The 56299-nt window shown below is 66.0% G+C and carries 48 protein-coding genes; 21 read left to right on the top strand and 27 right to left on the bottom strand.

Features of this window, described 5'->3' with window-relative positions; all coding sequences use genetic code 11:
• Positions 1-100: 100 nt before the first annotated feature.
• Positions 101-1045, top strand: coding sequence for a LysR family transcriptional regulator (locus tag CSW62_RS25025; protein WP_099582488.1), 945 nt, complete (start codon positions 101-103; stop codon positions 1043-1045).
• Positions 1046-1233: 188 nt separating this feature from the next.
• Here CSW62_RS25025 and CSW62_RS25020 read toward each other — a convergent pair whose 3' ends face one another.
• Entirely contained in the window at positions 1234-2739 is a 1506-nt protein-coding gene (locus CSW62_RS25020) for a tryptophan halogenase family protein (protein ID WP_099582487.1), read from the bottom strand.
• A gap of 64 nt (positions 2740-2803) precedes the next feature.
• Positions 2804-5839: a TonB-dependent receptor gene (locus tag CSW62_RS25015; RefSeq protein WP_199170747.1), complete on the bottom strand. Its 3036-nt coding sequence runs from the start codon at positions 5837-5839 to the stop codon at positions 2804-2806.
• Between the two features lie 310 nt (positions 5840-6149).
• Between CSW62_RS25015 and CSW62_RS25010 the strand changes: the two genes are divergently transcribed.
• From CSW62_RS25010 to CSW62_RS25005, 3 genes are all read left to right on the top strand, one after another.
• The gene (locus tag CSW62_RS25010) at positions 6150-7307 is read left to right on the top strand and encodes a sugar porter family MFS transporter (protein WP_233206812.1); all 1158 of its coding nucleotides are present in this window, start codon (positions 6150-6152) and stop codon (positions 7305-7307) included.
• The gene (locus CSW62_RS27180) at positions 7292-7483 is read left to right on the top strand and encodes a hypothetical protein (protein ID WP_233206811.1); all 192 of its coding nucleotides are present in this window, start codon (positions 7292-7294) and stop codon (positions 7481-7483) included. Before CSW62_RS25010 ends, CSW62_RS27180 begins: the two co-directional genes overlap by 16 nt.
• Positions 7484-7552: 69 nt before the next feature.
• Positions 7553-8761, top strand: coding sequence for an ROK family transcriptional regulator (locus tag CSW62_RS25005; RefSeq protein ID WP_099582603.1), 1209 nt, complete (start codon positions 7553-7555; stop codon positions 8759-8761).
• Here CSW62_RS25005 and CSW62_RS25000 read toward each other — a convergent pair.
• The 6 genes from CSW62_RS25000 to CSW62_RS24975 form a co-directional block, all read right to left on the bottom strand.
• On the bottom strand, positions 8758-9537 hold the full coding sequence (locus tag CSW62_RS25000) for an SGNH/GDSL hydrolase family protein (protein ID WP_099582485.1): 780 nt from the start codon (positions 9535-9537) through the stop codon (positions 8758-8760). The genes CSW62_RS25005 and CSW62_RS25000 overlap by 4 nt on opposite strands.
• Positions 9534-12968, bottom strand: a complete 3435-nt coding sequence (locus CSW62_RS24995; protein WP_099582484.1) for a LamG-like jellyroll fold domain-containing protein — start codon at positions 12966-12968, stop codon at positions 9534-9536. The genes CSW62_RS25000 and CSW62_RS24995 overlap by 4 nt, the downstream gene beginning before the upstream one ends.
• 52 nt (positions 12969-13020) lie before the next feature.
• On the bottom strand, positions 13021-14511 hold the full coding sequence (locus CSW62_RS24990; protein WP_099582602.1) for a carboxylesterase/lipase family protein: 1491 nt from the start codon (positions 14509-14511) through the stop codon (positions 13021-13023).
• Entirely contained in the window at positions 14508-15677 is a 1170-nt protein-coding gene (locus CSW62_RS24985) for an AGE family epimerase/isomerase (RefSeq protein WP_099582483.1), read from the bottom strand. The genes CSW62_RS24990 and CSW62_RS24985 overlap by 4 nt, the downstream gene beginning before the upstream one ends.
• Positions 15661-16584: an ROK family protein gene (locus tag CSW62_RS24980; RefSeq protein WP_099582482.1), complete on the bottom strand. Its 924-nt coding sequence runs from the start codon at positions 16582-16584 to the stop codon at positions 15661-15663. Before CSW62_RS24980 ends, CSW62_RS24985 begins: the two co-directional genes overlap by 17 nt.
• A 126-nt stretch (positions 16585-16710) precedes the next feature.
• A complete protein-coding gene (locus CSW62_RS24975; RefSeq protein WP_099582481.1) occupies positions 16711-17925 on the bottom strand; it encodes a glycoside hydrolase family 27 protein in 1215 nt (404 codons plus the stop codon).
• A gap of 674 nt (positions 17926-18599) precedes the next feature.
• Here CSW62_RS24975 and CSW62_RS24970 point away from each other — a divergent pair.
• Entirely contained in the window at positions 18600-18803 is a 204-nt protein-coding gene (locus CSW62_RS24970) for a hypothetical protein (protein ID WP_099582480.1), read from the top strand.
• A gap of 36 nt (positions 18804-18839) precedes the next feature.
• On the opposite strand, the gene CSW62_RS24965 is transcribed toward CSW62_RS24970, so the two are convergent.
• Complete coding sequence (locus CSW62_RS24965) at positions 18840-19100, bottom strand: S1/P1 nuclease (RefSeq protein ID WP_231737527.1); 261 nt, start codon at positions 19098-19100, stop codon at positions 18840-18842.
• A 46-nt stretch (positions 19101-19146) separates the two neighbouring features.
• Between CSW62_RS24965 and CSW62_RS24960 the strand changes: the two genes are divergently transcribed.
• The 3 genes from CSW62_RS24960 (at position 19147) to CSW62_RS24950 (ending at position 23575) form a co-directional block, all read left to right on the top strand.
• A complete protein-coding gene (locus CSW62_RS24960) occupies positions 19147-19551 on the top strand; it encodes an AlpA family transcriptional regulator (protein ID WP_099582479.1) in 405 nt (134 codons plus the stop codon).
• A gap of 29 nt (positions 19552-19580) precedes the next feature.
• Positions 19581-21905, top strand: a complete 2325-nt coding sequence (locus CSW62_RS24955) for a TonB-dependent receptor (RefSeq protein WP_143324474.1) — start codon at positions 19581-19583, stop codon at positions 21903-21905.
• A gap of 398 nt (positions 21906-22303) precedes the next feature.
• Entirely contained in the window at positions 22304-23575 is a 1272-nt protein-coding gene (locus CSW62_RS24950; RefSeq protein ID WP_143324473.1) for a GntR family transcriptional regulator, read from the top strand.
• 141 nt (positions 23576-23716) lie between these two features.
• On the opposite strand, the gene CSW62_RS24945 is transcribed toward CSW62_RS24950, so the two are convergent.
• Entirely contained in the window at positions 23717-25396 is a 1680-nt protein-coding gene (locus CSW62_RS24945) for a tannase/feruloyl esterase family alpha/beta hydrolase (protein WP_143324472.1), read from the bottom strand.
• 230 nt (positions 25397-25626) lie between these two features.
• Complete coding sequence (locus CSW62_RS24940) at positions 25627-27717, bottom strand: PKD domain-containing protein (RefSeq protein WP_099582475.1); 2091 nt, start codon at positions 27715-27717, stop codon at positions 25627-25629.
• 365 nt (positions 27718-28082) lie between these two features.
• Between CSW62_RS24940 and CSW62_RS24935 the strand changes: the two genes are divergently transcribed.
• The gene (locus CSW62_RS24935; RefSeq protein WP_099582474.1) at positions 28083-28979 is read left to right on the top strand and encodes a bestrophin family protein; all 897 of its coding nucleotides are present in this window, start codon (positions 28083-28085) and stop codon (positions 28977-28979) included.
• On the opposite strand, the gene CSW62_RS24930 is transcribed toward CSW62_RS24935, so the two are convergent.
• From CSW62_RS24930 to CSW62_RS24920, 3 genes are all read right to left on the bottom strand, one after another.
• The gene (locus CSW62_RS24930) at positions 28976-29461 is read right to left on the bottom strand and encodes a universal stress protein (RefSeq protein ID WP_099582473.1); all 486 of its coding nucleotides are present in this window, start codon (positions 29459-29461) and stop codon (positions 28976-28978) included. The genes CSW62_RS24935 and CSW62_RS24930 overlap by 4 nt on opposite strands.
• A 172-nt stretch (positions 29462-29633) precedes the next feature.
• Positions 29634-30407, bottom strand: coding sequence for an SDR family NAD(P)-dependent oxidoreductase (locus CSW62_RS24925; protein WP_099582601.1), 774 nt, complete (start codon positions 30405-30407; stop codon positions 29634-29636).
• Between the two features lie 28 nt (positions 30408-30435).
• Positions 30436-31647, bottom strand: a complete 1212-nt coding sequence (locus tag CSW62_RS24920) for an MFS transporter (protein ID WP_233206810.1) — start codon at positions 31645-31647, stop codon at positions 30436-30438.
• 102 nt (positions 31648-31749) lie between these two features.
• Here CSW62_RS24920 and CSW62_RS24915 point away from each other — a divergent pair, with 102 nt between their 5' ends.
• Complete coding sequence (locus CSW62_RS24915; protein ID WP_099582472.1) at positions 31750-32778, top strand: amidohydrolase family protein; 1029 nt, start codon at positions 31750-31752, stop codon at positions 32776-32778.
• Between the two features lie 118 nt (positions 32779-32896).
• On the opposite strand, the gene CSW62_RS24910 is transcribed toward CSW62_RS24915, so the two are convergent.
• Positions 32897-33589, bottom strand: a complete 693-nt coding sequence (locus CSW62_RS24910; RefSeq protein ID WP_158235502.1) for a helix-turn-helix domain-containing protein — start codon at positions 33587-33589, stop codon at positions 32897-32899.
• Between the two features lie 325 nt (positions 33590-33914).
• On the opposite strand from CSW62_RS24910, the gene CSW62_RS24905 reads away from it, so the two are divergent.
• A complete protein-coding gene (locus tag CSW62_RS24905) occupies positions 33915-34754 on the top strand; it encodes an SDR family NAD(P)-dependent oxidoreductase (RefSeq protein ID WP_099582470.1) in 840 nt (279 codons plus the stop codon).
• A gap of 16 nt (positions 34755-34770) precedes the next feature.
• Here CSW62_RS24905 and CSW62_RS24900 read toward each other — a convergent pair whose 3' ends face one another.
• Positions 34771-36138: an MFS transporter gene (locus tag CSW62_RS24900; protein ID WP_099582469.1), complete on the bottom strand. Its 1368-nt coding sequence runs from the start codon at positions 36136-36138 to the stop codon at positions 34771-34773.
• Between the two features lie 286 nt (positions 36139-36424).
• On the opposite strand from CSW62_RS24900, the gene CSW62_RS24895 reads away from it, so the two are divergent.
• From CSW62_RS24895 to CSW62_RS24885, 3 genes are all read left to right on the top strand, one after another.
• A complete protein-coding gene (locus tag CSW62_RS24895) occupies positions 36425-37501 on the top strand; it encodes an amidohydrolase family protein (RefSeq protein WP_099582468.1) in 1077 nt (358 codons plus the stop codon).
• An 86-nt stretch (positions 37502-37587) separates the two neighbouring features.
• Entirely contained in the window at positions 37588-38034 is a 447-nt protein-coding gene (locus CSW62_RS24890) for a hypothetical protein (protein ID WP_143324471.1), read from the top strand.
• 19 nt (positions 38035-38053) lie between these two features.
• Entirely contained in the window at positions 38054-38899 is an 846-nt protein-coding gene (locus CSW62_RS24885; RefSeq protein ID WP_099582466.1) for a fumarylacetoacetate hydrolase family protein, read from the top strand.
• Between the two features lie 7 nt (positions 38900-38906).
• Here CSW62_RS24885 and CSW62_RS24880 read toward each other — a convergent pair whose 3' ends face one another.
• Entirely contained in the window at positions 38907-39581 is a 675-nt protein-coding gene (locus CSW62_RS24880) for a TetR/AcrR family transcriptional regulator (protein ID WP_099582465.1), read from the bottom strand.
• Between the two features lie 164 nt (positions 39582-39745).
• On the opposite strand from CSW62_RS24880, the gene CSW62_RS24875 reads away from it, so the two are divergent.
• Positions 39746-40609: an SDR family oxidoreductase gene (locus CSW62_RS24875; protein ID WP_099582464.1), complete on the top strand. Its 864-nt coding sequence runs from the start codon at positions 39746-39748 to the stop codon at positions 40607-40609.
• Between the two features lie 73 nt (positions 40610-40682).
• Here CSW62_RS24875 and CSW62_RS24870 read toward each other — a convergent pair whose 3' ends face one another.
• From CSW62_RS24870 to CSW62_RS24840, 7 genes are read right to left on the bottom strand one after another with little or no spacing between them, the layout of a single operon-like run.
• On the bottom strand, positions 40683-41396 hold the full coding sequence (locus CSW62_RS24870) for an SDR family oxidoreductase (protein ID WP_099582463.1): 714 nt from the start codon (positions 41394-41396) through the stop codon (positions 40683-40685).
• On the bottom strand, positions 41387-42214 hold the full coding sequence (locus tag CSW62_RS24865; RefSeq protein ID WP_062097830.1) for an SDR family NAD(P)-dependent oxidoreductase: 828 nt from the start codon (positions 42212-42214) through the stop codon (positions 41387-41389). The genes CSW62_RS24870 and CSW62_RS24865 overlap by 10 nt, the downstream gene beginning before the upstream one ends.
• 22 nt (positions 42215-42236) lie before the next feature.
• Positions 42237-43049, bottom strand: a complete 813-nt coding sequence (locus CSW62_RS24860; RefSeq protein WP_062097832.1) for an SDR family NAD(P)-dependent oxidoreductase — start codon at positions 43047-43049, stop codon at positions 42237-42239.
• The gene (locus CSW62_RS24855; protein WP_099582462.1) at positions 43049-43963 is read right to left on the bottom strand and encodes a VOC family protein; all 915 of its coding nucleotides are present in this window, start codon (positions 43961-43963) and stop codon (positions 43049-43051) included. Before CSW62_RS24855 ends, CSW62_RS24860 begins: the two co-directional genes overlap by 1 nt.
• A 27-nt stretch (positions 43964-43990) precedes the next feature.
• Positions 43991-44749, bottom strand: a complete 759-nt coding sequence (locus CSW62_RS24850) for an SDR family NAD(P)-dependent oxidoreductase (protein ID WP_099582461.1) — start codon at positions 44747-44749, stop codon at positions 43991-43993.
• On the bottom strand, positions 44746-46143 hold the full coding sequence (locus CSW62_RS24845) for an MFS transporter (RefSeq protein ID WP_099582460.1): 1398 nt from the start codon (positions 46141-46143) through the stop codon (positions 44746-44748). The genes CSW62_RS24850 and CSW62_RS24845 overlap by 4 nt, the downstream gene beginning before the upstream one ends.
• Complete coding sequence (locus tag CSW62_RS24840) at positions 46140-46358, bottom strand: ferredoxin (RefSeq protein ID WP_062097838.1); 219 nt, start codon at positions 46356-46358, stop codon at positions 46140-46142. The genes CSW62_RS24845 and CSW62_RS24840 overlap by 4 nt, the downstream gene beginning before the upstream one ends.
• Positions 46359-46507: 149 nt before the next feature.
• On the opposite strand from CSW62_RS24840, the gene CSW62_RS24835 reads away from it, so the two are divergent.
• The 3 genes from CSW62_RS24835 (at position 46508) to CSW62_RS24825 (ending at position 49504) form a co-directional block, all read left to right on the top strand.
• Positions 46508-47884: an aromatic ring-hydroxylating dioxygenase subunit alpha gene (locus tag CSW62_RS24835; protein ID WP_062097840.1), complete on the top strand. Its 1377-nt coding sequence runs from the start codon at positions 46508-46510 to the stop codon at positions 47882-47884.
• Positions 47885-47915: 31 nt separating this feature from the next.
• Entirely contained in the window at positions 47916-48494 is a 579-nt protein-coding gene (locus CSW62_RS24830) for a 3-phenylpropionate/cinnamic acid dioxygenase subunit beta (protein WP_099582459.1), read from the top strand.
• Positions 48495-48577: 83 nt separating this feature from the next.
• Positions 48578-49504, top strand: a complete 927-nt coding sequence (locus tag CSW62_RS24825) for a zinc-binding dehydrogenase (RefSeq protein ID WP_062097844.1) — start codon at positions 48578-48580, stop codon at positions 49502-49504.
• A 47-nt stretch (positions 49505-49551) separates the two neighbouring features.
• On the opposite strand, the gene CSW62_RS24820 is transcribed toward CSW62_RS24825, so the two are convergent.
• Positions 49552-50100 (bottom strand): glutathione peroxidase, encoded by a 549-nt coding sequence (locus CSW62_RS24820; protein ID WP_099582458.1) that lies wholly within the window; start codon positions 50098-50100, stop codon positions 49552-49554.
• A 119-nt stretch (positions 50101-50219) separates the two neighbouring features.
• Here CSW62_RS24820 and CSW62_RS24815 point away from each other — a divergent pair, with 119 nt between their 5' ends.
• Together CSW62_RS24815 and CSW62_RS24810 are read left to right on the top strand one after the other, a co-directional pair.
• Entirely contained in the window at positions 50220-50618 is a 399-nt protein-coding gene (locus CSW62_RS24815; RefSeq protein WP_099504304.1) for a limonene-1,2-epoxide hydrolase family protein, read from the top strand.
• A 105-nt stretch (positions 50619-50723) separates the two neighbouring features.
• Entirely contained in the window at positions 50724-52004 is a 1281-nt protein-coding gene (locus CSW62_RS24810; protein WP_099582457.1) for a cytochrome P450, read from the top strand.
• A gap of 172 nt (positions 52005-52176) precedes the next feature.
• Here the strand turns inward: CSW62_RS24810 and CSW62_RS24805 are convergent, their stop codons facing one another.
• Complete coding sequence (locus CSW62_RS24805) at positions 52177-54612, bottom strand: TonB-dependent receptor (protein ID WP_199170744.1); 2436 nt, start codon at positions 54610-54612, stop codon at positions 52177-52179.
• A 258-nt stretch (positions 54613-54870) separates the two neighbouring features.
• Between CSW62_RS24805 and CSW62_RS24800 the strand changes: the two genes are divergently transcribed.
• On the top strand, positions 54871-55644 hold the full coding sequence (locus CSW62_RS24800; RefSeq protein WP_099582599.1) for an SDR family NAD(P)-dependent oxidoreductase: 774 nt from the start codon (positions 54871-54873) through the stop codon (positions 55642-55644).
• Here CSW62_RS24800 and CSW62_RS24795 read toward each other — a convergent pair.
• Positions 55641-56252, bottom strand: a complete 612-nt coding sequence (locus CSW62_RS24795; RefSeq protein WP_099582455.1) for a fumarylacetoacetate hydrolase family protein — start codon at positions 56250-56252, stop codon at positions 55641-55643. The genes CSW62_RS24800 and CSW62_RS24795 overlap by 4 nt on opposite strands.
• Positions 56253-56299: the final 47 nt, after the last annotated feature.

The raw sequence follows: 56299 nt of genomic DNA, 5'->3' as shown, positions 1-56299 counted from the left end.
ACTTTGCGACGCCCGAGGGCCCATCGCCGGTTCCCCCCGCGCTCGCCCTGGTTCACCCAGGAAGAGTCGATCTTCTATCCCCTCGGCCGATAGCGGCGCCATGAACGCCGTGAATTTCAGAACCGCTGACCTCAATCTCTTCCGGGTGTTCGTCACCTTACTGGAAGAAAAGAACGCCACGCGCGCCGGCGAGCGCCTGGGTCTTTCGCAATCAGCGATCAGTCACGCGCTGCGGCGCCTGCGCGCTATGGTGGGCGATGATCTCTTCATCCGCGGCCAAACGGGCCTTCGACCGACCCCGCGCGCCTTGGAGATCGCCGAAACCGCCCGCACGGCGCTGGAGCTGCTGGAAACCGCCGTCAACACACAGCGGTTCGACCCCGCCGTCGATCATCACGTCTTCACCATCGCGGCGGGAACCTACATCTCGTATGTGCTGGGCCCGATGATCGCCGAACGCGTGATCACCACCGCGCCCCATGTGGAGATTCATTTCCGCAACCTCTATGCGGGCATGACCGAGGACCTCGACACGGGCAGTCTGGACATGGTGATCGGCTGTTTCGAGGCCATTCCCGGACGATTCAGCTACGCCCAGTTGTTCGAGGAAAGCGGTGCCTGGGTCATGCGCGAGGGTCACCCGGCCGCCGCCGCCGGTCTCGATTACGAAACCCTGGCCCATCTCCCGCGCGTTGGGGTGACCGGCGGCAATGACGATCCGGATCGGACCTCATCGGGGCACCTGGGCCTGCGGCGGCTTACGTCCTGGGGCGAACAGTACGCTTTGGGAGAAAAGCCCTATCAGCCGTTCTCGACCCAGGACGCGTTCAGCGCCTTGAACATCGTCAGCCACTCGGACATGGTCTGCATCCTGCCTCGCCGCCTGGCCCAGACGAGCGTCAAACGCGGCAGGCTGGTGATGATCGAGCCTCCCAACGCGCCGCCGCCAACCCCGTTTGGAGCGGTCATGCGCGCCAGCGACGGACCGGCCTCTCCCAACGGCTGGCTTCTGGAGATTTGTCGCGCGGCGGCGACGCGCCTCTAGCCGCCTGGCCAGGAGAGGTCTCGCGCTGTCGGTCTCTCTGCAGGACAGACGGGCGCCTATCCGGCGTCGCCATTCCGCCTTCAAGGCCCGTTTTGCCCAAACGCGGCACGAGGTCCGCCCCCGGTCTAACGCACCGTCCGGGGCTTCGTCGCCACAATCATCAGGTCGCCGCGGCAGGCAGGCCGCGGCTAGGCCTTTAGACTCGATAGGAAGGCCTCGTGAGACATGGCCAAGGCTCGGGCCCGCGTGATCGCCGCGCGCATTCGGCTAAAAGCGCTATCCAGTTCGGGCTTGGTGAAGTAGTCCGCCATCGGATCATAGGCTCGCGGCGTGATCTCGAAGCCAGCGTACATCGACAGCCAGCTGGGATCGTGGAACGACTCCCACTCATAGCGAACCATGGTCCCACGGCTGGCGAACATCCGCATCTTGTGGACCAGGGGCTCGGGCAGGGTCACCTGACGCACCTGGTCCCACATCGCCTCGCCCTCGCGGCGGTTGGCGAAATAGTGCAACAGCAGAAAGTCCCGGATCCGTTCGTACTCGAGAGTGGTGATGCGATTGTATTCGTCGGCCAGAGCAGGGTCGAAGTCCAGGGTCGGGAACAGCGCGCCCAGCCGCTCCACGCCGCTCTGGACGAGCACGATGCTGGTCGATTCCAGCGGCTCCATGAACCCGGCGGCCAGGCCCAAAGCGATGCAGTTCTTCTCCCAGAAACGATGGCGGTGTCCGGTCTGGAAGCGCAGCAGGTTGGGCTCGGCCAAGGCCCGTCCTTCCAGCCGCGAGATCAGGGTCGCCGTCGCCTCGTCGTCCGAGATATGCCGGCTGGAGTAGACATAGCCGTTGCCGACCCGGTGCTGCAGAGGGATCCGCCACTGCCACCCGGCCGCCAGGGCCGTGCTGCGAGTATAGGGCGTCAGCGGACCGTCGCGCTCGCAGGGCATGGCCACGGCGCGGTCGCACGGCAGCAGATGAGTCCAATCCTCGTAGCCGACGCCAAGCTGTTGGCCCAGCAGCAGGCTGCGAAAGCCCGAACAGTCGATGAACAGGTCCGCCTCCAGAACCCGGCCCTCCTTCAGCGTCACGCCGGTCAGGAAGCCCGTCTCGGGGTGTTTGGACACCTCGACCACCGTGCCATCGACATGGGTGACGCCCAGCTCGGACGTCGCCTTGCGTCGCAGGAACTGTGCATAGAGGCCCGCGTCGAAATGGACCGCCCAGTTGAAGACGCCCAGATCGTTGGGCGGCGAGACCGGCGGGTCCATCATCTGGTTGGCCATCGCCAGCTGGGTGCACAGGCTGTAGGCGGCCAGCGGAGTCGCGTCGCCCTCGGCGCGGCGCTTGAGCCAGAACTGGTGGAACGCCACCCCGCGTGAGGGCATGCCGTAGAGGCCGAAGGGGTGGAAGAAGCTGTCGCCTTCCCGCTTCCAGTCGCGAAACTCGATCCCCAGCTTCACGGTGCCCTGGGTGGCGGCCATGACCTCGGCTTCGGTCACGCCGATATCGCGGAAATAGTCGCGGATCGCCGGCACGGTGGCTTCGCCGACTCCGACGGTGCGGATGTCGGGCGACTCCACGACGGTGATCTGGATGTTCTGCCGCGCCAGCCGGCCGGCGAGCCAGGTCGCGGCCATCCAGCCGGCCGTGCCGCCGCCGACGATCAGGAGCGAACGGACAGGGTTGGTTTGCGCCATCTGGTCCCACAAAAAAGATGCGGCCTGCCCGCAGGATGGGGCAGGCCGCAGGGGGAGGGCTAGATCAATATTTGAAGCGGACGCCAGCCACGTAGCGGGCTTCGAATACGTTGTTGTAGGCGTGCTCGTCCTTCCAGGTGAGGTAGTACTTCTCGTACTCGCTGGTCAGGTTGGTGCCCTGGACGTAGACGGTCAGGTTCGGCCTAACGTCGTAGCTGACCGAAGCGTCGAGATATTCAGTCGGTGCCTGGTACATCTCCAATCCCGAGATGCCGCCAAAGTCCTGGGAGACCGCGCGCTTGGAGCGGTAGTTCCAGGCGATCCGGGCCTGCAGCTTGGAGTCCTGGTAGTACGCGGCGATATTGGCCTGGTACTTGGAGTTATCCTGGAACGGGATCGAGGCTCCGGCCAGGTCGGTCTTGCCCGACTTCGACGGCGAGTAGGTGAAGTTGGTGTCGACGCCGAAGTTCGACAGCATCGACGGCATGAACTCCAGATCGCTGAAGGCCAGCTTGGCGCCGCCTTCCAGACCCTTGAGCGTGCCGCCTTCGCCCTGAACCTGCGTGCTGATCGAGACGCTGCGGTTACGCACTACCCCGTCGTTGTCGGGCAGGTCGGTGCGGGTGATCGCCCCGTTCTGGATGAAGCTGTCGACCTTGATGTAGAAGGCGCCCACGCTCAGCAGGCTGCCGCGACCCAGATAGTATTCCAGCGAGCCTTCGAAGTTCTTGGAGCGCCAAGGATCCAGCTGCGGGTTGCCGTTCTGGCTGCCGCCGGTCACCCGGAACACCGGCGAGCCGGGGTTGGAGGTGTCGATGGCGTAGGTCGGGTTCAGCCCCCCGCCCCACTGATTGAGATCCAGCAGCGTCATGGTCTTGGAGGCCGCGACGCGGAACTTCAGGTTCTCGGCCAGATCGAAAGCAACATTGATCGCCGGCAGCACGTCGGTGAAGTCGCGCTTGGTCTGGATGCTGCCGCCCAGCAGGTTGGCCACGCCGTAGGGGCGTGGGCTGCCAGTGACGTACTGGGTGATGTCCAGCTTGGTCTGGATGACCTTGACGCCGGCATTGCCGTTGAAGCTCAGGCCGAAGAGCTCGCCCTTCAGGTCGCCCTGGACGTAACCCGAGGTCTGCTTGACCCCGACATTGAACGAGGCGCCGGGGTTCATCACCTCGACATTGCCCGGGTAGTAGTTGTTCTGGAACGCCAGGGCGTTGTCCATGGCCGCGGGATCCAGGACGTACATCGACGGCACACCGGCCACGCCCGGGTTGAACAGCTTGACCTGGCCTTTCAAGGTCGGATCGTTGGCCTTGCGCGTCAGGCCGGCGGTATAGGCGCCCGCCGCGTTGCCGGCGCTGCAACTGGCGTCATTGAGCGGCACATCGAAGGCCTTCCACTTGACCAGACAGCCCGTGCCGTTGGAGGCGGCGCTGCCATAGAGCGGCGCGGCGCGATCGAACTCGAAATCATCGATCGAGCGCTCACTGTAGCGCACGCCGCCCGAGATCTTGAAGCTGTCGCTGAACTCGTACTTGCCATCGGCGCGGATGACCTTCAGGTCGCCCTCGCGGCGATAGTTGCCTTCCGACGACATGGTCTTGAGGGCGTAGTCATTGATGTCGCTCAGTTCGGTCAGCAGCTGGCCCGGCAGGGTGAAGACAGGCTTGCTGCCCGTAAAATCGACCTTGGCCGGCAAGGACGCCGCGCCCGCCAGGGTGTTGACCGTGTAGCCACCGGTGTTGAACGGGCGGTCGCCGCCTAGCGAGGCGGGATAGTGCCCGATGCCGCCCGGCTGCCACTGCGCCCCGTTCGACAGGCTGAACTGCAGATAGCTCTGGTCGTAGTACTGGTGGGCCTTGCCGTAGATGCCGCGCACCGAGCCGGTGAACTTGCCGCCGTTGTCGTACTTCAGTTCCAGATTGTAGTTCTGCGACTGGGACTGGTAGCGGTCGTTCTGGGCGTAGGAGTCGAAATTGCCCAGGTCATAGTTGTAAACCTGGGTGGTGTTGACGTGGTAGCCGCCCACGACCGCGCCGGTGTCACGCGACTTGCCCGGCGTGAACTCGGCGGCCTGCCAGTTGACGTCCTGCATCTGGAAGCCGGCGGTGCGGTCGTGCTCGTCCTGCTTGGTGAAGAAGGCGTCGCCACTCAGTTCCAAGGCGTCGTTGAGCTTCCATTGGGCGGACGCATTGACGCCCAACCGCTTGCGCTCGTTGATCTTGTTCCAGCCGGTGAAGCCCTGCGGCACGATGAAGGCGTCGGTGGCGTCGCCGTCGCCATTGACGTCGCGCCCGCCCGCCACGGCGGTCCCGCGCGTCCGACCGGTAGGCGAGAACCCGCCCGACGAGGTGACGTCGGCCATGCCTTCGTTATGCAGGGTGGCGCCGTAGCCTTCTTGAATGCCGTTGTGGCTGTTGGACAGGCGGACATCCGAATAGGCGGCCGACAGCAAGGCGCCGAAGCGGTCGTTGCGGAAGGAGACCAGGCCGTTGACGTTGGGGTCGTACTTCTTGGTCTTGTCGCCGTAGGAGCCTTCGGCCGCGGCGGCGAAGGTCAGGCCTTCCTTCAGGTCGAAGGGACGGCGGGTGCGCAGGTTCACCGTACCGGTGATGCCGGCATTCAACTGATCGGCCGTCGTGGACTTGATGACGTCCGCGCCCGAGAACAGTTGCGAAGGAATGTCGTTGAAGTTGGGCTGCACAGTCGTGATCGATTGGGCGCCCAGATAGGTTTCGCCGTTCAGTAGAGTCGAGACCTGCGGCAGGCCACGAATGTTGATCGTCGAGCCTTCGCCGGCGCTGCGCAGGATCTGCACGCCCGGAATGCGCTGCAGCGAGTCGGAGATGGTGTTGTCGGGCAGCTTGCCAATGTCCTCGGCCGAGATCGCGTCCACCACCGAGGCGGCGTCGCGCTTGATGCTGACCGCGCGCTGTTGCGAAGCGCGAATGCCGGTGACGACCACCTCTTCAACCGTGGAATCGCTCTGGGCCTGAGCCGGCGCGGCGGCTTGCGCGTGAGCAAGGCTCGGCCCGGCGATTGCCACTCCCGAAACGGCGGCCATCAGCAGGCTACGCCGCGCATGTTTGAATCGAGTCACTTCCCCTGTCCTCCCTGACCTCGTGCATTCGAGGCGTATCTGGCGAGAACCGGTTCGAAGGGCGGCGTCCCTTTCAGGACCCACCAAGCCTCCTCCCCGGCAGCGGCTTTTGCCGTCTTCGGAAAGCACCATTATCCGGCCCCTTGCTCGGGTCAACTTAAATGATTTGTTTTTTCTTATTTTTGCATCACCTTCCCTTGGAGCCTCGTTATGCAGGGCTTGCTCATGCCGTCGCGCGATCCAAACTCGCACGAGACGGAAGAACAGAAGAAGTGGCGACGACACGCATCGCCCGAACCGGGAGGCCAGGATGGAAAGTTCGCCCGCCATGCGGCCCATGAGTCCCACGCTCGTCGGCGCGGTCGCCGCCGCGGCGCTGGCGGGGCTGTTGTTCGGCTTCGACACCGCCGTCATCGCCGGGGTGACCGGCGACATCAGTCGCGTCTATAGCCTGACGCCCGCCACCCTGGGGATCACCGTCTCCAGCGCGCTGTGGGGAACGCTGCTGGGCGCCATGGCGTCGGGCAAGCCGGGCGATCGCTACGGAAGCCGCGATGGCCTGCGCGCGATGGCCGTTCTCTATTTCATCTCCAGCATCGGGTGCGCGCTGGCCTGGTCCTGGCCCGTGCTGCTGACGGCGCGCTTCATCGGCGGCGTGGCGATCGGCGGGTCGTCGGTGCTCGCGCCCGTCTACATGGCTGAGATCGCGCCGGCCCGCCGCCGCGGAGCGCTAGTGGGCCTGTTTCAGATCAACATCGTGGTCGGCATCCTGGTGGCCTATCTGAGCAACTTCTTGCTGGATCAGCTTGCCCTGGGTCTAAGCGCTTGGCGCTGGAAGCTGGCGGTCACCGCCCTCCCCGCCACTCTTCTGTGGCTGATGCTGGCGCGCGCCCCGCAAAGTCCGCGATGGCTGAGGGCGCAGGGACGGGATGAAGAGGCGCACGCGGCTCAAACGCGACTGGGCGGCGATCTGGATCCTTCGGAAGCCCCCAGCCCGCCCGGCGCGCGACTGAGCTGGCGCCTCTATCGCAAGCCTATCCTTCTGGCGGTGACCTTGGCGCTGTTCAACCAGCTGACCGGCATCAACGCCCTGCTCTATTATCTCAACGACATCTTCGCAGCGGCCGGCTTCGGACACGCCACCGCTGGGCTCCAAGCCGTGGCGATCGGCGCGACCAACCTGGTTTTCACCCTGTTAGCCATGAGCGTCATCGACCGTTTTGGGCGCAAGCGCCTGCTGCTGGTCGGCTCGGTCGGCATGGCCGTCTGCCTGGGCTTGGCGGCCTGGATCCTGGATGGCGGCCACCATTCGAGTTGGCTGCTCTACGTCTTGGTCGGCTTCATCGCCGCCTTCGCTTTCAGCCAGGGCGCGGTGATCTGGGTCTATATCAGCGAGATCTTCCCTACGCCCGTACGCGCCCGGGACAGGCGCTGGGCGCCTCGACCCATTGGGTGGCCAACGCCCTGATCGCCGGCGCCTTTCCAACCGTCGCCGCCTGGAGGCCCGGCGCGCCGTTCGTCGGTTTCGCGGCGATGATGGTGCTGCAGATGGTCGTCGTCGCCCTGTTCTACCCCGAGACGATGGGGGCGAGATTGGAGAGCATCGCCAAGGCGCTCCACGCCGACAACGACCGATTGGCCTGACCGGTTTTGCTTCGGTCGTCACAGATGCTATCGGGCAGTCTTCGAGAACGGGTTGGAGCAGTGCGCCACGTGGCAAGTCAGGACCCCGCCAAGACCGCGCACCGGGGCGCAAGCCTGTCGGGCACCAACCTCGAGCGGGCCGGCGACTACAACCAGCGCGTGGCGCTGCAGTCGATCCGGATCGGCGCGGCCAAGACCAAGCAGGAAGTCGCCGCGCTCACGGGCCTGACCGTGCCGGCGATCACCAACATCACCAATCGCCTGGTGGAAGACGGTCTCATTTTGGAAGCCGGCAAGCTGCACGGTGCCCGGGGCCAGCCGGCCATGACCTTCGCCATCAATCCCGACGGCTGCTTCTCGATCGGCCTGAATATTGACCGCGATCACATCACCATCGTGCTGCTCGACTTCGCCGGCCAGGTTCGGGGCCGGGTGAGCCAGGAAATCGCCTTCGCGAGCCCTGAGGATGTCGTGTTGTTCTTCGAGGACTCATGGAAGTCGCTTCTGAAGACAAAGGGGGTGCGGGCCGATCGCATCGTCGGGGTGGGCGTGGCGATTCCCGACGACATCGCCAACGTCGACCTGCCCCACCGTCCCGCCGCCTACGAGGCCTGGAACCGGGTGGACCTGCGCAAGCTGCTGTCGCGACGCCACGACCTGCCCGTGATCCTCGAGAACGACGCTGCGGCGGCCGCGTTTGGTGAGCTGCATTTCGGTCATGGCATGCAGAAGCCCAGCTTCTTCTACATGCTGATAAGTTCGGGCCTGGGCGGCGGGCTCGTGGTCGAAGGCGAGTATTTCCGCGGCGCCCAGGGGCGCAGCGGCGAACTGGGCTTCCTGCCCGTCAAATCCGAACGCACGTCCGCGGCCACCTTGCAGGACGCGGTCTCGCTGTCGGCCCTCAATGAGTTTCTCGGCGAGGCCTACGCGGTCGGCGACCCTGGACAGCTGGCGGATCTGCCCGTCGAGGCGCAAGACCGCATCGACGCCTGGATCGATCTAGCGGCCGATCTGCTTTACGATCCGCTGATCTCGATCAGCTGCCTGATCAATCCACAGGCCGTCTATATCGGCGGGCGCCTGCCCGAGGTCTTGATCGACAAGCTGGCCAAGGCGGTGACCCAGAAGCTCAGCGTTCGTCGCTCGATCCTGACCATGGCGCCGGTCTACCGCGCCGCCCTGGCGGCCGATGCGCCCGCCATGGGCGCAGCGATCCTGCCGATCATCAACCGCTTCCTGCCATCGCGCTCGGCGCTGCGCAACACCGATCAGGCCTAGGCGCGCACCGCGCGCAGGGCCTTCAGCGCCACCGGCTCCATCAACCCATAGCCCTCCATCGTCGGGTGGACCTGATCATAGGACAGGCCCGGTTTCATGCCGGCGTGACCGTCGTCGAGCGCGGCGGTGTAGTCGGCGAATCCGTGGCCCTGGCTTCGTGCGAAGCCCGCCAGCCAGGCGTTGAGGCGCGGGATCTCGACATCGGGCCGCAAAGCCGGACGCCAGGGATAGGTCGCCGCCGGCGTCACCGCCCCCAAGATCACCTTGACCCCATTGGCCTTGGCCAGGGCGGTCATGGCCCGAACGTTGTCGCAGGTCGCCACCGGATCGTAGGGCCCGGTGTTGCCGGCGATGTCGTTGGTTCCGGCCAGCAGGTGCACGGCCGCCGGCTTCAGGGCGATCACGTCGGGCCAGAACCGCGCCAGCATCTGGGCCGTGGTCTGGCCGCCGATCCCGCGCCCGATGAAGCCGTTGTCGGTGAAGAAGGCTGGATGCCTGTCGAACCAACCCTGGGTGATGGAGTCGCCCAAGAACACCACCCACCGGCGCTCCGGCGGAAGGGCCGCATCGGCGAGGTTGGCCTGGCGATAGCGCGCCAGCCATGGCCAGTCGGTGTGCAGCCGCAGCTCCGCGGCGGCGTCGGCCGCCGTCGGAGCCGGCGCGGGGACTGGAGAAGAGGCCTGGGCGAACGCCCGTCCGCAAAGCGCCAGCCCCGACGCCACCAGTCCCGACGCCGTCAGCGCCGCCGCCAGCAGCCCTCGACGATCGGCCCTCATCGCACCTTCGCCGCAACCGGGATCACGTTCCAGCCTCGCAACTCGACCTTCGCGCCGGCCCTCGCCTCGCCCGGATAACGGATCTCCACCGTCCGGCGCTCACCTGGCAGCAGCGAGACATAGTTGTCGGCGTAGTAGGCCGGCAGAATCCGCGCGCCCTTGGCGTCCACCAGGGTCAGCTTGCCATTCAGGGCCGGGGCCGAACCGGTGTTGGCCAAGGTCACGGTGACCAGGGTCTCCGCGCCCGACTTGCCAGCCGCAGCGGCCAGCGACACCGGCTGGGCGGACATGGCCGACAGCTTGCGCTCGCCCTCGGCGTCCTTGGCGGTCCAATAGAGGTTGCTGGACAGCGGCGCGCCGTCGGCGGCGGTCAGGTCCAGCCGCACCACCACCGCGCCCTGGGCGAGCGGTCCCGACAGGTCCAGCGTCTCACCCAAGGCGGTGCTGTTGGCGCCCGCGTCGATCCGCGAGGTCCGATCGGCCAGCAGCTTGCCGTCCAGGCCCAGAACCCGGGCCCGCAGGCTGGCGCCGATGATCGGCGTCAGGCCGTTGTTGACCAGGGCCAGGCGATGGTCCGGCTGACTCATCTGGACGTGAATGATCTCCGCCCCCTTCTGGGTTCCGTAGAACGCGGCATGGGTGTCGTAGTCGTGGCTGAGGATCTGCCACATGGTCGAGGGCCAGGCCGGCTGGGTCATCCACAGCAGGCGTCCCGACGACTTGGTCCACAGCTCCTGGTTCATGCCCTCGAAGATCGCCCGGTGCGTCTCGTAGTTCAGCAGTTGGGCCTTGCGCTCGAAGTCCTCGAGACTGGTTGGCGCGCCCAGCTTGGCGGTCATGGCGTCCAGGAACGACTTCGTCGCGCCGTTCCCGGTCGGATGCCAGTCATGATAGGCCCAGCTGTCGCTGATCGGCCAGCGGTCGGGCGCGGGCACGGCGGCCTCGAAGGCCTCAAGCGTGGGGAACGACGGCGTGCCGACCTCGACCGAGAAGCCCTTGGCGTGGTCGGTGAAGTAGGTCTGCGGCTCCTTGTAGCTGTAAGGTCCGCTGTTTTGGAGGTTCACCCGGTTGGAGCTGCCGGTGTACCAGCGCGTGCCGTCCAGATCGTGGACCAGCTTTTCCAGGCCCTCGTTGAGGATCGGCTGCGGCACGCCTTCGTTGCGTCCGAACCACAGAACGATCGAAGGGTGGTTGCGGTAGCGGCTGATCACGTCGGCCGCGTTGGCCAGGAACAGCGGCACGTCCTGGGCTTCGAGATTGTAGTCCTGGGTCGAGTCCCAAAAGTCGTTCAGCACCAAGAGGCCGTACTCGTCGGCCAGGTCGAAGAACGCGTCTTCGGTGTTCTGGCCCACCCAGTTGCGGATGATGTTGAGGTGGGCGTCCTTGTGCAGCCTGAAATAGGGCTCCAGGCGAGTGCGGTCGACGCGCTTGCGCCAGTCGTCGGTGCCCCAGTTGCCGCCCCGCGCGGCGATCTTCACGCCGTTGACCTTGATCACCAGATAGGGCGTCAGGCTGGCGTCGTCCGCGTCGCGGACCGCTGGCGAGGCGTCGCCCTGGGCCGTCAGCGAGGTCGCCCAGCCGTCAGCGACCTTGCGGATCCCCTCGTGACTGCCGTCGGTGATGTCTTGCCCCAACTGGCGGGCCTTGGAGAAGTCGACCTCCACGCGGCGCAGATGGCCCGACGGGTTCATCAGCGACAGATCGTAGGTGATCTGGCGAATGCCGAACCGGATCGTCTTCTGGTCCGAGGCCTGGCCATCGACGGCCACCGACAGCTTCAGGTCGTGCAGGGCCGGATCGCCGTAGCCATTGGGCCACCACAGCTTGGGATGGGCCACCGACAGCTGCGGGAATTCGGCCGGGCTCAAGACCACCGATCCGGCGCCCGGCGCCAGGGTGACGGTCTTGGAGACGTTGAAGCCGTCGAAGGCCGCCGTGACCGTGGCTTGCACTGGATGACCGGTCAGATTCTCGACCGGGGCGGTGATCTCGATATCGGCCTGACTATTGTCGGCCTTCGGAAGCGTGGTGACAACATGGGCGTCGCCCAGTCGCGCCTCGCCGCTGGCGGTCAGCACCACGTCTTGCCACAGGCCCGTGTTGCGATCGCGCACGCTGGGGATCCAGTCCCAGCCTTCGCTGGCGATGAAGGTCGGGCCGTCCAAGGCCATCATGCCGCCGTTCTCGCCGACCCCGGCCGTCAGCGACTCCTCGTGGGCCAGGCCCGGATGCGGCGGCGGGGAGACCTTGACGGCCAGGGCGTTCTGGCCGGGCTTCAGCTTGCCGGTCACATCGAATTGGCCGCGAATGAAAGCGCCCTTCAGCTCGCCCAGCTTCTCGCCATTCAGCCAGATTTCGGCGGCGTAGTTGACGCCCTTGAACGTCAGCAGCAGGCGCTTGCCCGCCGCGCTCGCCGGCGTCTCGAAGCTGCTGCGATACCAGTAGGCCTGCTTGTTCAGGCTCTCGGGGATCGCGGTGTTGTTCAGACCATAGTCCGGATCCGGATAGACGCCGCGATCCACCAGGGTCGTCAGCACCGTGCCCGGAACGGTGGCCGCGTACCAAGCCCTTGCGTCGTAGGTCGGCGTGGAGACCACCGCGCCGTCCTGGGCGACCTTGGGCGCCTCGACCAGGCTCCAGCGCTTGAGCGTCCAGGCGTCGGGGCCGTCGGCGACAAGGGCCGGCCCGGCATAAGCCGGCTTGGCGACCGGCGCGGAGATCGCCCCCTTGCCCTTGGGACGCGTCCAGGCCTCTTGGGGCGTCACCTGACCGTACATCTGGCGCACCTGCACCGGCCAGTTTGGGCTGCCGGACTCATAGACGGTCAACGGATCGGGTTTGCGCGCCGCCGCCGTCTTGATCTCAGACTCGGAAAGCGCCCGCCCCTCGGCCGCGAAATCGGCGATCCGGCCGGCGAAGGGCGAAAACCCCGCGACCTTGCGCGGCGCCAGGGCGATGATGGCCGGTGTCGCCGCAGCCGCGACGGGCGCCTCGCCGGCCGACGCGCCGTCGACATAGAGCGTGACCTTGGCGCCATCCGATACGGCGGCGACGAAACGCCAGTCGCCCGGTTTGATCGCGGCCTTGACGCTCAGCGGCTGACCGCCGGTCCAGACGCCGAACGCGCCGCCATCGACCGTCAGGAACCGACCGCCGGCCTCCGGGTCGCCCAGGCCGGCCACGAGGCTGGGCGCCGACACCGCCTCGGAAACCTGCACCCAACCATGGATCGACCAGGGCCCGCCCGCCGGGAGGATATCCCCCTCGGCCTTGCCGGCCAGCGGCCGCGACAATCCGCCGCCGCCGGCGGGGAAATCGGCGTTGTAGGGTCCCCAGGCAGCTTGCGCCGCCGCGGCGACGGGCGTGGCCAGGGTCAGGGCGGTTGCGGCCAGCAGGGCGGTCTTAAAAAGGCGTTGGCGCAGGGTCGTCATGGTCTCTTTCCTCCGCGCGGCTTTGTCGCCGCTTTGTTGTTTGCCGTGAGCGTCACGGTCTTTGGATGTGCTCGCAAGCAGCGCTGGCCAAGCCTTGCCGGACGACCGGTCCGTTGGTCGTGAAGGCCAGGTAGCGCCCGGAGGCGCCATAGGCCGGCCACGACGGCAGGCCCGGGGTGCTGGGATCGCCGGTGCGCGCGAAGTTCAGCCAGTAGGCCTGCAGGGGCGGTCCCTCCGCGCCGTCGAGCACGTAGCGCAGCTCGGAACCATGGCTGACGTCCGCCGCGCCCGGCGCGGGAACTTCCAGTTCATAGCGCCAGACCTGCGCGCCCAAGGCGGTTCGCTGTGCGGCCACGAAGTTTCCGGGGCAGCGGAACATGCGATCGGTGGCGACCCGCAGGGCGATATCGCCGGCGACCGGATCGGGCGCCGGCGGCGTGGCCTGATCCAGACCGTAGACCTTCAGCAAGGCGTCGGCGTCCGGCCGGGTTCTGATCCAGGCGCGCGCACGCTCGGCGTCGGCGCCAAACAGCGCGATCTCCCGCGTGCTGTCGCCGACGATCATCGCCGCGGCCCCGCCCTCGGCCAACAGGACCTCCGGCGCGCGAGGCAACACCCTTCCGTCGACCACGGCCTGGGTCCAGATGAAGCTCTGGTCGTCGATCGGCGCGGTCAGACCCTTGGCCGCCCGCAGCAGGTCCGCGCCGGAGGTCCGGCGCAAGGCCGCCAGGCCCAAGGCGCCGGAAACCGCTCCGGTCACGCCCGCCCGGCGCGCCAGATCCACGCCGATGGCCTCGTTCTGCGCCAGGGTGCGCGGGGCGAAGCCAAAGCCCGGCGTGCCGCTCTCCAGGATTCCCCGCGCGAACAGGCCTTGCGCCTGCGGCGCCAACATCAGCAGGCCCACGTCCTGCGCTCCGGCCGAATGGCCAAACAGGGTGACGTTGTCCGGATCGCCGCCGAACGCGGCGATGTTGGTCCGAACCCAGTGCAGAGCCGCGATCAGGTCCATCAGCGCATAATTGCCCGACGCGCCGCCGCCTTCGGCGCTTAGCGCCGGGTGCGACAGAAAGCCGAAGACGCCTAGGCGATACTGTACGCTGACCACCACCACGCCCTGGCGCGCCAGGCGGGAGCGAACCACGCCGTCGCCCGATCCAGCCCAATTGGCGCCGCCATGGATCCAGACCATGACAGGACGCCGCGCCGTAGGATCGAGGGCCGGCGTGGAGACGTCGAGATAGAGACAGTCCTCGCTGGAGCGCGCCGCGTCCTTGTCGTTCCAGCCCAAGGGGGCCTGCAGACAGGCTGGTCCGGGGGCGCTGGCGGCGCGTTCGCCCGTCCAGCGCAGGGGCTGGGGCGGACGCCAACGCAGGTCGCCGACCGGCGGTCGGGCGAACGGCACGCCGAGGAACAGGCTGGTTCCGCCCTCGCCCGTCACGCCGACCAGCGGACCTTCGGCGGTGACGATGTGCGGCGCGGCCTGGGCATGCGCCGCCAGGGGCGCAACCAGCACGGCCGCGACGGCCAGAATGGTCTCGGTCATGCGGCGCAACGGACGTCTCCCAAGGCCGCGCCCAGCACCTCGATCGCACAGACGATGTGATAGAAGGAACTGGCCGGCGCCGGGCCGTTGGCCAGCGCGCCGTCGGCGGTCATGGTGTCGAACCAAAGGCCCCGCACCGGCGTGCGCAGATAGAGCTCCAAGCCCTCGACGGCGTCGGCGACGATATCCCACCACGGTCCGTCGGCTTGGGCGCTCGCCAGGGCCCAGGCTTTGATCCGCTCGGTCTGCGGCCAGAGCCTGGCCTGCGCGTCATGGATCGAGAAATCGTCCAGCAGGCCATTCATCGCGACGTTACGGACCGGGTCAACCCCGAAATCCTCGGCGTTGGCGATCAGGCGCATGGCCGCGACCCGGGCGGCGAGCATCAGCGGATCGGTCTTGGCCAGGCGGCTCCAGCTCAGCAGCAGCCAGGCCCACTCGAACTGGTGCCCGGGCTCGACGATGCGCCCGGCCTCCCCCGGCGCGGGCCGCCAGGTCTCGTCGAAGAACTCCCGCAAGGCGCTGTTGACCGGCGCGATGAAGTGCTCCAGCGCCAAGCCGACGATCTGACGCGCCGTGCTGGACCACGCCGGATCCTCGCTCACAGCCATCCAGGCCAAGCAAGCTTCGAGCAGGTGCATGTGGGGGTTGGAGGCCAGCGGCAGCGATGGCGGCAGCGTCGTCTCGAACCCGCCAGGGCGCCCGAACTGGACGATGACCGCCCGCAGCAGAACCATCGCGGCTTGCTGGGCGTCTTCACCCAGCAGCGGCTTCAGGCTCGCCAGGGCCAAAAGCGCGAAAGCCTGATCGTAGAGAACCGCCGCTTCATCCAGCACCTGGCCGTCCGCCGCGACGAGGGTCCGGATCAGTCCGTCGGAGCGGATGTAGCGGGTCGTGAAGGCCTGGAGGCCTCGGCGCAGCACCGACTCGTCGACCTTGGCGCCCAGCCGGCGCGCGGCCTGCAGCGCGTAGAGCTGCCGGGGCTGGACCCTGGCGCGGCGCGGCGCGTTCACCGCGACGCCGTCCGCGTCGAGGATTTCGTGAAAGGCGCCGCAGGCGTCGATCCCGGCCTTGCTCCACAGCGGGACGGCGGCCTCGACCAGCCAGTCGAGCAGGCGGACATAGCCGGCCCGCGCGCGGGCCTGGGGATCAGGCTGCGACTTCATCGGCCCACGCGCCCAGATCCCAGAGACGGGCCGCGCCTCGCACGCCCGACGAGTCCCCCCATTGGGCCTTGACGATCCGCGCCGACCATTGGTCCGAAAAGACCCGTGGTTCGATCAGTCCCGGGAGGCGCTCGTAGAGCATGTCGATATTGGACAGACCGCCGCCGAGCACGAAGACGTCGGGATCGAGAATATTGCAGATCACCGCCATGGCCCGGCCAAGGCGCTCGACCAGTCGGTCGAAGGCTGCGGAGGCCTCGGCGTCGCCCTGCCCCGCCGCAGCCAGGATCGCCTCGCCCGTCAGGTCGCGCCCGGTCCGCGCCTTGAAGTCGCGACGCAGACCCGAACCCGAGACCCAGGTTTCCAGGCAGCCATGCTGGCCGCACCAACAGGCCGGACCAGGAACTTCATCGGCCGTCGGCCAGGGCAGCGGAATATGGCCCCATTCGCCGCCGACGCCGTTGGCGCCTTCGACCAGTTTGCCGTCCACCACCAGGCCTCCGCCGCAGCCGGTGCCCAGGATGATCGCGAAGGTCGTCCGCGCGCCCTGCGCCGCGCCGTCCACCGCTTCGGACAGGGCCAGGCAGTTGGCGTCGTTGGCCAGGCGGATCGGCCGGCCCAGAGCCTCGGACAGGTCTTCCCTGAACCGGCGGCCGTTGAGATAGACGGCGTTGGCGTTGCGCATCACGCCCGTCCTTGGCGACACCGATCCGGGCGCGCCGATGCCGATCGACCCGCGCCCGCCGACCTGTTGCTCGGTCCGGCCGATCAGGTCGCGCAGGGTCTCGATGGCCGCGTCATAGGTGTTGGGCGTGGGCGCTCGCAGACTGGCCAGCAGCCGCCCGTCTTCCGACAGGGCCGCGGCCTCGATCTTCGTGCCGCCAAAATCGATGCCGATCCGAACCATGGCGCGCCTCGCCTCCCTAAGCTGGACGCGCGGCCGATGGCCAACGGTCTCTTGCCCTGGCTTACCCGCGCGAAACCGGGCCGCCAAGGGATTTAGAAAAATATTTTTGCTTATTTTACACCGAGGTCACGGCTGGACTTTTAACATGACGACGCCATGCGACGCCGCGGTCGCCTGGTACCGGCCCGTATGGATCCCGACGTCCTTGCCCGCCCAGAGATCGCGAACCTTGGCCTGCAGCGTCGCCGGGTAATCCATCTGGCTCCAGTCGAGGCTGATCTGGGCCGGCGCCGCGCCGCGATTGAGCAGGACGACGGCCCTGCCCCCGCCCTGCAAAGGCCGTATCCAGACTTCCAGGTCGCCTTCCTTGGACACCCGTCGCGCCTGTTGGCCGAGCGGATCCTGATCCACCGCGATGACCTCGCGGTTGGTGAGGATCGCCTGGGTCGAGGCGTCCATGCTGGCGATGTCGTTGCCGGCGATCAGCGGCGCGGCCAGCATCGCCCAGAGGCTGAAGTGCGAGCGATACTCCTCGGCGGTCATGCCCCCGTTGCCCACCTCCAGCATGTCCGGGTCGTTCCAGTGGCCAGGACGGGCGTAGGGATAGAGTTCGGCCTGCTTGTCGACGATGTTCATCACGCCGGAGCTGTAGTCGCGCACACCCTCCCACTTGTCGTAGATGTCGCCGGTGGTGCGCCAGAGATTGCCGACCTTGTCGGCCCACAGCCAGGGCTTGGAAGTCCCCCACTCACAGATCGACAGCACGATATCGCGGCCGCTCGCCTGCAGGGCCGCCGACATGATGTAGTAGGCCGAGCGGGCGTCCTGCGTGCCGGCCATGCACCAGTCGTACTTCAGATAGTCCACGCCCCAGGCCGCATATTGCTTGGCGTCCTGATACTCATGCCCCCAGCTGCCGGGGCGGCCGCCGCAGGTCTTCAGGCCCGCGTCCGAATAGATGCCGAACTTCAAGCCCTTGGCGTGGATGTAGTCGCCCAAGGCCTTCATGCCGCTGGGGAAGCGCTTGGCGTCGGGCTGGATATCGCCGTGCGCGTCGCGCGCGCCGTGCCAGCAGTCGTCGATCACCACGTACTGATAGCCCGCCTCGCGCATGCCGGAACTGACCATCGCGTCGGCGGTCTTGCGGATCAGCGTCTCGTCGACATCGCAGGCGAACCTGTTCCAGCTGTTCCAGCCCATCGGCGGCGTGCGCGCCAGACCATTGTCCTTGAGCGGCGGCGGCGGATCGTCCGCCCGCGCCAAGCCGGCGGCCGCCAGGAGGGAAAGCGCCGCGATCCCTGGGACCACCCAACGACGTTTAGGCCTCAACTGGCGATCCATGGCGATGATCCTCCCCGCTTCTTTGACGCTGACCACAAGCCAGAGCGGCGAAATTCACCTCAATCCACGCTTAGCGGCAATTATAAAAATAACTTCATTTTATTATCATGCCGGCCGAACGCCTTTGGCATCTCCTGGGCGCCGACCGTTCCGACGCCAAGCTGCGTTGAAGCAGCCGCTGATCGCCCCACTCGTCCGCCGCTCTTGCCGCGCCAAACCCGCTTTCGAATCCGATTGACTTTCTTGCCTCGCGGGATGAGAACAATTCAAGAACTCGAAGTCGCCATGTCCGCTTCACGCGCCCTCAGCGCGCGCCCCAACCCCGAGCGGATCATCCGCCGCATGACCGTCAAACTGCAGCGCGTGCGCCAGTGGCGGCGCCGCCTGGCCGCACCCTGATGTTCACCTTCGAGGCGGCACGCGCCGCGCCCGGGATCCTGCCGCGACAGGATCGCGTATCCCCCGTGCGCGTTGGTGACAGCCGCCTATCGACAGTATTTTCCAGTCGATGGCGCGCAGCATGCTCCCCTGAAGCTTGAGCTTCAGAGCTAGAAGTGTTCCCGCCTGAATTGCAAGTTTTGAGAACTCAAAACCAGGAGGTGCTCATCGTGGGTCGCCTTGAAAGCGTCACCAATCGGGCGCGACGTCGCGCTCTCGCGCTGACAGGAGGAAACATGCGCAAGTCCCTCGCTCTCGCCGCCGCCATGGTCATGGCGCTTTCCGCATCCAGCGCGGCCCTGGCCGCCGCCCCGTGCCGCGACGCCAAAGGCAACTTCATCAAGTGTCCGGCTGCGGCTGCTCCGGCCAAACCGAACATGTGCAAGGACGCCAAGGGCAAGTTCGCCAAGTGCGGCGCGCCGGGCGCCAAGCCCGCCTGACCTCGGCGATCGAGAGGCGGTGGCGACACCGCCCTTCTACTTGAACGCCTCGTTGAGCAGCAGAGCCAGGCGAACGCCGGCGCGCTCCACCTGCAGGGCGACAGCCTCTTTGGCCTGGGCCTCATAGCCGTCGGGCAACGCCAGGGGAGCGGCGTCGCTGGCGCATCCGGGCTTTGACCCGAGCGTGTAGACCTTGGCGCGGGCGACATCGAACGCTTCCATCGCCCAGGTCGTCGCGTCGCACCTAGACGCCTCCGGTTGGCGCAGCACGCCTTGCGAGCTGCGCGCCTGAGCCAAGCCCGGGATCTGGCGGCGGCAGGGCCGTCTGATCCTAGAGGCGCCGATGAGACAGTTCCTGACCACCGAGGAGGTCTCCGAGCGCTACCGCGGTCAGATCTCGACGGGGACGCTGGAGAATTGGCGCACCCAGCGGATCGGTCCGCCCTTCGTCAAGATCGGCAGAGCCGTGCTCTATCCGCGCGACGAACTGGACGCCTGGAACAAGCGCAACCTGGTGACCTGCGCCAACGGCAAGATGGAAGGCCGCCGGCGCCGGCGGACCGTCGAACGCCCGGCCGAGCCGCGCTCTTTCGGCGGACGCCATCGGCTTCCAGCGCGCCGGGACGGGCAGACACAGTCTGCCGCCCGTTCCTTCTCTATTGAGAAGCACATTCTTGTACAGCTCAAAAACATGTGCATAGGATGCGTTCAAGTCAGGCGCCTTAAAATGGCGATCCGGCATCAGTGATCGGTGCTCAGGCCGACGGGGAGGAAAACATGAACCAGCCGAAATTCGGCGCGGGCGAAGTCGTGCGCGCTGCGCGCAAGGTCGGCCTTTTCTGGCTCTGCGCGAGCAGTTGCCTGACCTTGCCATCCATCGCCCTGGCCCAGACCACGTCCACAGCGCCCGCGGCCAACACGCTTGAAGAGGTGGTGGTCACGGCTCGCCGGCGCGAAGAGCGGCTGCAGGACGTGCCGATCGCTGTGGTGGCGGTGAGCGAGCGTCAGCTGGAAGAAAAGAACATCAAGAACGTCAACGACCTGACCGTCGTCGCGCCAGGCCTTTCCATCCAGAACACCACGGGCAACCGCAACAACGTCACCTATTCCATCCGGGGGCAGGGACAGGCGTTCGGACAGAATTCGCCGGGCGTCGTCGCCTATTTCGCAGAAGTGCCCGACTTCTCGAGCGCGATCTTCGACCTTCAGAGCGTGCAGGTTCTCAAAGGGCCGCAGGGGACGTTGTTTGGGCGAAACACCACCGGCGGCGCTGTGCTGTTCTCGCCGCAACGTCCGACGGAGACCCTCAGCGGCTACGTCGTCGGGCGAGTCGGCGACCTGAACCGGCACGATCTTGAATTCGCCGTCGGCGGCCCGATCATCGGCGACAAGCTCATGGTCCGCGTCGCAGGTCAGACCCTCAATCGCGACGGATACACCAAGAACCTCTACAATGGGCGAAAGCTCGACGACGAGAACCGCCGAAGCGTTCGCGCCAGCGTGCTTCTGCGGCCCTTCGACGGGTTCGAGAACCTCACCATCTATCAGGATGACGAGGTCAAGGAGAGCGGCTCGGGCTCGAGCCTCGCCTTCGTGGCGCCCAATATCAACAACGCCCCGATCCTGTCGCAGCTGCAAGGCTACCTGGCGGCCCAAAAGGCGCGCGGGCCGCGTGTCATCAACGCCAGTTGGCCCGACTATACGGTCCTCGATGGTCACGGGATCCTCAACTCGACCTCCCTACGCCTGACCGACCACATCACGCTGAAGAACATCGTCAGCAACCGTCACTACACCGGCGGACAGTCCTACGACCTGGACTCCACGCCGCTCGACCTTCTGAACGTCACCAACCCGCCGGGTAAGAAGATCGAGTCCACGACGGAGGAGTTCCAGATCCAGGCCAGCTGGAACGCGGTCAACACCGTGGTCGGTTACTACCGGGAGAACACAAAATCGCCGGTCAATGTCGGCTTCGACACCAAGCAGTTCTTCTCCGCGCCCGTGCTGGGCGCCCTGGCGCCGCCCTTGGCGCTGGCCTTCCCCAATGGCGTCGCCATCCAGGCCATCGCCTATGGCAACAGCTCCAACTCGTCCGAGGCCGTCTTCGGCCAGGTGGACTGGAAGGCGACCCAGAAGCTGACCCTGACAGGCGGGATCCGCCGGACGGAAGACTATCGGCGCTCGTTCTCCCAGACCTTCCTGGTCCTGCCTGGACAACCCGTGCCCACCGGCCCCACCGCGACGGGCCCGTCCTCGTCGGGCGTCTTCAAGGCCACGACCTGGAACGTCGCAGCCAACTACACCTTCACGCCCAACCTCAGCGCCTATGCGACGGTGCGGCGCGGCTACAAATCCGGCGGCTTCAACGGCACGGCGCTCTCGGCGGCGGACAAGTATTTCCAGCCTGAGTTCGTCACCGACCACGAAGTCGGCGTGAAGGGTCAAACCACCCTGGGCGACATGCATTTCCGCTACGCCGTCGACGCCTTCTACGACGACTACACCAACATCCAGCGCTTCATTAACCTGCCCACGACCCCCGCCTCGACCGTCACGCGCAACGCCGCGTCCGGGAGCATCAAGGGGCTCGACGTCGATGTGGCGGCCCAGCTGGCGGCCCATTTCGACGTCTCGCTGATCTACACCTACATGGACGCCAGCTACGACAAATACGAAGATCCGGTGCAGGGCGATCTGACCTCCAGCCGGTTCCCCAACACGCCCAAGCACCAGCTGACCCTGACGCCGCGCTTCACCTACGACCTGGCCGGCGACTGGGGCTCGCTGAGCGCCCTGGCCAGCATCTACTACCAAAGCGGCATGGCGCTGGATCCGGCCAACAAGCCCAACGGCAATCCCGCCGTGGCCCTCTCGGCGATGGGCGCCAATGTGCCCGGCTACACGCGGGTCGATCTGCGGGTCGACTGGCGCGATATCCGCCAAAGCCCGGTCAGCGCGGCCTTCTATGTCCGCAACGCCTTCGACAAGGACTACGTGGTGGGCAGCAACAATCAGCTCTCAACGCAGTTCGGCGTCGGGACCTTCCTCTACGGGGCGCCGCGCCAGGTGGTCTTCGAGCTTCGCTACGCGTTCCATTGATCCCTGTGTCGCGCCGGTCCAACGCCGGCGCGCCACGTCACGACGCGATGAGCGCCGCCTCCCGGGGCGGCGCACTTTTTTTGACCCAGACCCTCGCGGAGATGCTGGCGTTGGCGGACCGCTGACGGGCGTCTTGGCCCTCGATCCGCTGCTGAGGCGCCCCGCCCTTAGCCAATCTGGAAGGCGGGGCCAGTAGGCTAAAATAGGCGCCTGTTTTCATCCGACGCCAATCTGTCTACTAGGAAGAAGGGCAGATTGGGCCGGGGTCTCCGCAGTTGACGACAGAACCGTTTGACGCCGTGTCGCCACCGGCGGATTTCGGGCCGGATTCGGCGGGCGCTCGGCTGGCGGAAAGAATCGCGCGCGAGGTGCTGAGCGCGCGCTCGCCCCCCGGAACGGTGATCGCATCGCAACAGGACCTGCGCGCCTCGCATGGCGCAGGACGCGCCGTCTTCCGCCAGGCCGTACGCATCCTGGAGGAACGGGGCGTGGCCTACATGCGGCGCGGCCCCGGCGGTGGGTTGGTGGTGGCCGAGCCGAATCCGGACTTCGTCGGGCGCTCGCTGTCGATCTTGGTCGAGAGCCTGACCCGCGACATCCAGCAATTGGGCGTCCTGCCCTACGCGCTCGAGACCCACCTTTTTCTCCATGGAGCGCCCCGTCTAGGCCCAGAAGCCTGCGAGCGGATCCGGGGCCTGATCCATCGCCTCGATCGGATGGCCGAGGCCCAATTTCAGGCGGTGGGGGGCCACCGCCTACTGCATCAGGCCATCCGGACCGCCTCGCGCGAACCGGCGGTGCTGCTCGCCAATCGGACGGCCAGCGAGTTCGCCAGCGACATCATGCCTTACAGCATCAATGTCAGCGTTGAGAGCGAGCGCGGAGAAGCCTGGCGCATCACGCGCGAAGCCGCTGAAGCGCTAATCGCCGGCGATACGCCCACGCTGTTCGACTGTCGCCGCCGGATGCTGGCGATGTTCCACGCCAGGTGGCCGACCTGGAACGAGACCGACCACGACCCGGGCTCGCCGCCGAAGACCGTCGATCCGGGTCGGCCCGAGTTCAACCGCGCGGGCAACCAAGCCGAACGCCTGACCCGCGAAATTCTGCGCGAGATCCGCTCCAAGGGCTGGCGAGCCGGAGAGCGTATCGGCAGCGGCGCCGAATTGATGGCGCGATATGGCGCCAGCACGACCATCCTGCGCCAGGCCGTGCGAATGCTCGAGGAGCACTCGGCGGTGGAGTTCATCCGGGGCCGCAAGGGCGGGCTCTATGTCGCCACCCCCAACCGCGCGCGGACCATCGCCCAGGCCGCAGCCTTCCTTGCACGCAGCGCGCCGGCTCCCGCCGACATCCACGCCTTTCTGACCCAATTGATCCTGGAAGGCCTGAACCAGGCTCGCGCGGCAAGGCTGGCTGGCGGGTGCAAACAGCCCCAGGCCCGCGAGACGATCGCCTTTGGTGATTTTTGCACGTTCGCCGCGACGCAGTGCGCCAACCCGATGGTCGAGCTGTTCGTCGAGATTCTCTTGCCGTTCGGGGTCCAGCAAAGTCAGGCCGCAACCCAGCCCGGCGCCGTCCTTGACGCCTTTACGGCGGGCGATCTGGCCACCCGACGGCGCCTGTTCCTGACGGCGGTCTGGAAGGCGGGCGGCTCGGAGGCGCGTTGACGATCGTCCGGACCGCCTCTGAAGGCGTTCTGTGAGGCGATGTCGGCTGGCGCGCCGGACCGTGGGGTCGGCGTGGCGGGACCGCCTTGCACGGCGCGATGCGGACCGGCCCCGGCTTGAGCGCCGGGGCCGGCGATCGATCTAGCGGGACGCCACCTTGACCGGCGCCTTGCAGGACCAGTTGTGGGCCTCGCCAACCGCGCCCGGGACGCTGGCCTTCGAGCGGTCGAAACTCGCGACCAGCGGATAGGGGCAGAGCAGGAAGTCGCGGGCGTCGCCGGTCGGCGGCGGCACCAGAACACCGGAGACCTGCTTGGTCTTGGGATCGGCGAAGGTCAGCTGCACGCGATCGGCGCCGCGGTGGGCGACGGCCGGGCCGGGCTTTTGGCTTTTTTCCACCCAGTTGATCAGCTGGTCGAGCAGCACGTCGGGGGCGTCTTGCGGGCCGGTGCCGCCGCCGCAATGGCCCATGCCAGGAACACGGTAGAAGCTGGCGAACTCACGCAGGGCCGCCATGCCGCCGACCTTGGCCGCGGCGTCGGCGTAGTACTGCTGCATTTCGGTGTCGATGCAGCAAGGATCGCTGACACCGTTCCACATCAGCACCTTGCCCCCGCTCTTCTGCAGGCCGCGCAGATCGGCGCTATAGGGGTAGCCATAGCCGACCCTTTGGGCCGCCTTCCACCAGGCGTCGATCTGATCCTGGTTGTTGAAGTCGAAGTCCTTCAACGCGTCGAAGTCCTTGCCGAAATAGACCTTGGCCAGCGAGCTGCCGATGACGTAGCCGGCCGAGGACTTGGCGATGTTCTCGTTGGTCGGCGCGTCCGACCAAGGCGGCGGCACCATGCCCAGGAACCCGGCCCAAATGCCGATGTTGGAAACGGGGAAGCCGACCTTGATCGCGCCCTTGGGTCCGCGCGGACCGGCCACGATCGCCTGCAGGGTCTTCAGTTCGGCGGCGGTTAGGCATTCGGGGCCATCGGCCGACGCGCACTTGATCTTGGTGAAGTCGAAGCGGCAGGCGGTGTGGTCCCAGATGACGCCGTCCTTGGCGCCGTCGAGTTCATCGCAATCGGCCGTGACCTTGCGATCGACCATGGCCAGCTTGGCCGGCGACAGCCAGGCGCCCGGTTCACGCTGGGCTTGCTGGGCGGCGTTGATGAACGCCAGCATGGTCGCCGAACTGCGCCCGCCGGGCGCGCCCAGCAGGACCCCGTCGAAATCACCCGGATATCGCTGGATGGATTCGGTCGCCATGCGCCCGCCGCCCGAACAGCCCGAGAAGTAGCGATAGAAGGTCGGCGCGCCGTAATAGGCGCGGGTGATTTGCTGGGTGGCCACGGCCGTGGCGTGGGCGGCCAGATGGATGTGGTCCTCAGCCAGCACCGGGTCGCTGAGGAAGCCCCAATCCAGCATGTTGCCCTGGTGGCCGGTATCGGTGCCGGCGACGGCGAAACCCTTGACCAGGGGATTGCCGCCGGGGATTTGGGAATCGGTCGGCACATAGCCGGCCGAACCGCCCATGCCGATGAAATAGTAGCGCTTGGTCCAGCCCTCGTCGGGCAACTGGAGCCGGAAATTGGCCTTGTTGGTCGCGCCGCCGGCATGGGTCGTGGTCACATAGCCGTCGATCTTGCAGTGCGGCGTCGGCGCAGCGGTCGGCACGGCCGAAACAATGGTGGTGTCCGCCGGCGAGATGGCCTGGATGGCCTTCACGTCGCACGTCGCCGCGGCGGCCGCAGAGGATGGCGACCCGTACAGCGTCGCCGCGCCGGCGATCATGGCGCAGATCGCCAGCTGAAGTTTCAGTCTGTCTTTCACCGCTTGCTCCCTAAGGTTTCGCCGACTGTGTTCGGCTTGCTCATTCTTGGCGGGGCGTCGCGACGGCTGGCCTAAACCGTGACCTCAATTCCCATTTCGGGATCGCACGCCCTTGGCCATTAGAGGCCTTTGGAGAACGGTGTCCAGTCAAGAGTTCTGTATCTAGAATCTCGTTCTGAATATTTCGATCCAGTAACCCGGCCTGCGGCCGGGTTACTGGACGCGGCGGACTAGCTCACGACGATGCGGGCCGACGCCACGTTTTCGATTTGCCGGCGAGCTGTCGGGTCACCCTCGCGGTTCAACTTCACCCGGGCCGTGGCGAAATACGTACCCGGCCGGTCATAGGCATGGGCGAACGACAGGGTCAGTTCGGTCTGACCCGGCGCGATCGGCTGATTGACGGCGAAGCTCCCCGAACCATCCAGGTCCCAATCGACCCGCGTGAAGGTTCCCGCGCCGGGCGGCGCCTCGGCCCTCACCGCCAGCTCGACCTGTCCGCCGGGCGAGATCTGGCGGCGCAAGGCGCCGTCGGCGGTCACCGACACCACGGGCTGAGTGCCCCCGCGCGCCTTGGCGGTCGGCGGCAGGCTGATCTTGCCGTCGACGAAGCTATACTGCGTCTCGGGAGGAGCCACGCCCTTCTCCACCCAGGCAGCGAGATCGACCAGCCCTTGTTCGATGCTGGGCATGTAGTCGATCAGCCAAGTGGCGGTGGCGCGTTTGGGGTCGGAAGGCAGGAGCATCGGCGGGACATGCTCAGCGTTCTGGGTCCACTGCAGCCGGAACCGTTCACGAGCCTTTTCCGCACCTTGGGCCTGCTCCACGGCGCGTTTGTAGATCACGCCCTGAGGCGGCCAGAGCGAGGCGTCGTGGGTGTGGTGGATCCACAGGAGCTTGCCCTCGTACTGCCCCGAATAGGGCACGCCCATAAGCGGCGACTGCATCGGCAGGCCGTGCTGGGGATAGATCGGCTGGCCATCGACCCGGAGGAAGTCGTTCAACGGATCATCGGAAATGTGGTGCCGGTAAGCGTAGCAGAAGGCCAGGAAGGCGTGGTTGTCGACATGCACCTCGTCGCCGATCTGGACGCCGCGGAACCGCTTCAGATTGGCTTCGGCGCGGCCATCACAGAACAGCATGTCGCCGATCGACTTGGTGCAGTAGAGCTGACGTCCTTGCGCGGCGCCGGAAACGACACGAACGCCGGTCCCGCTGCGGTAGCCCTCGCCCAAGCCCTTGACCTCGACGCCGATGGGCATGTCGAACTGCCCCGTCGAGGAGGCCATGAACATCGCCATCGGCTTGGCGTCGGCGAATTCGGGACCCGCGAAATCCTCGCCGCTCAGCAGGTCCTGAGCGGTGATGACGCGGGTGACGGGCAGGACCTGGTCGATCAGATCGTCGCGCACGGCTTCTGGCTGATCGAAACCGACATAGCCTGGCTGGGTCCAGAAGGCCTTGAAGTAATCGGCGTCCTCTTCCAGCAACATGTCGGCGATAGACGACCACAGCCAGATCTGGCCCATGGGCTTGGCGATCATGAACTCGTCGCCGCGGGGATATCCCAGCCGATAAAGGTTGGCCAACTCCTCGCGTTCGTGGGTATTCAGCCCCAGGAAGGGATCGCCGCCGCCGCCGGGTTGCATGGCGTCGATGACGCGTTCGAGTTTGCCGCCGCGCAGCAGACGCTGAACGTTGAACATCGCGCCAAACGATAAGGGCTGCTCGCTCCGCACGCGCGAATTGGTGCCGTGCGGCTCGATATTGCCGCCGCCCATGAACGGGAGGGCGCCGTCATAGACGCCGTCGCAGTATTCGAGGCACAAGGGCGAGCGGCGGCCGCCGCCGCTGCCGCCCCAGACATAGCTGAAATCCGGCTCTCGACCGTAGACCTGCTTGGCGATATGCTTGGAGAAGCGGGCGCTCTCGACGCTGGCGCGATAGCCATAGAGACCCGGATCGACGCCGGCCCTTGGATCCACGTCGTCGCCGATATGGCCCGAATTGGATTCGACCATGTAGCCGCCCAGCTTGGTCATCATCTCCAGTCCGCCAAGAATGGCGCCCATGGCGCCGGCGAACGCTTCTTCATGGCCCGCGTGCGCGCCCTCGAGCGGGTGGTACATGCGCCCGCCCCACTCGCCCGCGTCCGGAAAATAGAAGGTGAAGCGCGTGTCGGTGTTTTCGAACCCGCCGTGGACGTTGCGGTGGGGATAGGGCTGCTGGCGAAGCTCATCGCGATCGATGTATGGCCGGCCGAAATAGGCGTCTCTGACGGTGTAACCCTCGGTGTCGAGGCTGGATTTAGCTTCTGACATCACACTCCCCAATCTGTGACCTCTATGCGTCCGATCCTTGGCGCCGGCGCGTCTCACGGGTAGTGCCAAGCCGGCGCCTCCGTCAATCACCTCGCCTGGCGATTTCCGATAAAGAGCCCACTAATTTTCGCCATTTTTCGAAACGATCACGACGCTACGGTCAACTATTTCGAAAAACTGGGGCGCTTAAATAGCTTCGCGCGCACAGCGCACCGCGATATCGAGATCAGGGAAAACCGACGCCCTATTCAAGCATCCGCGCACGCGAAGGCTCTCACAAGCGCTGGGCGTCCGTCCCGAGGCTGACGCCCAGCCCGCGCCTCATTGCTCGCGTAAGGCACGATCGATTGAGAGGGTGAGCGTCGATGATCGTCAGAGACAGACCAGGACTGGGCGAGGTCCTGACGGCGATGCACGGCTCCATCGTTCCCAAGATCGCCGGCCGCCTGCTGATATTGGCGGCGATCTCAGTCGGCGCGGTCTTACTCCACCGCACCTTGCCCGAGCCCATGGGTCACCTTGGCGCCATGCCCTTCACCTTGATCGGCCTGGCGTTGTCGATCTTCATGAGCTTCCGCAACAACGCTTGCTATGATCGCTGGTGGGAAGCGCGCAAGCTCTGGGGGCGATTGATCATCGCCGCCCGGTCCTTCGCGCGCCAGACCGCCGTCCTCGACGCCGAGGTCCGAGAGCCCCTGCTGCTGGGTCTCTGCGGCTTCGCCCATGGCCTTGCGGCCAGGCTACGGGATCAGGACGAATCCGCCGCGATCAGGCCCTGGATCGCCGCCGACGACGAGCCTGAACCGCCCAATCCTAGTGATGCGGTGCTGGCCGAGGTCGGCGCGCAATGCGCGCGATTGGCGGCGCAAAAGGCGCTCTCCGACATCCACTATGCGGTTTTGGACAGTCAGCTATCGGACCTTAGCCAGGTCCAGGCCGGCTGCGAGCGGATCAAGACAACGCCCCTGCCCTTCGCATATTCGCTGCTGCTGCATCGGACGGCCTTGCTGTTTTGCCTGCTGCTGCCGTTCGCCCTGGCGCCGGCGTTAGGCTGGTGGACGCCGCTGCTGGTGCTGATCGCCAGCTACACCTTCTTTGGCCTGGACGCGCTGGGAGACCAGCTGGAGGATCCGTTCGGAACCGACGACAACGACCTTCCACTCGACGCCCTGGTGCGCACCGTTGAGCGCGAGCTTCTACACGCCATCGGGCGATCCGACCTGCCGCCGCCGCTGGCCCCGCTCCGTTATCGGCTCACCTAGGCGTTTACGTGCTGGGCGGCTTTGGAAAACTCGGCCTCGAAGTCCTGATCGCTGATGTCGCTTCGCGCCACCAGCAGGCTGCAATCGAGATTATCGACGATGTAGGCCCCGTTGGCGCCGCTCCACCAACGCTCAAGCAAGCTACGCTTGCGGTGACCGACCACGACCAAATCGGCGCGGACCTTTCTGGCGTAGTCTCCGATCTGCTGGGCCGGCTCGCCGCGAACCAGCGCGCCGGTTGAATCCAAGCCCAGCATCTCCAGCTTTCGAAGCCCTTCGTCGAGGACGGCGCGATAGGCTTCCAAGTGGCCGTGGGCCGCGCCGACATGCGCGCCCTCGGCGAGAGCCAAGCCGCCGCTTTCGGCCAGGACCGATAGCAGGAAGACCTTGGCGCCGCATCGCTTGGCCAGCAACGCGCCCTCTCGCAACGCCGCGCGCCCCGCCTTGGTGCTGTCATAGGCCAGAACAATCCGCCGATACATGATGAAGCCCTATTCCTTGCGCGCTCGGGCGCCGAACGCGGCGGCGCCGGAAACCGCCGACGCCAGCCTTCGAAACCGATCTTCTAATCTTGAACGAAATTGACAAGCTTGTTCAGCTTTTCGTTGACTCCGTCGCGGGCTCGCTCGCCAGGCGCTGCATGGACGCCGCCGCTCAGGCCGACATCATCACCCCCGAATGGAGCGCCATCTGCCCGCCATCGGCGTTGAGGATCAGCCCCGTGAGATAGGAGGCTTCGTCAGAGGCCAGGAAGGCGATCGCCTCGGCCTGCTCCTGCGCGGTCCCCATGCGCCCGAGCGGGACGCGTGCGATCCGGGCGCGCAGCCGCTCGGAAGCCATGCCATCGGCCCCGGTGGTCAGGTCGGTGGCCGTAATGCCCGGACACACGCAGTTGACCCGGAGGCCATAGCGTCCCCATTCGACCGCCAAGGACCGCGTCAGGCCGATCACGCCATGCTTGGAGACCACGTAGCCCAGTTGATGGGGCACAGCGGCCAGGCCGGCGATGGAGGCGACATTGATGATCGCGCCCCGCGCGGCCGGGATCATCGCCGCCTTGGCGACCGCCTTCGACCAGAAAAATTGCGAATAGAGATTGATGCGCAGCACCCGGTCCCAAGCCAGGAAATCCTCGGCGGGCGCGACGACCGACACGCCGGCGTTGTTCACTAGGATGTCGATCCGATCGCGGGCCTGCATCACCTCGGCGACGGCCTGCGCCGCCACCGTCTCGTCGGAGGCGTCGCCCGGTATGGCGAGGGCTTGGCCGCCCGCCGAGCGGATGTCGGCGACGCTCGACAGGGCGGCGGCCTCGTCAAGGTCGTTGACGGCGACGAACGCTCCTTGCGCCGCCAACAGCAGCGCCGTGACCTTGCCAATGCCGCCGCCGGCTCCCGTCACGATGGCGACCTTGTTTGCGAACCGCATGGTGACTCCGTCCTGAGCGTTCATCCCGTTAGGCCCGCGCCAGCTTGATCGAGGTCGGCGACACCTGGGCCGAGACTAGACTGGCGCGGCCGGCGATCAGGCCGGTGATGACCAGACCGGCCCCGATAACCACCACTAGGCCGGCGACGGCCTGGAACCCGCCCGTCCACTGGCGGACGAGCCCGACGCTGAGCGGCGCAAACGCGGCCGGGACGTAGCCCACGCTTTGGGCCATGCCTGACAGGTGCGATGCGACATGGCTGTTGGGCGAGCGCAGCAGGACCATGGTCAAGGCCAAGGCGAACAATCCCCCCTGAGCCAGCCCCTGGATGACCGCCCAGACCCAGACGCCGGAAAGCGGCGCCAGCAGCAGGCCCAATAGTCCGGCCGCCGCGGCCACCGAAAGCACGACCGCGATCATCGACTGAGCCGGCTTGCGCGTGGCGAGCGAGGGCACGGTGAGCGAGGTCGCCAACTGGACTACGATGAGGACGGACAGCACCAGTCCCGCCGTCACCGCGTCCAATCCCCGTTCCCGCAGGATCGGCGCCAACCAGCCCAGCACGCAAAACGCGAGCGCCGACTGCAGGCCCATGAACAGGGCCACGCTCCATGCCAGTCGATCGCGCCACAGGCCCACGACCGGTTCGACGACCAGATCGTCGCGCTCGACCTTTCGCCCCAGCTGTAGCGACCACAGCAGCAAGGCCCCCACCACCGGCGCCGCCCAGATCGACAGGCCCACGCGCCAGCCACCGCCCAGCGCGGTCTCGATAGGCACGGTGACGGCGGCCGCCAAGGCCGCGCCGCCCGAGATCGCCGTGACATAGGCGCCGGTCACGATTGCGGTCCGATCCTCGAAATCCCGCTTTACCAGGGTCGGCAGCAAGACGTTGGCTATGGCGATCGCCGCGCCGGCGAGGATGGAAAAGGCAAACAGGGCCCACACCGCCCCGAGCGCGCGCCCGGCGGTTCCAAGCCCGATCAGCGCCAAGGCGCCAAAAAGCGCGCGCTCGGTCCCCAGCCGATGGGCCAACCGCGGCGCCAAGGGCGCGCACAGGCCAAGACACAGCACCGGCAAGGTGGTCAGCAGCCCGACCTGCCAGGCGGTCATTCCGGTCTCATGCACGACCTCGGGCAAGCGCACCGACAGGCTGGCGAACACCAGGCGCAGGCAAAATGCGGCGCCGACAATGCTGGTCGCCAGCATGAGACGGCCGCTGGGCTTGATCTGCTGCATCGCTCGCCTCCTCACGCGCCATACGAGATTCTGCCGGCACGGGTTGCCACAGATCATTCGACGGTGAGAATATCAATCTAATAACAGATCGACGAGGAAACCATGCTGATCGACGTGCACGCCCACCTCTTCACGCCAGGCATGATGAAGCGACACCCGTTCTGGGGCCCCTTCATGAAGCCACAGGGCCTGACGGTCGGGCATTTCTCCCTGGGCACCAAGCAGCCCGCCAAGGCCAAGGACGACGCCGAGGCCGAAGCGAACCTGCTGGCCCGCATGACCCATTCGGCGAGACTGGCGGTCATGGAGCAGCGCGGCGTCGACAAGCTGGTTCTGTCCACGCCTTCGCACGCCTTCATGTACTGGGCCGGCGCGTTCGGCACCGAATACGCCAGGATCTGCAACGACGAACTCTCGGCCTTCTGCCAGGTGATGCCCGACAAGTTCGACTTCTGGGCCCACGCCAACTTGGCCGATCCGGATGCGGCGGTCGAGGAGATCGACCGCGCCGTGCGCGTTCTGGGCGCCAAGGGCCTTTGTGTCGGCGGCACTAATTTCGACGGGCTTCAAACCTACGACGAGCGCCTGTTTCCCGTCTGGGCCAAGCTGGCTGAACTCGATGTTCCCATCATGGTGCACGGGTTCAACCAGTCGATCTATCTGGGCGAGCGCCATCACGAGGATCGGTTCGAAACGACGTCCATCGTGGGCGACTGCGTCGATGAGACCCTGTTCTTCTGGTACCTGATCTGTGGTGGAGCCCTGGACGCCTTCCCGACTCTGAAGACCTACATCACCCACGCTGGCGGCATGGCGGTGTTCCAGCTGGGCCGGCTGTCTGAATTGAACGGGGCCATGGCCCCCGATGCGCGTAACCAGCGCCCGCTCATGGACTATATGAAGAACTTCTACTTCGATCTCGATGTCCACCACCCGGCCCTGCGGCGGGCCGTGGTGGAGGTGATCGGTCCAGACCAGCTGCTCTATGGCACCAACTTCGGCGGGGCCTACGACCATGGCGACCTCACCGCCGGGATCGACCTTTCCGAAGCCGATCGCGAGAAGATCCGCAGTGGCAACGCCATGCGGTTGCTCAAGCTCGATATGGGCCAGGCGGTGCGGGCCGCCTGATCCCGTCAAGCCGGTGGTGTCGGTCCGGCGATACGGCGCAAGGGCGTCGACATCGCTGGCCAGATCCCCGGGGACCGCCGGACGGCGCGCCCCGCGAGCCTTCGTCGATGTCACGAAATCAGCCCGTCGGCGCCGCCGGACGGCTGGGCCGGCGGCTTGCGCCGGCCATGTCGTCGGCCAAGGCTGGCTGGGCCGGGGGACCGCGGAAATCGGCGCGCGGCTCGGCCGAGAAGGGACACGTCAGGACCGCGAGGGCGGCCTCGAAGATGTCGCTGTGGTACTGTTGGTGGCTGACATAGCCGCCAGGCGACAACTTCAGCTTTCCGCCCAGCTCCGAAATGCCGTTTAGGAATATGCTAGCGCTCAATGCGAGCCGGCGACGAAACACGTCCGCCCCCAGATGCGACAGGCTTTCGCTCAATTTGCTGCGGATTTCGGTGGAGGCCGGCGAAATGTCGGCCGAGCGTTCGAACGGATGCTCCTCCGGTTCCAGCTGCATGACGGCGAGCGTGAAGCGCGCATAGTCCCTCATGGCCTGTACTTCCAACATCGTCACGAGCGGCGAGAACAGACAGCTGAGCAGCCGCGGCACGCTGAAATCGCCCTCGGCCCGCGCGACCTCGAGCAGGGTCTGGCGATGGGCTTCCATGGCCGGCAATCGCATCTCGGACACGGCCTGGATCAGGCCCAGCTTGGAGCCGAAGTAATGCTGAACCACGTAGTTGTTGGCCTGCCCCGCGGCCGTCGCCAGCTGCCGTAGCGAGACCCCGTCAAGACCGTGCTGACCATACAGGCGCTCGGCGACCAGCATCAGCTTTTGGGCGGTCTTGGGGTACTCCTGAAAACGTCTCGGCATGCTCGATCCTTGCCCGACTGCCAGCGAAAATAAAAGCCGGCGCTCGACGATCAGACGCCGAAACCCGCCTCATTAAGTCACTTGACTTATAGTAGGGATAAATCTTCCATGCCGCGAGGCGTTACGTTCGCTGCGGCGCGCCGCCTCAAACAGGCCTCGAGCGAGACCGCCCATGCGCTGGAAGGGATCGCGCTCCGCCAGCGTCCAGGGATGGCGGATGTGCGCGATGGCGGCGCGTGGACACGTGCGGAAGCAACCACCCTACGAGAACGGAAGATCCATGACACGTTTGACCGGCAAGACCGCTGTCATCACCGGGGCCGGCTCGGGGATCGGTCGCGCCTCGGCGCTGAAGTTCGCGGCCGAAGGCGCCGCCGTGGCTGTCACGGACATCCTGGGTGACACCGCCCAGGCCGTCGCCGAGGAAATTCGAAGCGCCGGCGGACGGGCCGTGGGCTTCGCGGTCGACGTCGCCGACGACCAGGCCTTGAAGGGTATGGTCGAGCGCGCCATCGCCGAGTTCGGCCACCTCGACATCCTGTTCAACAACGCGGTCAATACGGCGGCGGGCAAGCGCAAGCGAGACGTGGACTTCCTGGAGTTCGATCCAGCGGTCTTCCAGGAGATCGTTCAGGTCAACGTGCTGGGCGGGGTTTTGGCCTCCAAGTACGCCCTGCCGCACATGCTCGAGCGCGGCGGCGGCTGCATCCTGTTCACCTCCTCGACCAGCGCCCTGGGCGGGGATGTCGCGCAGTTTTCCTATGGCGCGTCAAAGGCGATGGTGAACTGGTACGTCAAAACCATCGCCACCAACTACGGCAAGCAGGGCGTGCGGTGCAACGCGGTGATCCCCGGGGTGATCGAGACCCCGGCTATGAAGGCGTGGGCCAGTCCCGAGATGCATTCGGCATTCATGAAGCTGCAGAACGCACCGCGTCTGGGTCGCCCCGAGGACATCGCCAACCTTGCCGCCTATCTGGCTTCGGATGAAGCCGCCTTCATGAACGGCGGACTGTACAAGTGCGATGGCGGGATGACCGCGCCTCTGCCCTTCGCCCAACTGCAGCTCGACTATCTGATCCCCCAGCACAAGCCAGCCGCCGATCGCGTGGCCCCTTGATCCGCGGCGCTGGCCGTCAGGACCGCGCCGTATCGGCTTCCGCCGCCGCCTCCAAGGCCTCCAAGGTTCGCTGGTAGGGTTTCAGCCCCGACCAGGTCAGCCAAAGGCCGAGAAGCGCGATGGGGCCGCCGACGACGGCGAGCGCATAGGGCAGCCCCGCATCGTCCTTAAAGACATGATCCGTGACCAGGGCGACCGACATCGGTCCAAAGCCGATGCCCACCAAGCCGCCGATGAGCAGATAGATCGCCACCGCCTTGCCTCGCATACGGTTCGGCGTAATCGCCTGCACGGCCGTCGGCGCGGCGGCTTGGGCCATCGCGAAGCCGGTGACGACCACCGTCAGCAAGGCGAAGCTGAGCCACGGCGCGCCGACGAGGGACCATAGGCTCACCGTTGGCAAGACCAGGAGCCAGGCCAGCATCGCCACGCGAAGCCGCGCGGCGGGCACGTGCTTGGCGGCCCAACGATCGCTGAGCCAGCCGCTGATCAGGGTCCCGACAAGGCCGCCGGCCGCGACCAGCACCCCGATGATCAAGCCCGAGGTCTTGGTCGGAATACCAAAGCGGCGATCAAAGAGGGTCGGCGCCCAGGCCAGGGTCCCATAGCCGATCACGGCGACCACGCCCGGATAGGTCAGCACGCGCGAAAAAGCGGCGGCATGGCGTTTGAGATAGCTGAAGAACTCTCCCCAGCCGGCGCTCGTCTTCGACAGAAGCACGCTCACCGCGTCCCGGCGCGCGGGCTCGCGGATGGTCAGCAAGAGCAGGGCCAGCGCCAGACCCGGCGCGCCAGCGACCAGAAAGGTCAACCGCCAGGGCGACATCAGCCCAACGCCCGGCAGGTTGAGACCCGCATCGGGGATGATCCGTGCGATCAGCGCGCCCAAAATCAAGGATGCGCCCGAACCAATGGCCAAGGACAGATAGTAGACGCTGAACGCGCGCCCCCTCCGTTCGGGCGAGACGTAGTCGGCGATTATCGAATAGGCGGCCGGCGCTAGCACGGCCTCGCCGATCCCCACGCCCATCCGGGTCAACACCAGCGCGTCGTAGCTCTGCGCAAAACCCGACAGAACCGTCATCACACTCCACAGAACCATGCCGACGATGATCAGATTTCGCCGGATCGTGCGGTCGATCAGCCAGCCGAACGGCAGCCCGGCGAAGGTGTAGAAGAGGGCGAAGGCGTATCCCTGAAGGAAGCTGAAGGCGGTGTCGGAAATGCCAAACTCGGCGCGGATGGGGCGCACCAGCAGCGCGGGCAGCTGCCGGTCCAGTTGCGAAAGCAACGTCGCCACGAACAGGACGCCGATCACGTACCAGGCATAGCGGATCGGGGGATAGGGCGTCTCGGTCGCCGTCGCGCTCGCCTGTCCATGCATTGTCCGTATCCTCCGCCGATAAACGCCCTTTGGGGGCCCCGGGCGCTCCGTCGCAGAGTCGACGTCGCCTCTTTCGCCTCGCGCGCTCAAAGGCCGCGACGCGTCAGACGATAGGCGATCGGGCCTCGGCGCTGTCAAGGTTTGTTTTGACAGCCGAATTACGTTCGCGTTAGAGAATGCACTGAACACTATCGACCAAACCGTTCAAAAAATGCGATAGTCGCGCCCGGGAACGCACATGGCTCGAAGAGCTCCGCCAGGGGGCCTCGACGCAGGAGGAAATCAGATGCTGATCGATCTTCACGCTCACGCCCCGCTGCCGGGCTACTACAACCAAGATCCGCACTGGGGCCCCTTCTTCGAAAAGCATGACGACGGCCATATCCGCCTGCGGGTCGGCGAATGGGTGCTGACTCTGGGCTCGCCCGAGCGTCGCGCCGCGGTCAAGCGGGGCGAGACGATGGAAGTGGCCGAGTTCATGTCGAAGTGGAACGATCCCAAGCACCGCCTGGCCGGCATGGACGCTCTGGGCCAGGACGCCCAAGTCCTCTCGGTGCCGTCGCACTGCTACATGTACTGGGCCGAGCCGGAGTTCGCCAACCGGTTCTCGACCACGGTCAATGACACCCTGGCCGAATACTGCAGCCGCTCGGACGGCCGGTTGATGATGTGGGCCACGGCCGCCCTGCAAGACCCGGTCAACGCGGCCAAGGAAATCCGTCGCGCCTGCACCGAGCTGGGGGCTAAGGGCCTCAGCGCCGGCGGTTCGAACTTCGGCGGCCTCGAGTTCGACGATCCGCGCATGGACCCGATCTGGGAGACCCTCTGCGACCTCGATCTGCCGATGTTCGTACACGGCTACAATCAGTCTGTGACCTGGGGGTCCAAGGCCAACACTGACAAGTACGAGACGACGGCCATCGTCGGCATGAACTATGACGAGACCAAGTGCTTCTGGTACCTAATCTGCGGCGGCGTCCTCGATCGCTTCCCTAAGCTGAAGGTCTATATCACCCACGCGGGCGGCTTCGTGCCCTACCAGCTTGGCCGTCTGGCCCAGACCATCAAGAACCTGGACGTGGTCCACAACAAGAAGGACCTCGAGGAGTATCTGCCGAACTTCTGGTTCGATCCGGAACTGCATGAACTGCCGATGCGTCAGGCCCTGGTCGAGGTCATCGGCGCGGACCGGCTGGTCTATGGCACCAATTTCGGCGGCAGCGACGCGATCCGTGGCGACCTTACCGACGGCCTGCGGATTTCTCCGGAAGATCTCGAAAAGATCCGCTGGAAGAATGCGGTCGACCTGCTGAATATCGACCTGGACAAGATGGGTCGGGCGACCAAATCGATCGCCGCCTAATTCCAGTCTCCGGCGCGGCGGCTCCTTGAAGAGCCGCCGCTTGCCGTTCCGAGCCGTCGCCAGCTTGGCGCGAGGTCCAGGACCCCATGACCCATCCGACCGACTGCAAGATCTGTGGAATGCTGCATGCCGCGGCGGCCGAAGACGTCGTGCTTGCCGGCCCGCATTGGGCCGTCGTGGCCATGCAGGATGTCCCCGGAATGCTGATGGCCTTCACCCGCGATCATGATCGCGGCGTGGGCTTCCTGTCGGATGGAGCCGCGGCCGAGCTTGGCCCGTTAATCAACGCCCTTTCCGCCAGACTGGTCGCGACCGGGGCGTTCGAAAGGACCTCCGTCATCTATCTGGGCGACAGCAACGCCCATACCCATTTCATGCTGCTGGGTCGCAAGCCTGGGGATGAGCGCGTGTTCGACAATGCGCCCCTGCTGGCTCGGTTCACCGCCAAGGACCGCGATCGCGCGCGGGCCATCGTCGCCGATTTGCGCGACGCCCTTGGCGGGACGCTCGCGCCCGCCGCCGCCTCAGCCTAGCCAACGTCGAGGAAAGCCGATGAAACTTGCTCGATGCACGGATGGCGGCGACGCGTTCTGGGCGCTCGTCGATCCCGACGCCGACACGGCTCAGCCGATCGCCGGCGGCGTGTCGGACTGGGGACCCGATGTGACGCGGGGTGGCGGCCAGGACGCCCTCACCTTCAAGGGCCCGATACGCGCCCTTTCGTCGCTACGCCTGCTGGCGCCGTGCGAGAACACCAGCAAGGTCGTCATCGCCGGCGCCAACTACAGCAAGCATCTGGTCGAATTCGGCGTCGCTGCGCCAACCCAGCCCATCGCCTTTCTCAAGGCGTATGGCGCCTTGATCGGCGCCGCCGATCCGATCCGCTATCCGCCGCTGACCGAGCAGCTGGACTATGAGTGCGAGCTCGTTGTGGTAATCGGCGACGCGGCGATCGACCTGGACGATCCTCTCGCCTGCGTGCTCGGCTACACGGCGGGCAATGATGTCAGCGCGCGAGATCTGCAGCGCAGCGGCCCGCCGGGCATCGGCATGGACCTCTATGCCGCCAAGAGCCAGGACAAGGCCACGCCGGTCGGCCCGTGGATCGTCACCCGTGATGAATTTGCGCCGGGCAGTCCGGCCTTGCGCCTGTCGACGACGGTCAATGGCGAAGTCCGGCAAGACGGCACCACCGCCGACATGACGTGGGACGTTCCCGAGCTGATCCGGTTCGTGCATCAGCGTGTTAGCTTCGGCGTCGGCGACCTGCTGTTCACCGGCACCCCCGAGGGCGTGGCCCAGGCGTCCGGCCGCTATCTCAATCCCGGCGACCTGGTCGAGGTCTCGCTCGAGGGCGTGGGCGTCCTGCGAAATCAGATTGCGTCCCGCGCCGGCTGACGCCCGCTCATCTCGCTTTGCGCGCGTTCAGGATCTTGTCGACCGTCTGCTGCAGCCTTAGCGCCAAGGGTTGGCCCTCGCGAGGGGAGACCACGGTCTCGCTGAGCGCCAGACGCACCATCATCTCGGCGATGGCGCTGCGATCGACCGAGACACCGATATCTTTCTCCCAGGCGTCGAACACCGTTTCCAGCGCCGACAATACGCGCGCGATGAAATGGTCGAAGTTCGACTCGAAGTACTGCAGCACGAACGCGGGCTCGACGTGCAGGAACTGAGACCCTCTGCGGGTCTCATTGTTGGAGACGCTGTAGCGCAGAAAGGCCCCGAACCGTTCGGCCGGCGTTTCGCATCCCTCCATCGCGTGGCTCAACTCGTCATCGGTCTCGGTCCTGAGCCGCAGCAGCACCGCTTCCAGGACCGCTTCCATCGACGGGAAATACCGATAGAGCGTCCCGCGCGAGACGCTGGCTTCGTCGCAAACCTCCTGCGCGGTGATCCGAGGGGTGCCATGGTTCATCATCACGTTCTGCGCGGCGTTGATGATGTTCTCGATGGTCTTGGCCGCCCTCGGGTCGGGTCGGCGCGGACGAACGGCGACGTTGGAAGCGGAAGCTTCCGCGCCGCTGGCCGAGCGCCTGGCCAGGATGTCCGGACGAGCCGTCCGGGCGCTGAAGGTCATGCTTGGGGTGCTCCGATATACAATCTTCAGCCTAACTTGCGTCGCCTCGGCGCGCAAACCGCGTACGGCCCGCTTTCGGAAAATAAACGAGACAAAAACCGGAGTTTTGACTAGAAAATATCGACATCGGACAGCTCGTCAGAAGCTTCGAGGAAACATCGGACATGCATATCGATCTGAGCGCCAAACGGGTGATTGTGACCGGCGCGAGCCGAGGAATCGGGCGGGCCACGGCCGCGGCCTTCGCCCGCGAAGGCGTGCGGCTGGCGATCTGCTCGCGCAACCCCGACACGCTGTCGGCCGTCGCTGAAGACATGCGCGTGCTTGGCGCCGCGGAGGTCATCGCAGTCGCGCTCGATGTGCGCAATACCGCCGCCGTTCGCGCCTTCGTCAATCAGGTCGCCGAAACCTGGGGCGGCGTCGACGTGCTGGTCAACAACGCCGGCCAGGGCAAGGGCGGCAGCCTCGAAACCTTGGAGCCCGAGGATATCCTCGACCACGCCAACAACATCCAGATCGCCCATTTCCGGTTCGTCCAGGCGGTCGTGCCTCACATGCGCGCGCAACAGTGGGGGCGGATCATCAACATCAACGCCCTGGCCGGGGCCCTGCCGACGCCGGACGGCATTCCCTCGGTGACCAACCGCGCCGCGGGGATCGCCCTGGCCAAGCTCTTGGGCCAGCAGCTGGCCAAGGACAACATCCTGGTCAACAGCCTGAACATGGGTTGGATCGATACGGGCCAGTGGGATCGCCACTACAAGGAGATGCCCCCGTCCATCTCGCGCGAGGAGTTCCTCGAAATGGTGGTCAAGGTCGTGCCCCTCGGTCGGTTCGGCCGTCCCGAGGAGGTGGCCAATGTCTGCCTGTTCTTGGCCAGCGACCTTGCGACCTTCCTGAGCGCGGCCTCGATCGATGTCTCGGGCGGCCTACAGGGCGCGATCGCCTACTATCCCACCCTCAAGCGCGAAATGCAGGAAATGGGGCTGGAGCGTCAGGCCACTCTCGAAGCGGCCTCCGCCGCCTAGGGCCCCACCGCGCCGGGTCGTCATCCCCGCACCGCCGCGGGGATGACGCATCGCGGCCTTGGAGAGGCCCGGCTTAGTGGGCTTCGCTTTGCGGATAGATCGCCAGGCGCGCGATGGTCGCGTGGTCGGGCTGCTCAAGCATGAACCGGATGGCCCGAGCGATATCTTCGGGATCGAGCGCGACCGGATCTTCAATCTTCGCCGCCGCCATCATCCTGTCGAACATCTCGCTTGAGGTCGAACCCGGCGCGATCGATCCGACCTTGACGCCAGCGCCGGCCAGTTCGATCCGCAGCGATTGGGTGAAGGCCTCGAGCGCATGCTTGAGCCCCCCATAGACGCCGCCCGCCCGGGAGATCAGGTAGGCGCTGATGCTCGACACGTTGATGATCGCGCCAGACGACTGACCGCGAAACTCTCGAGCGAACACGTAGGACGAGCGCACCACGGCCTCGAAGTTAACCCGGATCATGTAGCTGACGGCGTCGAGATCGATGGTGTCCATCGTTCCGACGGCCATGACCCCGGCATTGTTGATCACCACGTCGGCGCGCCCAAATCGCGCCTTGGCCAACGCCAGAAGTTGCTCTGGAACATCGGGCTCGGCGATATCCGCCGCCAGCAAGGCGCTGGGGCCCGGCAAGGTCGCGGCCAGCGCCTCGAGCTTCTCCAGCCGGCGGCTCGTCAGCACCAGATTGCACCCGGCGTTGCTCAGATCGAGCGCCGTCGCCGCGCCAATGCCGGCGGAGGCCCCGGTCAGGACGACGGTTTTTCCCTTCAACTCCATTGGCCGGGCGCCTTTCTCATGCCTTCGATAGTGGGCCGCATGTCGGCCACGCTGGGCAGGTGCGCGGTGAACCCGCCGTCGACGGAGAGGATCTGGCCGGTGACGTAGGAGCTGAGGTCGGACGCCAGGAACACCACCATGTTGGCGATGTCGCGCGGGGTCCCCAGGCGCGGCACCAGGCAATGGCTCAGGAAGATGTTCTGGATGTGCGCGGGCAGCCGTTGCTCCATGCCCGGCTGGATAATCAGACCTGCGGCGATGGCGTTGACCCGCACGCCCTTGGGGCTATATGCGGTCGCCAGGTGACGGGTCAGGGCGTTCACCGCGGCCTTGCCCGCCGCATAGGCGAAATTGCTGACGTCGCCCGAAAGGGACTGGCCCGACGAGATGTTGACAATCGATCCGCCGCCCCGCGCCAGCATCGACGGGATGGCGTGCTTGCAAAACAGCATCGGCGCGCGGGCGTTGATCGACTGGACCTGATCCCAAAGCTCGACGGGCATCTCAGGGATGTCCAGGTCGCGGGATGAAAAGCCCGTCGCGCCGGCGTTGTTGTCGAGGATGTCGACGCCGCCGAAGGTCGCGACGGCGAACTCGACCACCGCCCGGATGTCGTCCTCGTCGGTGATGTCCCCGACCTTGCAGGCCACCTCGTGACCTTGCGCCTGCAAGCGATCGGTGACCGCTGAAAGCTCCGGAGCCCGAAGGTCGGTCAGCACGACCCGCGCGCCCTTTTCGGCCAGCGCCAGCGCCGTCTCCGAGCCGATAGAGCCGGCCGCGCCGGTGACCAGCGCCACCTTGCCGTCCAGTAAACCCATCTGTGTCTCCCCTTGGACGGCTCTAGCCGCCTTGTTGTTCCATCTCCGCGACGTTCGGCGGTCGCGACTGGTAGCCTGGCATGTGCAGACCGCCATCGACGTTGATCAGTTCGCCGGTCACGAAGCGCGACATCTCCGAGGCCAGGAACACCGCGACGGGCGCGATATCCTCTTCAGGGTCGCCGTTGCGCAGCAGAGGCTTGCGCGAGGCCGCCATCTCGGCGAAGCCCGGCATGGCCTCGGCCATGCGGTGAAAGACCGTGCCCATCGCCGCCGGCGACAGCAGGTTGACCCGGATGTTGAACCGCCCCCACTCGTGGGCGGCGCTGCGCGTGAGGCCGCGGAGCGCCGATTTGGTGATGTTGTAGTCGGCGTTCAGCCAGGCGGCTGTCTCCACGTCGATCGAATAGAAGTTGATGATCGAGCCGCCGCCGCGGGCGGCCATGTGGGGCCGCGCGGCTTGCATGGCCCACCACCCCGCCCAGAGCCCCGAATGCAGGGTGCTGTCCAGCATCTCGTCGGTCTTCTGCTCGAGCAGGACCTTGGGGCTGAGGGTGAAGGCGTTGTTGACGAGGATGTCGAGGCCGCCGAACAGATCGACCGCCTTCTGCACCGCGCCCTGGATCTGGTCCTTGACGCGCACATCGGCCTTAATCACTTCGGCCCGCCCGCCCAGCTCCTCGGTCAGCTCCGCCTTGATGGTCGCGCAATAGTCCTCGTTGAATTCGGCGACCAGGACGGTCGCGCCTTCCCGGATGAAACGGCGGGCGATGCCGCGGCCGATGCCGCCGCCGCCGCCCGTGACCAAGGCGACCTTGCCGTCGAGCAGCCCCATCAGCGCAGCTCCTCGGGCGTGCGGATGGTCGTGCCGAGGATGGGCCCGACCAGCTGGTGCCCCCAGTAGCTCAGGCGCTCGGCGTTCAGTTCGAAGGGATCGCCGGGCCAGGGGTGGGTTTCGGCGATCACTTCGACGGCGAAGCCCGAAGGGCTGAAGTGGTAGAAGGAGAAATGCGGGTCCTGGGTGTGTTGCCCCAGGGTCATCTGCACTTGGATCTGGCGCTTGTTGACGATGTCCCAGGTTTCGCCGACATCACGAAGATCGCCGGTCAACAGGCCGATGTGCTGGATGCCCATCCGACCGGGGGCGTGGCCATAGCCGATGTCGTGGCTGGTCAGGTTGTTGAGCCCGGCGCGATAGAACCCGGTCCGGCCCTTGCCCGCGCCCGATCCATACCATTGGAAGCCCATGATATTGATCAGGAAGTCGTCCAGCTCCGGGCCATATTCCGGGGTCATCACCACGACATGGCCAAAGCCCCGGCCGTAGGTGTTGAAGCCGCCATGGCGACGGCCCGGCACAAACGAGCCAGGCTCGCCCTTCTGGCCGTAGAACAGCTCGTACTGATAGCCCACGGGATCCTTGAATCGGACCACATCGCGCACCCCGCGGCGAACCTTGAGGTCATCGCCGCCCTGCTCCAAGGCGATGCCCGCGTCCTGGAGCTTCTTGACGGCCTTTTCGAACGCGATCCGGTTGACGCATTCCCAGCCGATATAGGCCAGCTTGTCGATCGGCCCAGGCTGGAAGGCGAAACGATAGCGCCGATCGTCCATCTTCAGATAGAGCGCGTCCGGCTCGTCCTCCGGCGAGGGCGCGATGGCCAGACCCAGGACTTCGGGTCCGTAGCTGCGCCAGGCCTCGATGTTGGGGCTTTCAAAGCCCAGATAGCCGATACCCCGGATATCCATGGTCCAGTTCCTCGTCTTGTCGCTTGGCTAACAGGCGGTCGTGCCGCCATCGATGATGATGTCCGCACCGGTGATGAAGGCCGCTTCGTCGGTGGCCAGGAAGGCGGCCATGCCGACGATATCCTCCGGCTCGCCTGGACGGCCGAGCGGAATATTGGCGGTCAGCTGGGCGCGGACGGTGGGGTTTTCGACAAAGGCGCGCGTTCCCGGCGTGACGACGAAGCCGGGGCTGATGCTGTTGGCGCGGATGCCGACCGCGGCGCCCTCCAGCGCCATCTGCCGGGTCATCGCCACCACACCGCCCTTGGTGGCGTTGTGGGCGATGGTTCCGTTGCCGCGCGAGCCCTGCCATCCCGCCGTGGACGCCACATTGATAATCACCCCGCCGTGCTTGGCCAGATGGGGCCAGGCGAACTTCGTCGTCAGGAAGACGAGGTCGAGCTCGTTTCGCAGGGTGTAGCGCCAGTCCTCGATCGAAAGCTCGGCGATCGAGCCGAACTTCGCGGCCGAGGCGTTGTTGTAGAGAATGTCGATCTTGCCGTAGTCGGCGACGGCCTGGTCGATCCAGGCCCGCGCGCCGTCAGGGTCGCCAAGATCGCAGGCCATGGTGGTCATGCGCCCTCCCGTCTGGGCGACCAGCCGCGCGGTCTCGGCGTCGGCCTCGGCGTTGACGTCGCATCCGGCGACCACCGCGCCCTCCGCGACGAACCGAAGCGCGGCGGCCCGGCCCTGGCCGCCCCCCGTGCCTGAGATGAGCGCGACGCGCCCTTCCAGTCGACGCGTCATGCCGGTCCTCCGCTCGCCGCATCACGCGCGTCCAGCTCGAGGCGGATGGCCGCATGCTTTTCGCGCGTCAGCGGATAGGTGAAGGCCAGCCAGGCTCCCAGGAGAAACAGCGCCGCCGAAGGACCCGCGAACACCATTTCCAAGCCGGAGATGGCTTGTGGGGTGTTCGCGCCCAGAAGCGCGGGCTTGTAGCCGACCAGAGCCAGGGCGGCGAAGGCCAGGCCGACCGCCAGGGCGCCGCCCAACTTCCAGCTGCTGATCAACAGCGCATAGAGCACGGCGGTTTGATCCGAGCCGGATTCGAGCCGCAGTTCGTCGCCCGCATCGGCCATCATCGCGCGTGGCAGCAGGTTGAAGGCGCCGAACGACAGCCCCCAGCCCATCATGCCCACCGCCATCGCCGGCAGATTGTGGTCAGGCAGGAAGATGAACGCCACGCTGACGATGGCGGCCAGAAGGCCCGATATTCCAAGCACGAAATGCTTGTCGAGCCGCCGCGCCAGCCAGGCTACGGCGGGTACGGTGATCATGGCCGTGACCACCTGGGCGATCAGAACGACGCCGACGGCGCTGCGCTCCAGCCCCTTGGCGGCGGTCACGAAGAACACCAGCATCGCCGAGGCGGTGCCAAACCCAAGGCCAAACAGAAGGTCGATGGCGGCGATCCTGAAGACGGCTTTGCGGCCGACCACGGCCAGATAGGCTTTGATCCCGACGATATGCCTTTGGGTGACGAGCGTGGTCTCCGGGACGCGCCAGGCGGCCAAAGCCACCGCCGGCGCGGTCAGGACGATGATGATCCACCCCATGAGCTGGGTGGGCGGCAAGCCGGTCCCGCCAAGCTTGGCCGAGATGATGGGAAAACCCATCACGGTCAGAATGCCCAGCAGAGAGGCGAACTGAAGCCAGGCATAGACCCGCGAGCGCTCGTCGTAGCCAGCCGCCAGGCCGGAGGCGAGCGCCAGTTGCGCCAGCGACAGGACAGACCACCCCAAGAAACTGGCCGTCAGGGTCACCAGCAGATAGACGGGTCCCACGCCTGGCTTGGCCATGAACAACAGATAGACGGCCAACATGAGCGCCGGCGCGCCCAGGACCAGCCATGGGCGATAGCGGCCCCAGCGGGTGTGGGTTCGATCCATCGCCGCGCCGAGCAGCGGGTCAACGACGATGTCGAACACGCGCACGCTGGTGAAGATCAGGCCGATCAACGCCAGCGGCAGGCCCAGAACCGTCGCATAGTGTTCCGGAATCATGACGACGAGCGGCAGCGACAGCGCCGTTAGCGGCACGCCCAACAAGGACAGCGACAATAGCCCGGGCAGCCTGGGCCGGCCGGACGCGCGGGCTGGGGCGGCGACCGCGCTGCTCGCGGCGTCTGGGACGGCCGTCATCCCTCAACGGCTTCCACGACGATGGCGCCTTGGGGGCAGGACTCTGCGCCTTCGATCGCCCGTTCCAACAGCTCGGCGGGCACGATGTCGGTGGTCACAACCACAAGCCCCCCCTCGAGCTGATAGATCTCGGGGCAGATCTCCACGCAGGTGCCATAGCCGCAGCAGGCGCTTCGGTCCGCCCTGACGCGATGCGGGGTCGCTTCTGAACTCATAACCTTCCTCCGTGCCGGGCGCCCCTTTGGGGCTTCTCCGGAGGGCCAGCGGCCCGTCGTTCCTCACTGAATCGAACAGTTGCATTTTCTATACAGAAATGCCACCTCTGTTCAAAATTATATGGCGCCTAGCGCTGCGGAGGACACCCATGCTGGACCGGACACGGACGACGCTTTCCGACGGGACGACGATCGACGACTTGATCAACGTGCAGACGCGCGAGGTCCAACTTCGGGCGATCTCGGACCCGGAACTCTACGACATCGAGATGCGCAAGGTGTTCGGGAAGACCTGGCTGTTGCTGGGCCATGAGAGCGAGATCCCGAACTCGGGCGACTTCATCACGCGACTGATGGGCTCGGACCCGGTGCTGATCACGCGTCAGAAGGACGGCTCGATCCGGGTTATGCTCAACGTGTGCCCGCACCGGGGCATGCGCGTGTGCACCAGCGACGCGGGCAACGCCAAGGTTCACACCTGCATCTATCACGGCTGGGCGTTCAAGAACGACGGCGACTTCATTGGCGCGCCCGTCGCCGCCGAGCAGATGCACGGCACGATTCTGCCCAAGGAAAAGCTCGGCCTGACCCAGGCGCGCACCCACCTCTACGGGGGCCTGATCTTCGCGACCTGGAATCTCGACGGCCCCTCGTTCGACGAGTTCCTCGGCGAGATGAAGTGGTACTACGACATGCTGTTCCAGCGCACGGATCGGGGCCTGGAAGTTCTCGGCCCTCCGCAGCGCTTCACGATTAAAGCCAACTGGAAGACCGCCTGCGAACAGTCGGCCGCCGACGGCTTCCACACCCTGACGCTGCACCGTTGGCTTGGCGAGTTCGCCAAGTTCGGCGATGGCGACCTGACCACCTCGATGTACGGCACCGAAGTCAGTTCGCTCCAGGGCCATGCGCTGCGGTGCATGCCCGCCGCCAACAAGTTCAAGCAGGCCGCCGGCTTCCGCGACGGGAACCTGACGCTCGAGGAGAAGCTGGCGATCGTGCCGCCGCCCGGCATCACCAAGGAAATGCTGCCCCAGCTGATCCGCAACCTGACGCCTGAACAGCTGGGCCTGCTGGTCGACAGTCCGCCGCAGGTCGGCGGGATGTTCCCCAACGTCCTGATCGCCTTCATCTATGTGCCTCAGCCCGATGGCGAGATCATCGGCCTGACCTCCCTGCACACCTATATTCCTAAGGGGCCGGACGAGCTGGAGTTCTGCAACTTCATCCTGGCCGAGAAGGACGCCCCCGAAGAGCACAAGCAAAAGGCCCTGCAATTCGCGGTCCGGATGCTGGGCACCTCGGGCATGGTCGAGCAGGACGACTCCGACACCTGGCCCCACATCACCCAAACGGCCAAAGGCGCGGCCGCGCGCAACATCACGATGAAGTATCAGGCCGTCTGCACCACGCCTCCGCGGGCCGACTGGCCCGGCCCGGCCCTGGTCTACGAAGGCTTCACCAAGGACGACACCCAGTGGAACTGGTGGCTGGCCTACCGCGACCTGATGAACAGCTCGCTCTGATCATCGCCGCCATCATCAGGACCTGACCGCCATGACCATCGACGTCACCGCTACCGCCGACACCGCCGTCGCGCCGGACGCTTTCCGAGCCAATCGCGTGCCCGTGGGCTCGCCCGCCTATAATCAAATCGCCGAGTTTCTCTATGAGGAGGCCTGGCTGCTCGACGAGATCCGGCTCGCCGAATGGGTCGAGCGCCTCGACACCGATCTGCGTTACACCTGCCCGGTGCGCCAAACCCGGCCCCTGAGCCAGAACGCGGCCTCCATCGTCCGGACCGTGATGCACTTCGACGAAACCTACGCCTCGATCCGAGGCCGGGTCGGACGCATCACCGACACCCGCAGCGCCTGGGCCGAGGATCCGCCGTCTCGCACGCGACGTCTGATCACCAACATTCTGGTCGAATCGACGGACAATCCCGACGAGTTCGAGGTGAAGAGCTATCTGCTCTGCAGCCGCAGCCGCTTCGAGGAAACCAATCTGCTGTTCCTCAGCTGCGTCCGCCACGATCTGCTGCGACGCCATGGCGCCAGCTTCAAGTTGGCGCGGCGGGAAATCATCGTCGACCAGACGGTGCTGGGCTTCCCGAACCTCGCCATCTTTCTCTGAGCTGACACAGCTCTGATCGGCGGCGGTCTGGCTCACCAGACCGTCGCCGATCTTGGTTCCAAGACCAATCCAGGATTTGCCACATGCGCGCCGCCGTCATCTCCGGCAACGGAGTCGCTCCGGTCCTTCAGGATTTTCCCGAACCGACGGCGCGGGTGGGATCGGTCCTTATCGATGTCGACACCGCCGGGCTCGGAGGCTGGGACGTCCTGGGCGCCTATCGTCTCGGCGTTGAATATCCTTGCGTCATCCGCGGCGAGGGCGTTGGCCGCGCCGAGGATGGACGGCGGGTCTATTTCGGCGAACGCTCGATCGCGCCGTGGGGGGCCTGGGCGGAAAAGACCCTGGTTCCGGCGGCGGAGGTCTGGGATGTTCCCGACGACATCGACGATCGCACCGCCATCACCATGGGCATCGCCGGCACCGGGATTCTGGTGCCGTTGGAAGCGGCTAACATCCAGCCCGGGGAGAGCGTACTGATCCTCGGCGCCACGGGCGTCCTGGGACAGATCGGCCTGCAGTTGGCCCGAAGCCTCGGGGCGGGTCGCATCGTGGCCGCAGCCCGCAACCCAGCCGCCCTGGATCGGCTCGTCGAACGCGGCCTGGCCGACGCCGGCGTCGCCCTGGGCGGTGAGAACGACACCGAAGCGCTCAAGGCCGCCAGCGGCGGGGACGGCTTCGACATCGTGCTCGATCTTGTGTTCGGCAAGCCGTTCTTGTCGGCGGTCAAGGCCACCAAGTGGGGCGCGCGGCTGATCACCATCGGCACGGGCGCGGGCCGGGTGGTCGAACTCAACATCGGCGACCTGCTGTTTCGCACCCTCACCTGCATCGGCACCGGACAACGCCCGCCCGCCGATCGCGAAGCGATCTGGCGGCGGCTGCTGGCGATGCAGAAGGCTCAGAAGCTGATCATCGACTACGTCGACTATGACTTCGCCGACGCCGCGGCGGCCTGGGCCGCCCAGGTGTCAGGCCCCCACGCTAAGATCACCGCGAAGGTGCGCTAGGCGCCATGGCGAAGGGCCCTCCCCCCCTTCGCCATGGGCGGCGGACCTCAGTCCGCCGACAGCGCCTTGTCCACCGCGGTGACCAGACGCGGGTCGGCCGCGTCGATATCCGGCGCGAACCGGTCGATGACCTGGCCATCACGACCGACCAGGAATTTTTCGAAATTCCAGACCACCTCGCCCGGACCGCCCGTGGCGATACCATAGCCTTTCAGCCGCGCGCGCATCGGCCCATCGCCGGTCGCCTCCGGCTTCAAGGCCGTCAGCCCCGCGTACAGCGGATGGATGTCGTCGCCCTTGACGCTGATCTTGGCGTAGAGCGGAAAGGTGACGTCGTAGCTGGTCTTGCAGAAGCTGGCGATTTCGTCGTCGGCGCCCGGTTCCTGGCCGTTGAAGTTGTTGGCCGGGAACGCCAGCACCTCCAGGCCCTCGGCCTGCTTGGCGCGATAAAGCGCCTCGAGCCCCTCGTATTGCGGCGTCAATCCGCATTTGGAAGCGACATTGACGATCAGCAGAACCTTACCGGCGTGGTTGGCCAGCGTGTCCGGTTCGCCGCCGATGCGGGTCAAAGGGATGGCGGTGATCGCGTCGGTCATGGGGACTCCATTGATTGCCTGCGGCGCTTGCCGCCGTCAGCGCGCAGCCTAGCAAAGCGCCATCGGCATCGCGCGTCGAAATTAAATTCCGCCATCAGAATTCTTAAGGAACGCGCCCGATGAGCCGTGCGCCGATCGATATTATCCGGACCTTTCTGGACGCCTGGTCCGAGGGGCCCGAGCGGCTCGAGCAGGCGATCCGCGATCTTTTTCGGGCCGACACGGAATGGACCAATATGGGCCTGTCGCGCACGGTCGGCGCCGACGAGGCGCTGGCGCTGGGCGCGCAGTTCGAGGCCAGCATGGGCTATGCGACAATCATCGTGGAAACACTGCATATCGCCGCGACGGGCAATGTCGTCCTGACCGAGCGCGTTGATCGCCTCCTGGCCGCCGACGGGCGCGAGATCGGCGCCTTCTCGATCGCGGGCGTTTTCGAGTTGGACGACGACGGCCGGCTCGTTCGATGGCGAGACTACACCGACCCGGGCGCCGTCAGCGCGATCCACGGACACTGAAGGACCCAAAGCCAAATTCCCATGGACTTCTCTTCTAGAATACTATTCTGCATTTGAAATAATCTGAGTCCGCACAGCGGGCCGAACTTCCGGGAAGGAACACCGATGAGCACCGCCCAGATGGCTCCCAACAAGGATCTTGCCGACGGCTTCGCCCAGGTCGGCGCCCTGTTCGCGGGCAACGACAAGAACCTCGAGGCGATCTATCGCCACCATCGAAACAACCTGCCCGTGATGGAGGGCGACATCTGCGCCGAGCTGGGCGCGGCCTCCTTCGCGGGCCAAACGGGCCGGCCGATCTATACGATCTTCAAGCACGCCGACGTGATGAAGGTGTTGCGCGACACCAAGACCTTCACGAGCGGGATCCTGATGGAGACGGGCCTGGGTCCGTTCCTCGACGGGCTGATGATCACGGGGCTGGACGGCGATGAGCACCGGCAGCTACGCGGCATCTTGCAACCCTCGTTCACGCCCGCGGTCATGGAAGAATGGCGCGAGACCTATATCCGCCCCCTAATCAAGCGCTCGTTCGTTGAGCCGCTCGTGCCGCTGGGCAAGGCCGAGCTGATCGGCAGCGTCGGCGTGATGTTCCCCATTCACGTGGTCTACGCTGTCCTGGGCTTCCAGGACGACGATCCCGCTGCGCTCGAAGCCTTCGCCACCAAGGCGCTGAAAGTGCTGGGCGGCATGGCCAACGACCCGGAGGCCAAACGCGCGGCGTTCCAGGCCTTCCAGGAGCTCTATGACCCGACCCTGGCCGCCGTCCAGGCCCGCCGGGCTTCCGGCGCCGAGGGCGCGGACCTGATCAGCCGCCTGATCCGGGCCGAGTTCGAGGGTCGAACCCTGAACGATCATCAGATCACCAATTTCGTGCGGATGATGCTGCCCGCCGCGTCGGAGACCACCTCCAGGACCTTCGCGATCATGATGACCCACCTCTTCGACCACCCCGAGGTGCTCGAGCGCCTGCGGGCGGATCGGACCTTGATGCGGAAGGTCTTGGACGAGAGCGTCCGCCACGACGCGGTCGCCACGTTCAAGGTCCGCGAGTGCCAGACCGAGGTCACGCTGCAGGACGTGACCATCCCCAAGGGCGCGATCATTTCGGCCTGCGTCGCCTCGGCCAACCGCGACGAGGCCGTGTTTGACAATCCCGACGCGTTCGACATCGACCGCAAGCAGATGGCGGCCTTCGGGTTTGGTTTTGGCGCCCACATGTGCGTCGGGATGTGGCTGGCCAAGGTGGAGATCGAGGAGGCGGTCGGTCTCCTTCTAGACATGCTGCCCAATCTGCGTCTGGACCCGGCCCACCCCCGGCCGGAGGTGCGAGGCGTCTCCTTGCGCGGCCCGGACGCGGTCCATGTGGTGTGGGACGCCCCGTAGGCGCTCGCACCCCATTTCCCGCTGCGCCGCGGCGCGAAGCGCAGGGCCCCCATCGCGCGATGGGGGCCCTTTTGGCGTCGGCGAAACTCTTTTCGGCCGAACATTGCTTATGAAAAAAGCCGCCGACCGTTAAGCGGTCGACGGCCAGTCAGCCCCGAGCGGAACTGCGGGATTAGAAACGCTTGGTGAGGGAGGCTCCGTAGGTTCGCGGCTCGCCGATGAAGTCCGTCGCAAAGCCAAGACCCGCGGCATAGACGTCGGCGAACTGGCGGACGTTGTATTCCTTCTTGGTCAGGTTCTTCCCGTAGATGGCCAGTTCGATGTTGTGAGCGTCGAATTCGACGGTAAAGCGGGCGTTCAGCAGACCATAGCCTGGCGTGCGGGTCAGGACGTTCGCCGTCGCATAGATGCCCTGGGTCGTGGCCGATTGCTGGGCGGCCGGCGTGACCGGATTATAGAACTGCTTGCCCAGATAGGCGTAGTCGGCGTGCAGCGACACGCGCCCGAACGAGGTGGGCAGGGTCTGGGTGGCGCCCAGGTTGAATTGAACCTTGGGAAGCTGCGGCAATTCCTCGCCGCTCCGGTCCACCGGGCAGATCGACGAGGCGCCCGCGGCCTTGCAGCCCGTCAAGGACGCGCCCGGCACGGACTGCTGCTCGATGAACGATCCGCTCTTATACTTGCCGTTCATCAGGCTGAGGCTGCTGGTCAGCTCCATGCCCGTCCAAGGACGGTAGGCGCCTTCCAGCTCCACGCCATAGACCCGGGCGTCGCCGGCGTTGACGATGAATTGGGTGCTGGCCCCAGCCGGCGTCAGCGCCGCGGCGTTGCGCTGAACGTCCGACTGCCAGGAGTGGAAGACGGCGATGTTCGTGCGCAGGCGGTTTTCCAACCATGTGGCCTTTAGGCCCGCTTCGACGTCCCGCGTGGTCTCGGGCCGGAAGGCCGGAAGGCCGCCGGCGCGCGTGTTCCAGCCGCCAGACTTGGACGCCCGCCGCGTCTGCACATAGGCGAACACATCGTCATTGACCTGCCAGTCGATGCCGAATGTCCAAGCGGGATAGTCGAAGCTGGTCTTCTGGGTCTGGGCGCATACGCCCGCGACATCCGGGTTGGGCAGGTTGCACGTCGTGGCGACGCCCCAAGTGGAATAATTATACAGCTTGGTGTCGCGATCGTCCCAGGTCCAGCGAAGCCCGCCCGCGAGCCGGACGGCCTCGGTCAGCTGATAGTAGCCCTGACCGAAGACGCCGACCGAGCGATTGTGCACGTCGGCGAGGTTTTGCCCGGCCAGGCCGGCATAGGGACGGGTGGTGGCCGAATACGGCAGGAAGCCGAAGTTCTGCGACCGGCTGAATTCCTGGCCCTTCTCATCGGAGAAATAGCCGCCCGCGATGTAGGTGAACTTCTCGCCGACGCCCCCGTTGATCTGGAGTTCCTGCGACCATTGCTTGGAGCTGTAGCCGGCCCAGGTCGTCAGGATCGGGGCGGGCGTGCCGTCAGTGTCGACGACGCCGTCGGTATCGCTGAAGCGATAGCCAGTGATCGACTTCAGGGTCACGCCGCCCAGGTCCACCGAACCGTTGAGGCCAAAGCCATAGGCCTCCAGGCGATTGCCCAGCGGCATCGAGTACATGGCCCGGACATTGGCCGGCAGGCTGGCGAAGTTGGGATTGCTCGTCGGGACGAAGAAGCCCGTCGCGTAACTGTCGTAGAAGCCGCGATTGTGCAGGGAGGCGTTCAAGGTCGAAGCCAGACCGAACGGCCCGAACGAGCCGGTGGGCCCAAACAGCTCCGGCGCATAGGCATGCAGGGCGGTGAACTGGCCGTTGTCCTTGATCTTATTATAGTCGCCCGACAGGATCAGGCGAACCGAACCGTCTTCGTATTTGAGCTTGGCGCGAACGAAATCGCTGTCCTGGGCCCAGATGTCGCGGCCCAGCGGAATGTCCTGGCCGTACCCGTCGCGGCTCTTGGTGTTGGCGACCAGTCGGCCGGAGATCTTGTCGGTCAGGCCGCCATTAAGCACGAGGCTGGCGCCGTACTGACCGTAGTTGCCCGCTTCGATCTTCACCAGGCCGCTGTATTGACTGGTCGGGTCAGCGGACAGGATGTTGACCGCGCCGCCGATGGTGTTGCGGCCAAACAGCGTCCCCTGCGGCCCGCGCAGGACTTCGACGCGCTGCAGGTCGAGCAGGTCGGTGAGCCCTTGGGAGGGCCGCGGAATGTAGACGCCATCGACATAGATGGCGACGGCCGGGTCGTTGGAGACCAGGGCCTGCAGGTTGCCTTGGCCGCGCATAGCCACGAAGGCGAAACCCGACGCGGAAGGCGCGCCGGTGGCGATCGAGAGGCTGGGCGTTGTGCGTTGGAGATCGGTGACGTCGGCCACCTGGGCGCGCTCCAGCGCGGCGGCCCCGATCGCGGTGACCGCGACCGGCGTGCTCTGGAGATTTTCCTCCTGCCGGCGGGCGGTGACGACGACTTCTTCCAGCTGGTCCGACTGGGGCGAGGCTTGAGGCGCGGCGCTCTGGGCGAACGCAGGCGCCGTCAGCGCCGTGCAGGCCAGCAGGCCCAGCGCGCTTCCGCGCCACAGAAATTTGGACACAGGTTGATTGGTCCTGAATGGCATCGAAACCTCCCCTCGGGGGTCTAGCGCCCGCATTTTTATGGCCGCCAGCGAGCGCCATATTTACAGTCAAACTAAACAGAATTGGAAATCTGTCGCAAGAATAAAAATCTGAGATAAGAAGATCATTCCAAAACGCGACGATCAGTCGCGCGCTCGCCACATGGGCGGCCAAGCCTCATCAAGCGCCCATCAAAGCCCCCACCTCCCCGCATACGGATGACAGACGAGACCGGCATGACAGACACAGCCACCCTTTCGGGAAAGAAGATCATCGTCACGGGCGCGGCGCGCGGCATCGGGGCCAGCGCCGCCAGGGCGTTGACCGCGGCCGGCGCGAGAGTCTGCGGTCTGGATGTTTCGGTCGCCGCGGCCGGCGCGCCTGAGGTCAGGGACGCTGGGCGGCTGACCTTCGATCTGTGTGACGTGTCCTCGCGCACCTCGGCGACGGCGGCCATCAATCGGGCCGTCGAAGAGATGGGCGGCCTTGATGTCCTGATCCACGTCGCGGGGGTCCAGCGCTACACGCCCGCGGAGGCGATCACCGACGAGGAGTGGGACCTGGTGGTTGGTGTCAACGCCAAGGGCACGATGATCGCCAACCAAGCCGCCTTCCCCCACCTCAAGGCGCGCGGCGGCCGTATCGTCAATTTCGCGTCCGCGGCCGGCGCCATGGGCCTGCGCGGCTGCGCACACTACGCCGCGTCGAAGGGCGCGGTCCTGGCCTGGACGCGCACGATCGCCCAGGAGTGGGGACGCTACGGCGTCTCGGTCAACGCGGTCGCGCCCGGCATGTGGACGCCGATGTACGACACGACCCGCGCGGGCATGTCGCCCGAGCAGCTCGAGGCCCACGACCGGGGCATGGCCATGATGATCCCGCTGGGCGGTCGGCTCGGCGACCCGGACGCGGACATGGCGCCGGTGCTGGTCTTCCTGGCCAGCGACGCCTCGCGCTTCATCACCGGCCAGACCCTGGCGGTGGATGGCGGTCTGATGATGGTGCGCTAGCTTTGGTCGCCCGCCCCTGCCCGGGGCGCGTCCACGATCGGATTGACCAGCGTCCCGACGCCCTCGATCTCCACGCGCACCACGTCGCCCGGCGTTAACCACTGGGGGCTGGCCGCCGCCGCCGCGCAGCCGGAAGGCGTTCCGGTGGCGATCAAGTCGCCGGGATAGAGCGTGAAGATCGTCGACATCAGGTGAACCAGGTGCGCGACGTCCCAATGCATTTCGGCGATGTCGGCGCTCTGCCGCAGCTCGCCGTTGACGTGGGTGGTGAGCCGCAAGCCCTTGCAGCCTGGCGGCAACTCGTCAGCGGTGACGATCTCGGGACCGAGCCCGCCGGTGTTGAGGAAGTTCTTACCGGCGGTGACCGCCGAAGGGATGTAGTTGTAGGCGCGGACGCTGCCGTCGTTGTGGCAGGCATAGCCGGCGACGTGCTCGAGCGCGCTTTCGCGCGGGATCATCCACCCGCCCCGGCCAATGACAACCATCAGTTCGCCCTCGTAGTCGAGGGTGTCGGAGACTTCCGGCCGCCAGATAGGCCGGTTGTGGGCGACCATGGAATCGGGCGCGCGCAGGAACATGCCTGGAAACGTCGACGCCTCGGCGTTCATTTCGGGCGACGTGCTTCATGTAGGTCTTGCCCAGGCCGATGATCTTG

It is taken from the genome of Caulobacter sp. FWC2, from assembly GCF_002742625.1.
Lineage (GTDB): Bacteria > Pseudomonadota > Alphaproteobacteria > Caulobacterales > Caulobacteraceae > Caulobacter.
The sequence above is the reverse complement of the archived record's forward strand: the minus strand, read 5'-3'. Positions and strand labels throughout refer to the sequence as shown.

What these genes read in the sequence shown, in the direction of transcription:
- CSW62_RS24825 (WP_062097844.1), top strand. Translation starts at nt 48,578, where the DNA reads ATGCGCGCCGCCGTCATCTCCGGCAACGGAGTCGCTCCGGTCCTTCAG.
- CSW62_RS24800 (WP_099582599.1), top strand. Translation starts at nt 54,871, where the DNA reads ATGACAGACACAGCCACCCTTTCGGGAAAGAAGATCATCGTCACGGGC.
- CSW62_RS24990 (WP_099582602.1), bottom strand. Translation starts at nt 14,511, where the DNA reads ATGACCGAGACCATTCTGGCCGTCGCGGCCGTGCTGGTTGCGCCCCTG.
- CSW62_RS24830 (WP_099582459.1), top strand. Translation starts at nt 47,916, where the DNA reads ATGACCATCGACGTCACCGCTACCGCCGACACCGCCGTCGCGCCGGAC.
- CSW62_RS24905 (WP_099582470.1), top strand. Translation starts at nt 33,915, where the DNA reads ATGACACGTTTGACCGGCAAGACCGCTGTCATCACCGGGGCCGGCTCG.
- CSW62_RS24860 (WP_062097832.1), bottom strand. Translation starts at nt 43,049, where the DNA reads ATGGGGCTGCTCGACGGCAAGGTCGCCTTGGTCACGGGCGGCGGCGGC.
- CSW62_RS24910 (WP_158235502.1), bottom strand. Translation starts at nt 33,589, where the DNA reads ATGCTGGTCGCCGAGCGCCTGTATGGTCAGCACGGTCTTGACGGGGTC.
- CSW62_RS24850 (WP_099582461.1), bottom strand. Translation starts at nt 44,749, where the DNA reads ATGACGCGTCGACTGGAAGGGCGCGTCGCGCTCATCTCAGGCACGGGG.
- CSW62_RS24920 (WP_233206810.1), bottom strand. Translation starts at nt 31,647, where the DNA reads ATGCAGCAGATCAAGCCCAGCGGCCGTCTCATGCTGGCGACCAGCATT.
- CSW62_RS24870 (WP_099582463.1), bottom strand. Translation starts at nt 41,396, where the DNA reads ATGGAGTTGAAGGGAAAAACCGTCGTCCTGACCGGGGCCTCCGCCGGC.
- CSW62_RS24810 (WP_099582457.1), top strand. Translation starts at nt 50,724, where the DNA reads ATGAGCACCGCCCAGATGGCTCCCAACAAGGATCTTGCCGACGGCTTC.
- CSW62_RS24940 (WP_099582475.1), bottom strand. Translation starts at nt 27,717, where the DNA reads ATGTCAGAAGCTAAATCCAGCCTCGACACCGAGGGTTACACCGTCAGA.
- CSW62_RS24995 (WP_099582484.1), bottom strand. Translation starts at nt 12,968, where the DNA reads ATGACGACCCTGCGCCAACGCCTTTTTAAGACCGCCCTGCTGGCCGCA.
- CSW62_RS24815 (WP_099504304.1), top strand. Translation starts at nt 50,220, where the DNA reads ATGAGCCGTGCGCCGATCGATATTATCCGGACCTTTCTGGACGCCTGG.
- CSW62_RS24955 (WP_143324474.1), top strand. Translation starts at nt 19,581, where the DNA reads ATGAACCAGCCGAAATTCGGCGCGGGCGAAGTCGTGCGCGCTGCGCGC.
- CSW62_RS24875 (WP_099582464.1), top strand. Translation starts at nt 39,746, where the DNA reads ATGCATATCGATCTGAGCGCCAAACGGGTGATTGTGACCGGCGCGAGC.
- CSW62_RS24980 (WP_099582482.1), bottom strand. Translation starts at nt 16,584, where the DNA reads ATGGTTCGGATCGGCATCGATTTTGGCGGCACGAAGATCGAGGCCGCG.
- CSW62_RS24890 (WP_143324471.1), top strand. Translation starts at nt 37,588, where the DNA reads ATGACCCATCCGACCGACTGCAAGATCTGTGGAATGCTGCATGCCGCG.
- CSW62_RS24970 (WP_099582480.1), top strand. Translation starts at nt 18,600, where the DNA reads ATGCGCAAGTCCCTCGCTCTCGCCGCCGCCATGGTCATGGCGCTTTCC.
- CSW62_RS25025 (WP_099582488.1), top strand. Translation starts at nt 101, where the DNA reads ATGAACGCCGTGAATTTCAGAACCGCTGACCTCAATCTCTTCCGGGTG.
- CSW62_RS24960 (WP_099582479.1), top strand. Translation starts at nt 19,147, where the DNA reads ATGAGACAGTTCCTGACCACCGAGGAGGTCTCCGAGCGCTACCGCGGT.
- CSW62_RS25010 (WP_233206812.1), top strand. Translation starts at nt 6,150, where the DNA reads ATGGAAAGTTCGCCCGCCATGCGGCCCATGAGTCCCACGCTCGTCGGC.
- CSW62_RS25000 (WP_099582485.1), bottom strand. Translation starts at nt 9,537, where the DNA reads ATGAGGGCCGATCGTCGAGGGCTGCTGGCGGCGGCGCTGACGGCGTCG.
- CSW62_RS24880 (WP_099582465.1), bottom strand. Translation starts at nt 39,581, where the DNA reads ATGACCTTCAGCGCCCGGACGGCTCGTCCGGACATCCTGGCCAGGCGC.
- CSW62_RS24900 (WP_099582469.1), bottom strand. Translation starts at nt 36,138, where the DNA reads ATGCATGGACAGGCGAGCGCGACGGCGACCGAGACGCCCTATCCCCCG.
- CSW62_RS24915 (WP_099582472.1), top strand. Translation starts at nt 31,750, where the DNA reads ATGCTGATCGACGTGCACGCCCACCTCTTCACGCCAGGCATGATGAAG.
- CSW62_RS24935 (WP_099582474.1), top strand. Translation starts at nt 28,083, where the DNA reads ATGATCGTCAGAGACAGACCAGGACTGGGCGAGGTCCTGACGGCGATG.
- CSW62_RS24985 (WP_099582483.1), bottom strand. Translation starts at nt 15,677, where the DNA reads ATGAAGTCGCAGCCTGATCCCCAGGCCCGCGCGCGGGCCGGCTATGTC.
- CSW62_RS24930 (WP_099582473.1), bottom strand. Translation starts at nt 29,461, where the DNA reads ATGTATCGGCGGATTGTTCTGGCCTATGACAGCACCAAGGCGGGGCGC.
- CSW62_RS24895 (WP_099582468.1), top strand. Translation starts at nt 36,425, where the DNA reads ATGCTGATCGATCTTCACGCTCACGCCCCGCTGCCGGGCTACTACAAC.
- CSW62_RS24820 (WP_099582458.1), bottom strand. Translation starts at nt 50,100, where the DNA reads ATGACCGACGCGATCACCGCCATCCCTTTGACCCGCATCGGCGGCGAA.
- CSW62_RS24840 (WP_062097838.1), bottom strand. Translation starts at nt 46,358, where the DNA reads ATGAGTTCAGAAGCGACCCCGCATCGCGTCAGGGCGGACCGAAGCGCC.
- CSW62_RS24885 (WP_099582466.1), top strand. Translation starts at nt 38,054, where the DNA reads ATGAAACTTGCTCGATGCACGGATGGCGGCGACGCGTTCTGGGCGCTC.
- CSW62_RS24855 (WP_099582462.1), bottom strand. Translation starts at nt 43,963, where the DNA reads ATGGATATCCGGGGTATCGGCTATCTGGGCTTTGAAAGCCCCAACATC.
- CSW62_RS24925 (WP_099582601.1), bottom strand. Translation starts at nt 30,407, where the DNA reads ATGCGGTTCGCAAACAAGGTCGCCATCGTGACGGGAGCCGGCGGCGGC.
- CSW62_RS24795 (WP_099582455.1), bottom strand. Translation starts at nt 56,252, where the DNA reads ATGAACGCCGAGGCGTCGACGTTTCCAGGCATGTTCCTGCGCGCGCCC.
- CSW62_RS24845 (WP_099582460.1), bottom strand. Translation starts at nt 46,143, where the DNA reads ATGACGGCCGTCCCAGACGCCGCGAGCAGCGCGGTCGCCGCCCCAGCC.
- CSW62_RS24865 (WP_062097830.1), bottom strand. Translation starts at nt 42,214, where the DNA reads ATGGGTTTACTGGACGGCAAGGTGGCGCTGGTCACCGGCGCGGCCGGC.
- CSW62_RS24975 (WP_099582481.1), bottom strand. Translation starts at nt 17,925, where the DNA reads ATGGATCGCCAGTTGAGGCCTAAACGTCGTTGGGTGGTCCCAGGGATC.
- CSW62_RS24835 (WP_062097840.1), top strand. Translation starts at nt 46,508, where the DNA reads ATGCTGGACCGGACACGGACGACGCTTTCCGACGGGACGACGATCGAC.
- CSW62_RS25020 (WP_099582487.1), bottom strand. Translation starts at nt 2,739, where the DNA reads ATGGCGCAAACCAACCCTGTCCGTTCGCTCCTGATCGTCGGCGGCGGC.